The sequence below is a fragment of the Nocardia sp. Marseille-Q1738 genome (genome assembly GCF_965283145.1).
Window position 1 is genome coordinate 111,817 of record NZ_CBDIMS010000001.1, and the last position, 57,671, is coordinate 169,487.

General features: G+C 68.6%; 49 protein-coding genes, 1 tRNA gene and 1 pseudogene (2 of these 51 only partly in view). 24 read left to right on the forward strand and 27 right to left on the reverse strand.

The window, feature by feature from the left end; all coding sequences use genetic code 11:
* Window positions 1–1,489 carry the 3' portion of an L-piperidine-6-carboxylate dehydrogenase gene (gene amaB, locus ACWPXK_RS00565; protein ID WP_454194055.1) on the forward strand. Its footprint begins 44 nt before the window's first position, so only the last 1,489 of its 1,533 coding nucleotides appear in the window; the start codon falls outside the window, past its left edge; the stop codon is at window positions 1,487–1,489.
* 63 nt (window positions 1,490–1,552) lie between these two features.
* Window positions 1,553–1,626, forward strand: a tRNA-Met gene (locus ACWPXK_RS00570).
* A gap of 72 nt (window positions 1,627–1,698) precedes the next feature.
* Here ACWPXK_RS00570 and ACWPXK_RS00575 read toward each other — a convergent pair.
* From ACWPXK_RS00575 to ACWPXK_RS00595, 5 genes are all read right to left on the reverse strand, one after another.
* Entirely contained in the window at window positions 1,699–2,169 is a 471-nt protein-coding gene (locus tag ACWPXK_RS00575; RefSeq protein ID WP_454194056.1) for a hypothetical protein, read from the reverse strand.
* Window positions 2,170–2,263: 94 nt separating this feature from the next.
* On the reverse strand, window positions 2,264–4,984 hold the full coding sequence (locus ACWPXK_RS00580) for a LuxR C-terminal-related transcriptional regulator (RefSeq protein ID WP_454194057.1): 2,721 nt from the start codon (window positions 4,982–4,984) through the stop codon (window positions 2,264–2,266).
* 160 nt (window positions 4,985–5,144) lie between these two features.
* Window positions 5,145–6,005, reverse strand: coding sequence for an alpha/beta fold hydrolase (locus tag ACWPXK_RS00585; RefSeq protein ID WP_454194058.1), 861 nt, complete (start codon window positions 6,003–6,005; stop codon window positions 5,145–5,147).
* A gap of 148 nt (window positions 6,006–6,153) precedes the next feature.
* Window positions 6,154–7,041: an alpha/beta hydrolase gene (locus tag ACWPXK_RS00590; RefSeq protein ID WP_454194059.1), complete on the reverse strand. Its 888-nt coding sequence runs from the start codon at window positions 7,039–7,041 to the stop codon at window positions 6,154–6,156.
* A gap of 55 nt (window positions 7,042–7,096) precedes the next feature.
* A complete protein-coding gene (locus ACWPXK_RS00595; RefSeq protein WP_454194060.1) occupies window positions 7,097–7,744 on the reverse strand; it encodes a carboxymuconolactone decarboxylase family protein in 648 nt (215 codons plus the stop codon).
* Window positions 7,745–8,589: 845 nt separating this feature from the next.
* Here ACWPXK_RS00595 and ACWPXK_RS00600 point away from each other — a divergent pair.
* Window positions 8,590–9,219 carry a hypothetical protein gene (locus ACWPXK_RS00600; protein ID WP_454194061.1) on the forward strand — a complete coding sequence of 210 codons (630 nt, stop codon included), beginning with the start codon at window positions 8,590–8,592 and terminating at the stop codon, window positions 9,217–9,219.
* Between the two features lie 12 nt (window positions 9,220–9,231).
* Here ACWPXK_RS00600 and ACWPXK_RS00605 read toward each other — a convergent pair whose 3' ends face one another.
* Window positions 9,232–9,444 carry a hypothetical protein gene (locus tag ACWPXK_RS00605; RefSeq protein ID WP_454194062.1) on the reverse strand — a complete coding sequence of 71 codons (213 nt, stop codon included), beginning with the start codon at window positions 9,442–9,444 and terminating at the stop codon, window positions 9,232–9,234.
* Window positions 9,445–9,724: 280 nt separating this feature from the next.
* Here ACWPXK_RS00605 and ACWPXK_RS00610 point away from each other — a divergent pair, with 280 nt between their 5' ends.
* A complete protein-coding gene (locus ACWPXK_RS00610; RefSeq protein ID WP_454194063.1) occupies window positions 9,725–11,185 on the forward strand; it encodes a subtype B tannase in 1,461 nt (486 codons plus the stop codon).
* Between the two features lie 16 nt (window positions 11,186–11,201).
* Here ACWPXK_RS00610 and ACWPXK_RS00615 read toward each other — a convergent pair whose 3' ends face one another.
* Window positions 11,202–11,780, reverse strand: coding sequence for a TetR/AcrR family transcriptional regulator (locus ACWPXK_RS00615; RefSeq protein WP_454194064.1), 579 nt, complete (start codon window positions 11,778–11,780; stop codon window positions 11,202–11,204).
* 88 nt (window positions 11,781–11,868) lie between these two features.
* Here ACWPXK_RS00615 and ACWPXK_RS00620 point away from each other — a divergent pair, with 88 nt between their 5' ends.
* Window positions 11,869–12,495, forward strand: coding sequence for a hypothetical protein (locus ACWPXK_RS00620; protein ID WP_454194065.1), 627 nt, complete (start codon window positions 11,869–11,871; stop codon window positions 12,493–12,495).
* A 51-nt stretch (window positions 12,496–12,546) separates the two neighbouring features.
* Here ACWPXK_RS00620 and ACWPXK_RS00625 read toward each other — a convergent pair whose 3' ends face one another.
* Entirely contained in the window at window positions 12,547–13,761 is a 1,215-nt protein-coding gene (locus tag ACWPXK_RS00625; protein ID WP_454194066.1) for a serine hydrolase domain-containing protein, read from the reverse strand.
* Between the two features lie 254 nt (window positions 13,762–14,015).
* On the opposite strand from ACWPXK_RS00625, the gene ACWPXK_RS00630 reads away from it, so the two are divergent.
* Complete coding sequence (locus tag ACWPXK_RS00630; protein WP_454194067.1) at window positions 14,016–14,912, forward strand: sigma-70 family RNA polymerase sigma factor; 897 nt, start codon at window positions 14,016–14,018, stop codon at window positions 14,910–14,912.
* A 19-nt stretch (window positions 14,913–14,931) separates the two neighbouring features.
* On the opposite strand, the gene ACWPXK_RS00635 is transcribed toward ACWPXK_RS00630, so the two are convergent.
* On the reverse strand, window positions 14,932–18,405 hold the full coding sequence (locus tag ACWPXK_RS00635; protein ID WP_454195381.1) for an indolepyruvate ferredoxin oxidoreductase family protein: 3,474 nt from the start codon (window positions 18,403–18,405) through the stop codon (window positions 14,932–14,934).
* A 273-nt stretch (window positions 18,406–18,678) separates the two neighbouring features.
* Between ACWPXK_RS00635 and ACWPXK_RS00640 the strand changes: the two genes are divergently transcribed.
* Window positions 18,679–19,158: a hypothetical protein gene (locus tag ACWPXK_RS00640; protein ID WP_454194068.1), complete on the forward strand. Its 480-nt coding sequence runs from the start codon at window positions 18,679–18,681 to the stop codon at window positions 19,156–19,158.
* A gap of 392 nt (window positions 19,159–19,550) precedes the next feature.
* Window positions 19,551–20,720: a lipase family protein gene (locus ACWPXK_RS00645; RefSeq protein WP_454195382.1), complete on the forward strand. Its 1,170-nt coding sequence runs from the start codon at window positions 19,551–19,553 to the stop codon at window positions 20,718–20,720.
* A gap of 48 nt (window positions 20,721–20,768) precedes the next feature.
* On the opposite strand, the gene ACWPXK_RS00650 is transcribed toward ACWPXK_RS00645, so the two are convergent.
* The 3 genes from ACWPXK_RS00650 to ACWPXK_RS00660 all read right to left on the reverse strand — a co-directional run bounded on the left by ACWPXK_RS00650 (window position 20,769) and on the right by ACWPXK_RS00660 (window position 23,156).
* Window positions 20,769–21,605, reverse strand: coding sequence for an SDR family NAD(P)-dependent oxidoreductase (locus tag ACWPXK_RS00650; protein WP_454194069.1), 837 nt, complete (start codon window positions 21,603–21,605; stop codon window positions 20,769–20,771).
* Window positions 21,602–22,549 carry a patatin-like phospholipase family protein gene (locus ACWPXK_RS00655; RefSeq protein WP_454194070.1) on the reverse strand — a complete coding sequence of 316 codons (948 nt, stop codon included), beginning with the start codon at window positions 22,547–22,549 and terminating at the stop codon, window positions 21,602–21,604. Before ACWPXK_RS00655 ends, ACWPXK_RS00650 begins: the two co-directional genes overlap by 4 nt.
* Window positions 22,550–22,610: 61 nt before the next feature.
* Entirely contained in the window at window positions 22,611–23,156 is a 546-nt protein-coding gene (locus ACWPXK_RS00660; protein ID WP_454194071.1) for a histidine phosphatase family protein, read from the reverse strand.
* 85 nt (window positions 23,157–23,241) lie between these two features.
* Between ACWPXK_RS00660 and ACWPXK_RS00665 the strand changes: the two genes are divergently transcribed.
* Complete coding sequence (locus tag ACWPXK_RS00665) at window positions 23,242–28,431, forward strand: Lhr family ATP-dependent helicase (RefSeq protein ID WP_454194072.1); 5,190 nt, start codon at window positions 23,242–23,244, stop codon at window positions 28,429–28,431.
* A 63-nt stretch (window positions 28,432–28,494) separates the two neighbouring features.
* Complete coding sequence (locus ACWPXK_RS00670) at window positions 28,495–29,277, forward strand: Fpg/Nei family DNA glycosylase (RefSeq protein ID WP_454194073.1); 783 nt, start codon at window positions 28,495–28,497, stop codon at window positions 29,275–29,277.
* A 25-nt stretch (window positions 29,278–29,302) separates the two neighbouring features.
* Here the strand turns inward: ACWPXK_RS00670 and ACWPXK_RS00675 are convergent, their stop codons facing one another.
* Both ACWPXK_RS00675 and ACWPXK_RS00680 read right to left on the reverse strand, forming a co-directional pair.
* Entirely contained in the window at window positions 29,303–31,036 is a 1,734-nt protein-coding gene (locus ACWPXK_RS00675) for a glycerol-3-phosphate dehydrogenase/oxidase (RefSeq protein ID WP_454194074.1), read from the reverse strand.
* A gap of 116 nt (window positions 31,037–31,152) precedes the next feature.
* Entirely contained in the window at window positions 31,153–32,586 is a 1,434-nt protein-coding gene (locus ACWPXK_RS00680) for an RNA-guided endonuclease InsQ/TnpB family protein (RefSeq protein WP_454194075.1), read from the reverse strand.
* 113 nt (window positions 32,587–32,699) lie between these two features.
* On the opposite strand from ACWPXK_RS00680, the pseudogene ACWPXK_RS00685 reads away from it, so the two are divergent.
* Window positions 32,700–32,978: pseudogene (locus ACWPXK_RS00685) on the forward strand (FGGY-family carbohydrate kinase); the annotation flags it as partial.
* On the opposite strand, the gene ACWPXK_RS00690 reads toward ACWPXK_RS00685, so the two are convergent.
* The 4 genes from ACWPXK_RS00690 to ACWPXK_RS00705 all read right to left on the reverse strand — a co-directional run bounded on the left by ACWPXK_RS00690 (window position 32,960) and on the right by ACWPXK_RS00705 (window position 38,076).
* Window positions 32,960–34,156 (reverse strand): aminotransferase-like domain-containing protein, encoded by a 1,197-nt coding sequence (locus ACWPXK_RS00690; RefSeq protein ID WP_454194076.1) that lies wholly within the window; start codon window positions 34,154–34,156, stop codon window positions 32,960–32,962. The pseudogene ACWPXK_RS00685 and the gene ACWPXK_RS00690 sit on opposite strands and share 19 nt — an antisense overlap.
* A gap of 111 nt (window positions 34,157–34,267) precedes the next feature.
* A complete protein-coding gene (locus ACWPXK_RS00695; RefSeq protein WP_454194077.1) occupies window positions 34,268–35,278 on the reverse strand; it encodes a hypothetical protein in 1,011 nt (336 codons plus the stop codon).
* A 73-nt stretch (window positions 35,279–35,351) separates the two neighbouring features.
* Complete coding sequence (locus tag ACWPXK_RS00700; RefSeq protein WP_454194078.1) at window positions 35,352–36,230, reverse strand: hypothetical protein; 879 nt, start codon at window positions 36,228–36,230, stop codon at window positions 35,352–35,354.
* Between the two features lie 442 nt (window positions 36,231–36,672).
* Window positions 36,673–38,076 (reverse strand): NAD(P)H-quinone dehydrogenase, encoded by a 1,404-nt coding sequence (locus ACWPXK_RS00705; RefSeq protein ID WP_454194079.1) that lies wholly within the window; start codon window positions 38,074–38,076, stop codon window positions 36,673–36,675.
* A 168-nt stretch (window positions 38,077–38,244) separates the two neighbouring features.
* On the opposite strand from ACWPXK_RS00705, the gene ACWPXK_RS00710 reads away from it, so the two are divergent.
* A complete protein-coding gene (locus ACWPXK_RS00710) occupies window positions 38,245–38,721 on the forward strand; it encodes a gamma-glutamylcyclotransferase (RefSeq protein ID WP_454194080.1) in 477 nt (158 codons plus the stop codon).
* A 313-nt stretch (window positions 38,722–39,034) separates the two neighbouring features.
* Here ACWPXK_RS00710 and ACWPXK_RS00715 read toward each other — a convergent pair whose 3' ends face one another.
* The 3 genes from ACWPXK_RS00715 to ACWPXK_RS00725 form a co-directional block, all read right to left on the reverse strand.
* A complete protein-coding gene (locus tag ACWPXK_RS00715) occupies window positions 39,035–40,174 on the reverse strand; it encodes a M20 family metallopeptidase (RefSeq protein ID WP_454195383.1) in 1,140 nt (379 codons plus the stop codon).
* A gap of 116 nt (window positions 40,175–40,290) precedes the next feature.
* Window positions 40,291–41,529: a M20 family metallopeptidase gene (locus ACWPXK_RS00720; RefSeq protein ID WP_454194081.1), complete on the reverse strand. Its 1,239-nt coding sequence runs from the start codon at window positions 41,527–41,529 to the stop codon at window positions 40,291–40,293.
* A gap of 59 nt (window positions 41,530–41,588) precedes the next feature.
* Window positions 41,589–42,287, reverse strand: a complete 699-nt coding sequence (locus ACWPXK_RS00725) for an enoyl-CoA hydratase-related protein (RefSeq protein WP_454194082.1) — start codon at window positions 42,285–42,287, stop codon at window positions 41,589–41,591.
* 124 nt (window positions 42,288–42,411) lie between these two features.
* Between ACWPXK_RS00725 and ACWPXK_RS00730 the strand changes: the two genes are divergently transcribed.
* Both ACWPXK_RS00730 and ACWPXK_RS00735 read left to right on the forward strand, forming a co-directional pair.
* Window positions 42,412–43,191, forward strand: coding sequence for a purine-nucleoside phosphorylase (locus ACWPXK_RS00730; RefSeq protein ID WP_454194083.1), 780 nt, complete (start codon window positions 42,412–42,414; stop codon window positions 43,189–43,191).
* A complete protein-coding gene (locus ACWPXK_RS00735; RefSeq protein WP_454194084.1) occupies window positions 43,192–44,688 on the forward strand; it encodes a phospho-sugar mutase in 1,497 nt (498 codons plus the stop codon).
* Between the two features lie 12 nt (window positions 44,689–44,700).
* Here the strand turns inward: ACWPXK_RS00735 and upp are convergent, their stop codons facing one another.
* Entirely contained in the window at window positions 44,701–45,324 is a 624-nt protein-coding gene (gene upp, locus ACWPXK_RS00740; RefSeq protein ID WP_454194085.1) for a uracil phosphoribosyltransferase, read from the reverse strand.
* 153 nt (window positions 45,325–45,477) lie between these two features.
* Here upp and ACWPXK_RS00745 point away from each other — a divergent pair, with 153 nt between their 5' ends.
* From ACWPXK_RS00745 to ACWPXK_RS00765, 5 genes are all read left to right on the forward strand, one after another.
* The gene (locus tag ACWPXK_RS00745) at window positions 45,478–45,789 is read left to right on the forward strand and encodes a hypothetical protein (protein WP_364325240.1); all 312 of its coding nucleotides are present in this window, start codon (window positions 45,478–45,480) and stop codon (window positions 45,787–45,789) included.
* A 4-nt stretch (window positions 45,790–45,793) separates the two neighbouring features.
* On the forward strand, window positions 45,794–46,894 hold the full coding sequence (locus ACWPXK_RS00750) for a C40 family peptidase (RefSeq protein WP_454194086.1): 1,101 nt from the start codon (window positions 45,794–45,796) through the stop codon (window positions 46,892–46,894).
* Entirely contained in the window at window positions 46,891–47,232 is a 342-nt protein-coding gene (locus tag ACWPXK_RS00755; RefSeq protein WP_364325234.1) for a hypothetical protein, read from the forward strand. Before ACWPXK_RS00750 ends, ACWPXK_RS00755 begins: the two co-directional genes overlap by 4 nt.
* A 360-nt stretch (window positions 47,233–47,592) precedes the next feature.
* Window positions 47,593–47,940, forward strand: coding sequence for a YbaB/EbfC family nucleoid-associated protein (locus ACWPXK_RS00760; RefSeq protein WP_454194087.1), 348 nt, complete (start codon window positions 47,593–47,595; stop codon window positions 47,938–47,940).
* Between the two features lie 26 nt (window positions 47,941–47,966).
* Window positions 47,967–49,214, forward strand: coding sequence for a primosomal protein (locus ACWPXK_RS00765; RefSeq protein WP_454194088.1), 1,248 nt, complete (start codon window positions 47,967–47,969; stop codon window positions 49,212–49,214).
* On the opposite strand, the gene ACWPXK_RS00770 is transcribed toward ACWPXK_RS00765, so the two are convergent.
* From ACWPXK_RS00770 to ACWPXK_RS00780, 3 genes are all read right to left on the reverse strand, one after another.
* The gene (locus tag ACWPXK_RS00770) at window positions 49,215–49,871 is read right to left on the reverse strand and encodes a hypothetical protein (RefSeq protein WP_454194089.1); all 657 of its coding nucleotides are present in this window, start codon (window positions 49,869–49,871) and stop codon (window positions 49,215–49,217) included.
* 127 nt (window positions 49,872–49,998) lie between these two features.
* A complete protein-coding gene (locus tag ACWPXK_RS00775) occupies window positions 49,999–51,096 on the reverse strand; it encodes an adenosine deaminase (RefSeq protein WP_454194090.1) in 1,098 nt (365 codons plus the stop codon).
* A gap of 382 nt (window positions 51,097–51,478) precedes the next feature.
* Window positions 51,479–52,768 (reverse strand): thymidine phosphorylase, encoded by a 1,290-nt coding sequence (locus ACWPXK_RS00780; RefSeq protein WP_454194091.1) that lies wholly within the window; start codon window positions 52,766–52,768, stop codon window positions 51,479–51,481.
* Window positions 52,769–52,860: 92 nt separating this feature from the next.
* Here ACWPXK_RS00780 and ACWPXK_RS00785 point away from each other — a divergent pair, with 92 nt between their 5' ends.
* Window positions 52,861–53,121, forward strand: a complete 261-nt coding sequence (locus ACWPXK_RS00785; protein WP_454194092.1) for a hypothetical protein — start codon at window positions 52,861–52,863, stop codon at window positions 53,119–53,121.
* 70 nt (window positions 53,122–53,191) lie between these two features.
* Here the strand turns inward: ACWPXK_RS00785 and ACWPXK_RS00790 are convergent, their stop codons facing one another.
* Window positions 53,192–53,593, reverse strand: coding sequence for a cytidine deaminase (locus tag ACWPXK_RS00790; RefSeq protein ID WP_454194093.1), 402 nt, complete (start codon window positions 53,591–53,593; stop codon window positions 53,192–53,194).
* Between the two features lie 276 nt (window positions 53,594–53,869).
* Between ACWPXK_RS00790 and sdhC the strand changes: the two genes are divergently transcribed.
* The 4 genes from sdhC (at window position 53,870) to ACWPXK_RS00810 (ending at window position 57,341) form a co-directional block, all read left to right on the forward strand.
* On the forward strand, window positions 53,870–54,268 hold the full coding sequence (gene sdhC / locus ACWPXK_RS00795; RefSeq protein WP_454194094.1) for a succinate dehydrogenase, cytochrome b556 subunit: 399 nt from the start codon (window positions 53,870–53,872) through the stop codon (window positions 54,266–54,268).
* A 5-nt stretch (window positions 54,269–54,273) separates the two neighbouring features.
* Complete coding sequence (locus tag ACWPXK_RS00800; protein ID WP_454194095.1) at window positions 54,274–54,705, forward strand: succinate dehydrogenase hydrophobic membrane anchor subunit; 432 nt, start codon at window positions 54,274–54,276, stop codon at window positions 54,703–54,705.
* Window positions 54,706–54,798: 93 nt separating this feature from the next.
* Entirely contained in the window at window positions 54,799–56,568 is a 1,770-nt protein-coding gene (gene sdhA / locus ACWPXK_RS00805) for a succinate dehydrogenase flavoprotein subunit (protein ID WP_454194096.1), read from the forward strand.
* On the forward strand, window positions 56,568–57,341 hold the full coding sequence (locus ACWPXK_RS00810) for a succinate dehydrogenase iron-sulfur subunit (protein WP_454194097.1): 774 nt from the start codon (window positions 56,568–56,570) through the stop codon (window positions 57,339–57,341). Before sdhA ends, ACWPXK_RS00810 begins: the two co-directional genes overlap by 1 nt.
* Window positions 57,342–57,402: 61 nt before the next feature.
* Here the strand turns inward: ACWPXK_RS00810 and ACWPXK_RS00815 are convergent, their stop codons facing one another.
* Window positions 57,403–57,671: the 3' portion of a hypothetical protein gene (locus tag ACWPXK_RS00815; RefSeq protein WP_454194098.1), read on the reverse strand. It continues 58 nt past the right edge of the window; only the last 269 of its 327 coding nucleotides appear in the window; its start codon lies off the right edge, out of view; it ends in the stop codon at window positions 57,403–57,405.

The window sequence follows — 57,671 nt, forward strand, 5'->3', positions numbered from 1 at the left end:
CGATCGCGCGACCGCGGTGCTGCGCGAACTCGGCGCGCGACCCCCGGAGCCCGGCGCGCTGCCCGCGCGCACTCCGATCACCGGAGGACAGCTTCTGAGCCTGCGGCCCAGCTCGCTCGACGAGGTCGATGCCGCGATCGGCCGCGCCGCCACCGCCTTCCAGGCGTGGCGGAGCGTTCCGGCGCCGGTCCGGGCCGCGGTCGTGCGCCGGCTGGCGCAGCTGCTCACCGCGCACAAGGGCAACCTGGCCGAGCTGGTGACCCTGGAGGCGGGCAAGATCCCCGCCGAGGCCGCGGGCGAAGTGCAGGAGATGATCGACATCTGCGAGTTCGCCATCGGCCTTTCCCGGCAGCTGTACGGACAGACCATGCCCTCCGAACGGCCGGGGCACCGGTTGATGGAGACGTGGCATCCACTCGGTGTGGTCGGGGTGATCTCGGCGTTCAACTTTCCGGTCGCGGTGTGGGCGTGGAACACGGCGATCGCGCTGATCTGCGGGGACACCGTCGTCTGGAAGCCCTCGGAGACGACGCCGCTGACCGCGGTGGCCTGCCATGCGTTGCTGCGGCGCGCGGCGAGCGAGGCCGGGGCGGATCCCGAAGTACATCAATTGATCCAGGGCGGCAGCGACGTCGGGTCCCGCCTCGTCGAGGATGAACGAGTGGCGCTGGTGAGCGCGACCGGCTCGGTGCGGATGGGGCGGCTCGTCGCGCCGCGGGTGGCCGAGCGGCTCGGACGCTGCCTGCTGGAGTTGGGCGGCAACAACGGCGCGATCGTCACCCCCTCCGCCGATCTCGAGCTCGCGGCGCGGGCCATCGTGTTCGCGGCGGCGGGCACCGCCGGGCAGCGCTGCACCACACTGCGGCGGCTGATCGCGCACCGTGACGTGATCGACCCGCTGGTGGACCGGCTGGAGCGGGCTTATCGGCAGCTGCCCGTCGGCAACCCGCTCGACGACGGGGTGCTGGTCGGTCCGCTGATCGACGGAAAGGCCTATACCGGAATGCGTGCCGCGCTGGACCAGGCGGTGACCGACGGCGGCGAATTGGTCTGCGGCGGTGAGCGAGTCGAGGGGTTCGGCGACGACGCCTACTATGTGCGGCCAGCCATCGTGCGCATGCCCGCCCAGACCGCCGTGGTGCGCGAGGAGACCTTCGCGCCGATCCTGTACGTGCTCACCTACGACGACTTCGACCGCGCGATCACCCTGCACAACGAAGTGCCGCAGGGCCTTTCGTCCGCCATCTTCACCACCGACCAGCGCGAGGCAGAACGCTTCCTGGCCGCCGACGGATCCGACTGCGGGATCGCCAACGTCAACATCGGCACCTCCGGCGCCGAGATCGGCGGCGCCTTCGGCGGCGAGAAGCAGACCGGCGGCGGACGCGAATCGGGCTCGGACTCCTGGAAGGCCTACATGCGCCGGGCCACCAACACGATCAACTACTCCACCGAACTCCCCCTCGCCCAGGGCATCGAGTTCGGCTGAACACCCCCGCCCACCAGCGGATTCGGTAGTACGCGCATACCTGTGTAGTGTTATACCTACCGACGCGGGGTGGAGCAGCTCGGTAGCTCGCTGGGCTCATAACCCAGAGGCCGCAGGTTCAAATCCTGTCCCCGCTACTACGGAGAACGGCCCGCAACCATCAGGTTGCGGGCCGTTCTCACGTTCGTTCGGCATCACATTTGGCATCATCAGCCGAACTCAGTGAACCGAACTCGTACTGTCAGACGCGTCGGCGTAGAAGTAGTTGAACAGGAAGCAATGGTCTTGGCTGTGGTCCACGTCGCCGAGCAGTCCGGCGTTGTCGGCGACGATCTGGTGGGTACGGCGGGCGGCCGCGCTCGGCGAGTTCCTTGTAGGCGGTGCTTTCGCGGAGCTCCATGGGCGGCCTCCACGGACGCGGTGCGGATCAGCACGACGACGTCGAAGCGCGCGGGCCGGAGGCCCTTGGCGGCCAGCACCTCGTCGCCCTCGCCGGGCGGCCGCAGGACCGCGCGGAACACGTTCGCCTCGAACGCATCCATACCCGCGGCGAGCCCCTCGAGTCGGGCGGCCAGCTGGACCGGAGCAGATGCGAAGGGGCCACGCCAGGAACCGACCTCGCCGGCGAGCATGACAAAGCCGTCGTCGGTCGGGGGCAGTACGCGGGCCTTGATCGCCAAGTGGTCATTGATCAGACTTCATGGCACCGACGCTAGCCAGAGACGTTCGGGATCGCTTCCGTCATCTGACTGGCGGTGAGGTGTTGTTCGGCGGTCACGACACCAGCCTGGCCAGCTCCGCACGCGAGGTGACGCCCAGCTTCGGGAACGCCTTGTACAGGTGATAGGCGACCGTGCGCGGGCTGAGGAACAGCTGCGCGCCGATTTGGCGGTTGGATGCGCCGGTGACGGCCAGCCGCACTACCTGGAGTTCCTGTGGCGTCAGCACGCTCAGCGGATCGCTCACACGGGAATGGCCGGATAGGGAAAGCCCGGTCGCGCGCAGTTCGGCGGCGGCGCGGTCCGACCAGACAGCAGCGCCGAGCCGATCGAAGGTCTCCATGGCGGCTTGCAGTTGCGGGCGAGCCTCGACGCGACGCCTGTTGCGGCGCAACCATTCTCCGTACACCAGGCGGGTACGTGCCTCGTCGAAGGGTTGCCGGTGTTCGGCGTGCAATGCCAGGGACCGCTCGAAAAACCCTCCGGCCGCGCTGTCCGGGGCCAGCAGCGCACGGGCCCGATACAGAATGGCGAGCGCCGCCGCCTGGCCGGTGCTCTCGACCCAGTCCGCGAGAGGCTTCAGCCGATCGTGGCCCCGTCGCGAATCACCCGACCGGACAGCGGCTTCGATGTAGTCCGGCCACGAATACCACCACAGGAAGGCGTGGCGGGTGGGACCGGCCATCGCCTGGTCCACCCGATCGAGCACCGCTTCGTAGCGGCCCTGCCCGAGTTCGAGCATCACCCGCGCGTACTCGGCCCAGCAGGCCGCCGGCATCCAAGCCCGGTGGTCGGCGTCCCGAATGGCCTGCTCCGCCAAGGTAATACACTCGGCCTCCGCCCCGGCGACCGCGGATAGCCAGGCGTGCACGCCCGCCAGGTAACCCCGCCACATCGGCTGGCCGACGTCGGATGCCAAGGTCATGCCAGTGGTTGCTGTGGCTCGCGCGGATTGGTGCCGGCCGTTGAACAGCTGGGCGATGGCGAGCAGCGTCATGGCCTGAGGCATGCGTCCCAGTCGTCCCTCGGTCCGGCATTCCTCGACGAGTCCGGTCGCGCGCTCGAGCATGCCGACCGCGCCGGCGCGGGCCAGATCTTGAAACGCGATGAGGTAGCGCAACTCCGGCGGCAGGTGATCGGCCGGAATCACGAAATCGGCCGCGGTCGCGGGTTCGCCCTCGACAAGCAGGCGCAACGCGCGGTTGGCTGCGCGCACTATAGCGGGCAGCCCCGCACCGTCCGGGCACATCTCCTCGGAGCGGCGAGCCAGCGCGAGCTGATGCGGGTGGGTGGCGCTGGCCCAGACGTAGTAGCCCGCCACCGCGATCAGCGACAGCCTGACCAGCATGTCGTCCGCTGCCTCGGCCCCCTCGTGGATGAGCCGCACGGCCGCCAAGGGCCGATCCGACCGGAGTTCCAGTTTCGCGCGTACGTAGGCGAGCTGTGCCAGGACATCGCCCGTCGGTCTCGCCGCCTCGGCCTGGCGTCGTGCCCGGTCCACCAATTCACCCGCGCGTTGCCACAGGCCCGCTTCGGTCGCGGCCTCGGCCGCGGCCGTCCACCGGCGGACAGCCTCAGCGGGATCGGTGGACAGCTCGGCCGCGCGAGCGTACGTTGCCGACACCGCCGCCTGCCCACCGCGTTGACGCGCACGCAGCGCCACGCTTTCGAGCTGCTCGGCCAATTCCTCGTCGGGCTGCAGGGCGACGGCAGCAAGATGCCAGGCGCGTCGGTCGGCGTCGACCGACGCGGCCAGCGCCCGGTGCGCGGCCATCCGGGCGGCGATGTCGCAGGCCAGCAGCACCGCGGTACGCACAAGCGGATGCCGGAAGGTGACACCGTCCGGGCCCACCCCGACCAGGCCCGCCCGCTCGGCCACCGCGAAGTCATCCAGCGAAGCCTGGAGCGGGCCGATCGCGTGCGCGAGCAGGTCCAACTCGTCGATGTGCTCCAACGCCGCCACCAGCAAGCAGGAACGCGTGGCCTCCGGAAGCGCTGCGATCCGCGCGCGGAACCCCATCAGTACCCTATCCGTGACAGGCTGTGCGGCACCTGGAGAAAAGGGCGGCAGGACCAGTGCGCCCCTGCGTTGCTCGGGAGTGAGCATGCGGGGCAGCTCGATCAGGGCGAGCGGATTGCCCATCGCCTCGGCGACGATCTGGTCGCGGACGGCGGTCGGCAGATCCGGGGCCTGTTCGCAGAGGAGCGTGCGGGCAGCCTCGTCGTTCAGGCAACCCAGTCGCAACTCGGGCAAATCCCGTGCGGGGCAATCGCCCCCGGAGCACCAACCGTTCCTCGAGGCGAACAGTATGGTGACGGGCTCGGCATGCAGGCGACGTGCGGCGAACTGCAGGGCGTCGGAAGATTCACCGTCCAGCCATTGCGTGTCGTCGACCAGGCACACCACCGGGCTCGCCGTCGACAGCTCCACCAGCAGGCCGAGCGTCGCCAGCCCGACCAGGAACCGGTCGCCGTGCACGACGTCACCCAGACCGAGTGCGGCGCGCAACGCATTCGCCTGCTGCCGCGGCAACGCCTCCACCTCATCGAGCACCGGGCGCAGCAGCCGATGCAGGGCCGCGAACGGAAGATCGGCCTCGGACTCGACACCGACCACCCGCAGCAGCCGTGCCCGCGCCGTCGCGGCCGCGTACTCCAGAAGAGCCGACTTGCCGACGCCCGCCTCACCGCGTACCACCAGCGCGCCGGACCGTCCCTCGAGCAGCTCGTCTATGACTGACTGCTCCACTTGCCGCCCGAACAGCATCGAACCCATCCAGCAACGCCTATCCCTCGTGCCGTACGAAACACGGCGCGGTTCAGATTAGCGTGACGTCGTCCAGGGCCTGGACCGGGGACTACGCGGTCCAGCGCGCCCAGACGTCGATCGCCATGAGCGACTCCCTTCTCCACAGATTCACTGGGATTCCCGCGGATCAGCGTAGGAATGCGGTGAGTAGCGGGGTGGTTTGCGCTGGGCAGTCTTCGTGGACGGTGTGCCCGCAGCCCGGGAGAGTGGTGGCCGTAGCGTTCGGGATCCGCGCGGCCAGTTCACCGGCTTGGGAGGCGGGGAGCCAGGTGTCCTCCGCGCCCCACACCACGAGTGTGGGTGTAGCGACCCCCGCGAGTCCGGCGTCGGTGAGCCGATAGTCCAGGTTCCGCCACAGCGACAGGAAGCCGGCCCGATTCGCTGGTCGCGAGAACGGTGCGTATAGCTCATCGATCACCTCCTCGGTGACCAGGTGGCGGTTGTGGAAGGTGCCGCGGATGCTGTCGGCGTAGAAGGACCGGGTGGTGAGGTTGGTGGCCAGTTCGCCCAGCAGGGGTGTGGTGAACAGCGGGGTGACAGGGGCCTTTTCGGCGTCGAGGCCGGGTGCGTCGAGCAGGACGAGTCGCTCGACGCGGTCGGGATGCCGTTCGGCGAAGTACAGGCTCCAGGCACCGCCCCACGAGTGTCCGACGATAGCCGCTCGGGGTAGACCGACGGCGTCGAGGAAGGTCGCGATGGCCTCCGACATCGCTGGCAGGTCATATGCGAAGTCGCCGCGGTGCAGTTCGGTGAACCCCTGGCTGGGCAGATCGACGGCATAGACAGTGTGTTCGGTTGCCAGCGCCGGGACGACATCTCGCCAGGAGTACCCCCACAGCCCGCCCCCCGCGATGAGCACGACCGGCGAGCCCGTCCCGGTACGGGTGTAGTGGAATCGAGCGAGGTCGGTCTCGGCGTACCTGGACTCGACGCGAGACAAATACTGCGACTGATAGGGCGAGCTCGGGGGCTCCCAGGCATATGCCACAGGAAAGGCGATGGCGGCGAGTGCGATCAGCGGGACAGCTACTCGACAGACGGGTGAGTATCCCCCGGCGTGACGGGATGTGGGGTAGTTCACGCCGGTCGAGCCCGAGCCGCCGAAGGCGACCCGCACGATGTCACTGCGTCGCCCATCACACCGATGCGGATGTGCGGCGGTAGAAGTCGATCTGGTCGGCGACCACACGGTCGCGGAACTCGGGGTTGGTGTAGAAGGTGAAGTGGGTGCCGGGATAGACGCGGAGTTCGCCGTTGGAGGCGCGGTCGGCCAGCTCGCGGCTGTTTTCCAGCGGTGTCTCCCGGTCCTCGGCGGCGACACAGACCAATAAGGGGCAGGACAGGCGGGCGGCGGACTCGGCGGGGCGGTAGCGCATCATCCGCAGCAGGCCCCTGGGGGCTACGGTGTTGCGCCACAACGTATTCTGGCCACCGGTGAGAGCCTGGATGTGCTGTTCGGCCTCTGGGCTCGCGGTCACGGCGAGCTCCCCGAGGTGGCCGACCATGGGGATGTAGTACGGTCGCAGGCCCAGCCTGCCTCGTAGGGCGTCCCAGAGGATCGCGCCCAGCAGCTTCAGCGTGTCACCGGTCGACCGTCCGTCGACCTTCTTCGGGAATCCGTTGAACGGGATCTGCGCCACCACGGCCGCGATCCGGGGATCGCTTGCGGCCACGGTGATTACGTGTGCGCCGCCCAGAGAGTTGCCCCACAGCAGCACCCTGCCGGGGTCGATGCGTTCATGTTCTCGGGCGAACACCACGGCGGCGGCGATATCGACCAGCTGGGCGTCGATATCGGGGAGCTGGCGCGGTTCGCCCTCGCTCTCGCCGAAGCCTCGGTAGTCGAAGACCAGCGCCGCGAAGCCCGCGGCGGCGAAGCGCTCGGCGTAGTCGAAGAGGCGGTCCATCGTTCCGCTATAGCCGTGGCACAGCACCACGCACGGCACCGGACCTGAATCGGCGGGCAGGTAGAGGTAACCGGCGCACCGCACGCCGGCGGCGGTAAAAGACACCGTGGTTCGCATAAAGACCTTCCCTACCGACGAGGACTGACTGTCGGAAAACACTGATGAGCCTCGTTCAGGAAAGGAGTTCCCGTGCGGCGGCCCAGGCCCGGGCGAGCCCGAACTCGGCCACGCCGCGGAGCAGGTCACGGAAGGTCTCCTCGGTGGCCCCGGCTGCCCTGGCCAGCTCGGCGTGCAGGCGCATCGATTCGCCCAGCGTCTGGTAGAAGACATCCACGGTCAGGCACGCGATCGCCCGTTCCCGGACGCTGAGGTGCGGGCGGGCCCAGCGCTGAGCCAATTGGTCCTCGGTGAAGGCGGCCAGACCGGGATCCACATCCTCCAGTACGCGCACGGACCCGGCCAGCGCACCGGTCAGCGGCACCGGCTCGACCGGCTCGACGTCCTGCGCTTCGGGCAGGCCGAGTTCGGCCAGGCGCTGAAAGGCGGAGACGAGGATGGGGTAGCCCACATACGGGGCCAGGTGACGGTAGAGCTCTCTGATGGCCTCGGGTTCGACATCGTTGGCCATGGCCATCCGCACGTGCATGGTCAGGGGCAGGTCCAGGTGCGGGTGGCACAGGTCGGAAGTCAAACAGACGAAGGCCTTCTCGCGCATCGTCAGATGCGTCAGGCCCCAGAGGTTTTGCCCCGCGCCGACGGCGAGCTGGGCGAAGACGGGGTCGAGGGCGGTCAGCGCGTCGGCTCCGGCGAGCTGTGTCATGATGTGCTCCGTTCAGGACAGGCCCAGCGCGCGTCGGCGCAGGGCATCGAGGGTGTACTGGGGGACGATGCGGCCGAGCGTGCTCATCAACCGCGACTTCTTGCCGACCGGATAGCGGGAGCGCGGCTTACACGCGGTCAGCGATGTTCGGATCGTTTTGCCATAGTGGGACGCTACGAAGACTGCGGTGGCGGTCGCGTCCGTCAGATGACTGGTACGTGTCCGGGCCCGTATCGGTCAGGTGACGCATGCCCGTCGTGACGGGGATGCCTGCCTGCGAATCATCTGGTTCCGGCTGGAACCGGTTGATGGTGGCTGGCTTCGAACTCATCCAGGATTCCGGATCGGGCGGCACCGAGGTCGGAACGATTCGCCGAGCGTCGACGGTCCCGCGGAGTGGTTCTGACGAGACTCGCCAGTCGGGTACGGAACCGCCGCACACCGTCGGAGACGGCGACAGTCCACACCGCGATTCCCGTGCCTACGAATGTCGCTTCCGGCGACGCAATCGCTTCCGCGGCGATTGCTGGCATATCTGTCATCCGGCTCACATCCGGATCTTCGTAGGAATGATTTCCGTTGCCGATGCTCCGCCGGGCAGTGCCGCAAAGCGGGGGTTAAGAGATGGTTACAGCGCGGTCCTGGATTGGCGGCACCGAGGCGGCCGTGCCACGATACTTTCGAGTCACACCCGGACAATTCATCCCGAAGCGTTTACCCAACGGCAACGCCTGGTTCCCATCGCCGCACCGGCTTGTCTCCTTCGGCGTGTTCGTATGAGGATTCGATCGCCAATGTCGGCCATCTCCGCACACCAGGGCAAGAATCTGTGAGGAATTTTTCGCGTGAGTGATTTCTGGAGTGTAAGCACGTCTTTGGCGTGTCTCAGCATCGGCATTTCATTGTATGGTGTCATCGCCTATCTGGGCGGAATATTGGATGGTGACACGCGGCCGCGCATCGCATCGTGGGCGGCGTGGTGCACAGCCAATACCGTATTCGCGGTCGTGGCGTATCTCGAGGGAGCGCATCTCGCCGCGGGTATAAATGCCGCGGCGGCAGCCATGAATGCCGCGGTCATCGCCGCCGGCATAACACGAGGGTCCGGTCTGCGACCGGAAGACAATATCGACTGGGCCTGCCTGATCGCATCGATCGCCTGCGTCATGGTGACCGTCGGCGTATCAGAAAAGGCTTTCGGTGCATTGTTCGCCATTTGCGCGAACCTCATCGCCACCGTGCCGACGCTCCGGCACGCATGGTCCAAACCCCATGAAGAAACCTGGCAAACGTTCGCTGCGAATGCCTGCGCCAACAGCCTCGGCTTGATGGGGGTGCTCATGGTCAGCGGGTTCGAATTCACTTCGATCGCCGGCCCGCTGATTTCCACGGCAGGCAATATCGGCTTGGTCACCCTCACCATCGGCCGTGGTCGATTCGCCGATGACGCCGTCGAGCCGGTGAGAATTGGTTGACCGCTGATGCGATCACTCATCTCGAATATCGGCGACTGCTTCGCCGATCCCGGCGAACTCACCCTGGGTCAGACCCAACGCGCCCTCGACATCCACGTCATCTGTTCCCCCCGCTGCCTCGTCTTGCAGCGGGCCAAGCGTGTGCTCGGTGTAGACGGCCGAGACGGACCACAGATCGGTGCGCCACAAGGCGCTCGGTGACCGCTGGCCGGGCAGGTTACCCACGCTGACAACGCCCTGAGCCGGAGGTTCCAATAACTCTCCGGCCCAGGGCGTTTCATGCCGAAAGGGCCTGGCAGGCGCGCAAACGCGCCCAGCGTTCGACCGACCTGGCCATCACGTCATCGAACGCGACATCAGACGCCGATGCGTCGACCACGCCAGCTACCCGGACCGGCGAGACAAGACGGACGCCATTCCGCTCCGAATACCAACTGTTCGTTCCAGCGACAGTTCCACCGACGCCTGTCGGGCATGACTTGCCACGTACGCGAAGGAGATAGCTGTGCAGCGCAGAGCGATGCTCAAGGGATGTGCCGCGGCGGCCGCCGTGCCGATTGTCGGTACCGCTTGTTCGCGCAATGCCGACGGGAACCCGGTGGACGCCTTGGTCTTCGACCCGGACAGATTCACGGTGGAGACCAAGACCGTGGCCACCTTCGAACGCGACAAGAAGGTGACCTATCGCTTCTACCGGGGGATCGTGTACGTCGCGGAACCGGTGGACGAGGCGTATCAGAGTCTGAATATCAGTGTTCCCGTCGAAGTCGACGGAACGCCGGTCGACGCGAGCAAGGCGCCCATACTCTTCAGCAACTCGGTCGGGGAATACCTCTCGTCGTCGGTGACGAGCGGCAAGCCGAATGCCTTCGACGGCGGCGATCGGACCAGGAACCCGGACCTCGCCTTGGTCGCGGGTTATGTCGTGGTGGAGTCCGGTGCTCGCGGGCGCGAGCTGGTCGCCGACGACGGCACGTACTACGGCGTGGCGCCCGCCGCCATCGTCGACCTGAAGGCCGCCGTCCGGTACCTGCGGCACAACTCTGGTCGCGTGCCGGGAAACACCGACCGGATCGTCACCACTGGAGTCAGCGCGGGCGGCGCGCTCTCCGCCCTGCTTGGCGCGTCCGGCGACAGCCGGATGTACGACCGGTACCTCGATGAGCTGGGTGCGGCGGACGCCAGTGATGCCGTCTTCGCGAGCGCCTGCTACTGCCCCATCGCCGATCTCGAGCACGCGGACATGGCGTACGAATGGAATTGGGGCGCCAACCCGCTGAGCTCCGGCGAACTCGATCCGACCGTCTCACGGGAATTGAGCGGGGCGTTCGTCGACTACCAGGCGTCACTCGGCCTGCAAGGGAAGAACGGATTCGGACCGATCACGGCCGACAACTACGGCCGATACCTCGTGCGGACCTACCTCGAACCGGCCGCCACCGCGTATCTCACGGATTTGAACGGCTCCGAACGATCGAGCTACCTGGCCGACAACACCTGGATCACGTGGGCAGGCGATCGAGCGGAGTTCCCGTGGCAGGACTTTCTCGTTCACGTGGGGCAGCGAAAGAAGAACGCGCCCGCGTTCGACGCGTTCGACCTGTCGTCCGGAGAGAACAACTTGTTCGGTGCGGGACAGACCAAGGCCAGGCATTTCACCCGGTACAGCTTGCGGCGCGCGACCGGCGACGCAGGCGCACAACTCGACCCCGGCCTGCCCGAGAAGATCACCATGATGAATCCGATGCACTTCATCGAGCAGAAGAATCCCGCGCGGGCGAAGCACTGGTGGATTCGGGTCGGCACCAAGGACACCGACACCTCGTTGACGATCGTGGGCAACCTCGCCGCCGGACTGGAGAATCTGGGCGATGCCGTCGAGGCCGCGATGTACTGGGACGCGGGACACGGCAGCAATGAAGACGCCGAGGACTTCATCGAGTGGATCGGCAAGGTGACCCGCTAGCTAGCCGGTCCGGGCATCACTCCGTGAGTGACGCGGAGAGCAGTGCCGCGGTGCCGGTGAGGAGTTCGTCGGTCTGGCGCGACGCGCTGGTTGCCAGTTCCGTGAGCGCGAAGCTTTGTGCTGTGCCGAGTAGCAGTACGGCCGCGGCCGCGGGATCGAGATCGCCACGCAGTCGCCCGATCTCCTGTTCGGCACGCAGATAGTCGGCTACACGTTCCACCGCTACGTGTGGGCCGGTCCCGTGCTGATCGGAGACACGCTGATACTCGGCTCGCAAGACAGGGTCGCTGAGTAGGGCGGCCATCAGCGGCAATGCGTTGCGCTGGAACTCGACCAGCATGGACAGCAAGGCACGCAGATTTTCGCCCAGGTCACCGCTGCCGACCGGTGCGACCTTCTCCTCTATCGCGATTCTGGGCAGTTCCTCGCACAATGCGGTAGCCAGCAGACCGGACTTGCTGCCGAACTGCTTGAAAATGTTGCCTTCCGAGCATCCCGCCTCGCGAGCTATTTGGGCGGTCGTGGTCAGACCACCGTTCTCACGGATGAGCTTGATGGCGGCGGCGATCAGTCGATCACGCGCGGTGGGCGGCATTTCATCCCCTTGCCTGTGAGTGCGTACGCACCTACCATCCTAAGGTGAGTGCGCACGCACTCACCACAATGCCGCCTGAGGAGAATTCATGAACACGCCCCACTCCGATGCCGGAGCACGCCGAGCACAGGCGATTACCGAACCTGCGCAATCCCCCCGGACCGCCCCGCGGATGCTCGGATTCTCGGCGCTGGCGGGCGCGGTTTTCGCCGCTGCTTGGTCCGGCTACGCCGCGGTTCGGGCGGAGGACGGCCGCAACCCCGTCACCGACTGGCTCGACCCGATGCTGGCGGCCGCCACCATCACCCTCTTCGTGGTGCTACAGGCCCTGCTCATTCTGCTCTGGTCCCAGCTGCCCGCCAGCCGGTTCAGTGCCGCGATTGCCGCCAGTTCGGTTGCGGGACAATGGATGTACGTCGGCGGCGAAGTACTGTCCAACACGATCACCATCGGGCAGCCGCCCGAGGACATCGGTTCACTGTTCGAAATCACCGGCGGTTTCGTCGCTCTCGCCGCGGGGCTGGCTCTCACCGTCGCCTGGGTCGGTCGATCACCACGCGATCGAAGCACCCTTGCCGTCGGGGCAATTGCCGTCGCCGCCGCTCTCGGTACGGTCTGGTGGTTCACCCACGCCATCGATCAAGGGCGGCCTGGAGCACCCGATTGTGTGCCGGGGAATCCCGTGTACAACATCACGCACGGTCACAGCTGCTGACAACCCCGACGCCACCTCCACCGGCAGCGTTGCTGCCGGTGGAGGTGATCATCAATCCGACACCCAGCTGTTGCCTTGCTTTCGATCCGAACGATCAAGGGGTCGTGCCCAAGAGGTGGCGGAGGCCGCGTGGTGGATCACGGCCGCGAGGCGGTCGTTTTCGGGCGCGTTGAACGCGAATGCGGCACGGCGGCGGGTATAGCCGTAGGTGAGGCCGCTGTGCGGGTCGGCGAATCCGTCCGAGCCCGCGGACCCGGTGTGGCCGAAGGCCTGAGCGCCGAGGAACGGATGCATCAAGCCCTTCGCCTCGAAACCGACGGCGTAGGGGGCCCGCTCGCCGCGGACCAGATCCACTCCGCCGGAGTGGATGGTGGCGATCTCGGCGATGGTGTCCAGCCGGAGCAACGGTGGGTGCCCATCGAGCCCGGAGATCGCCGCGGCGTACATGGCGGCCAGCCCTCGGGCGCTGCCCACCCCACCGCCGGAGCCAGGGCCCAGACGTCGCAGCCGGGCATCGTTCGGCAGCGTCATGACGTCGGCCGGGGAGAATCCGCGGGCATTCAGGTTGTACGCGATACCCGGGATACTGTGCGGGTTGGGAGAATTCGCCGCGAATGCCGCCTCCATCTCCGGTGTCGCCGCCCAGGGCAAGATCTCCCGGTAGCGGAAGTCCTGTTCCTCGGATAGCCCCAGATACACGTCGAGCCCGTAGGGCTCGCGGATACGCTCCTCGAACAGTTGCTGAATGGTGCGGCCGGTGATCCGGCGTACCACCTCACCGACGATGGCGAAGGTGACGAAGCCGCCGTAGCCTTGCACGGATCCCGGCCGGAAGTACGGCCGTTGTCTCACCAGGCGCTCCGCGATCACCCGCTCGTCGGCGAGTTCGGCCACGCTGAATCCGCCGTCCACACCGATCACGCCGGCGCGATGGGTCAACACATCCCGCACGGTGATGTGTTGCTTTCCAGCCGCGCCGAATTCGGACCAGTGCTGAGCTATGGGCGCGTCGAGATCGAGCACCCCCTCCTGCACGAGCAGCGCGACGGTCAATGCCGAGGCGCCCTTGGTAGACGAGTGCAGACCGGTCAGCGTATCGCCGGTGACATCCGGTCCGGCCCAGAGATCGACGACCAGCCGCCCGCGCAGGAACGCTGCCAGCTGCGCGCCCGACTCACCGTTCTCCTCTGCCACAACGGCGGCGAATTCTGTACGCACGGATTCGAAACCGTCGGCGACCGTGCCGTTTACTTCAATCCTGTTCATGGTTTGTGCTCCTGTTCTGATTCTCGGTTACCGGGCGGGCTGCCCGGCGCGGCTGGGACGCCGACCAGGCATCCCGCGAACAGGCCGTGCGTCGCTCCGCGCGCTGATCGCCCGCCGATTCGGATCGGTTCCACTGCACTGACGAACCGCGGACGACAGACGTAACCGCGGCCGAGCCGGGCGGCCCACAGTCACGGTCGCCCGCGCCGATTCGTCAACATGTCGGAGACCGGAAACGAGAGGCGTGACCACAGTTGAACGAATCCGACTACCTCGCCGACCAGTTCGAGAAGCACCGGACGCATCTGCATGCGGTGGCCTACCGGATGCTCGGTTCACTGACCGAAGCCGAAGACGCGGTACAAGAGGCATGGTTTCGGCTGGCGCGCTCGGACGCCGCCGAGATCGGCAACCTCGGTGGCTGGCTGACGACAGTGGTCGGCCGGGTGTGCCTGGATATGCTGCGCTCTCGTCGCGCACACCCGGTGGAATCACTGGAGATCCAGCAGTTGCCCGACCCGGTGGTCAGCCGCGACAACGACCCCGAACAACAGGCCCTGCTGGCCGATTCGGTCGGCATGGCCCTGCTGGTGGTGCTCGAATCGCTCAGCCCAGCCCAAAGGCTGGCGTTCGTGCTCCATGACATGTTCGCGATGCCCTACGACCAGATCGCCCCGATCGTGAACCGCACCCCGCAGACCGTGAAGAAACTCGCCAGCCAGGCTCGTCGCCGAGTGCACGGCAAGGCGCCGATCCCCGACCCAGACCTGCCGCGCCAGTACCGGATCGTCGATGCCTTCCTCGCTGCCGCCCGCGATGGCAGCATCGAGGCGCTGGTAGCGATACTCGACCCTGATGTGATCCTGCGTGCGGACGCCGGAGCGGCCACCACCGCCGGTGGAATGCGCGTCATCCGCGGCGGCGCGGCAGTCGCCGGACAGGCCGAAACCTTCCAGCGCATGGCCTCCACCTACACGACACACCCAGCCCTGGTCAACGGAGCCGCCGGACTGGTCAGCACTCTCGATGGCGTGCTGATGTCGGTGATGAGCTTCACCGTCGTCGCCGACCGGATCGCCGAAATCGACATTCTCGCCGACCCGGACCGGCTGGCCCGGCTCGACGTGGCCACCATCACCGCAAGCCAGTAGCCACAGCCCGGCTCCGCGTCTAGCTCACAGGCGGCTGGATGCCCAGCTCACGCAGGCGGTCGCAGTAGCGCTCCACGTTGGCGAGTTTGATGTCCTCGTAGCCGCGGACGACATCGGCCAGGGCCGCGGCCTCCACCGCGCGGTCGTAGTTCGCCGCGTCGAGAGTGTCGGCGAGGGTGGTCACCATCTCGAGGTAGTGGTCGCGCAAGGCGCGCTCGACGCGGCGCACGTGGGCGTAGCCGAACGGATCCAACTTGGTGCCGCGCAGCCGTTTTCCCTTGGCCAGCAGACGCAGTGCGAAGTGGCCGCGTGGGCGGATGCCGATCTTCTTCTCGCGGCCCATGGCACGCAGGATCGGCGGGTGCAGCCGGTAGGTCAGGTTCGCGCCGTCGGGCAGCTGCGCGGCGACGTCGTCGAGGAAGGCCGGATCGGTGAGCCTGCGCGCCACCTCGTACTCGTCCTTGTACGCGGTGAACTTGTACAGCCCGCGCGCCACCTGCTCGCTGAACTCGGTGCGGTCACCTACCCGGCTCTGCGCCTGCCAAACCCGTTCCATGGCGTCCACGTATGCGCGGGCGAGCCCGACGCTCTGAAATCCGATCAACTCTTTCGCACGCAACTCGACCAGCCGCCGGGTCTCCCCGCCCGCGGTCAGGCCGTCGAAAAGGTTTGCCGGAATCTGAATCTCGGTCTTCGGTCGGCGCTGCGGTGTGGTGGCCGCCGCGAACTCGTCCGGCCGCGCCACCGCGACGCGACCCCACCGGAATGCGGCGATATTCGCGGCGACCGCGACGCCGTTGATCTCGATCGCCTCCTCGATCGCCGCCGCGGGCAGCCGCAGGCCGCCGACCTGGTAGGCGGCGCCGATCAGGAGGAAGTTGGCGGCGGCGGTGTTGCCGAACAATGCTTCGGCCGCGGCCAGCGCGTCGAACGAGTGCACCGAGCGCGAAACCTGCTCCAAGCGGTTCAGCAGCAGCCGCTCGTCCGGATAGGACACCGACTTGTCGTAGACCATGTCGCCGGTCGGCGTCTTGCTGGTCGACGCCACGGCGACGGTGGCCGTCCGCGAGCCGTAGGCGAGGTTCTTGTTATCGGTGGCGGCGAGCAGGTCGAAGGCGACAACGCAGTCGGCGGAGGCGGGCGTCAGCCGGTTCGCCGGTTCCAGCTCGCCGAGCGCGAACCGCAGGTGGGAGACCACCGGGCCCGCCTTCTGACTCAAGCCGATCTGATCCAGGCTCGCGACCTCGTATCCGGCGCGCATCGCCGCGGTCGCCAGCACCTGGTTGACGGTCACGATGCCGGTTCCGCCGATACCCGCGAGGAAGACGTTCTGTGTCGATGTCGGCGCTTCGTAGGGCAGGTCGGGTACCCGCGGCGGCTCGAGGCGGCGAATGCTCGTGCGCTTCTTCGCCTTCGCCGGATCGGGCAGTTCGACGGTGACGAACGACGGGCAGTCGCCGTTCAGGCAGCTGTAGTCGGTGTTGCAGGAGGTCTGGTCGATCCTGGTCTTCCGGCCGAACTCGGTGTCCACCGGCTGGACCGAGAGGCAGTTGCTGCGCACCCCGCAGTCGCCGCAGCCCTCACAGACCGCCTCGTTGATGACCACCCTGGTGCGCCGCACCGGCAGCGTGCCGCGTTTGCGCTGCCGCCGGGCGTCGGCGGCGCAGTGCTGGTCGTAGATGAGCACCGTGACGCCGGGCACCTCGCGCAGAATGCGCTGCGCTTCGTCGAGCCGGTCCCGGTGCCAGAGCAGAGTGCCTGGGGCAAGATCGCGCTTGCGGTAGCGCTGAGGCTCGTCGGCGCAGACGATGATCCGCCGCACCCCCTCGGTGGTGAGCTTGTGGGTGAGCATGGGCACGGTGAGCGCGCCCTCGGCGTGCTGCGCGCCGGTCATCGCGACGACGTCGTTGTGCAGCAGCTTGAAGGTGATGTTCACGCCCGCGGCGACGCACGCCTGCACGGCGAGCTGGCCGGAGTGGAAAAAGGTGCCATCACCGATGTTCTGGAACAGATGCCCTACGTCGGTGAACGGGGCCTGGCCGATCCATTGCGCGCCTTCGCCACCCATCTGGGTCAGCCCGGTGACCTTGCTGTCGGCGCGACCCGACATGGTCACCATGGTGTGACAGCCGATGCCGCCGCCCGCCAGCGAGCCTTCGGGCACGGCGGTGGAGCGGTTGTGCGGGCAGCCGCTACAGAAGTACGCCGCGCGCTTGGCGGGCAGGACGGCCAGCGACAACGGCTGCGGCAGCGGGCGTTTCAATTCGAGGTGGCCATCGAGCGCGCGGCGCAGTGGCGCGGCGATACGCCCGGAAGTCAGTTCGCCGTCCTGGCCGAACAGGGGGCGGCCCGAAGCGTCACGCTTGCCGACGATTTCGGGAGCGCCGGACGTGCCGTAGAGGATGTCCCGGATCTGCGTTTCGATGAAGGCGGTCTTGTCCTCGACGACGATCAGCCGGGAGAGCCCCGCGGCGAACTCCCGGACACGTTCGGGGGCGATGGGGTACGGCATGCCGATACGCAGCAGTCGAATGCCCGCGGCGCGCAGCACGTCGTCGTCCGCGCCGAGGTCGATCAGCGCTTGCCGGACCGCATCGAAAGTCGGTCCGGCTGCGGCGATTCCAACGGTGGCGCAGGCGGGGTTCACCTCGATCACGTCCAACCCGTTGCGCGTGCTGTACGCCCGAACCAGTTCCCAGCGCGGGCCGTAGAGGTCCGCCTCCGCGAGCAAGCTGTCCGCGGGCGCGGCCATCGGACGCTGCCGGTAGCGGAATGGCCTTCCCTCCCAGTCGATCTCGGGCACCACGATGTCGATGTCGCCGACCGAACCGTCGACGGTCCAGGCGCCGTCGGCGACATCGGCGACGATCTTGAGCGCCACCAGGCATCCCGAGGCACGCGACAGGGCCACGCCGTGCAGGCCCATGGTGATGATTTCGCGGGCGTTGCGGGGGAACAGCACCGGGATGTTCATCGCCGCCAGGGAGCGCTCGCTCACCGCGGGCACGGTGGAGGACTTCGACGCCGGATCGTCGCCGACCAGCAGCAGGACGCCGCCACGCGCGTTCGCGCCGTACATGTTGGCGTGGCGCAACGCATCGGTCGCCCGGTCCAGCCCGGGCCCCTTGCCGTACCAGACACCGACAACGCCGTCGTGCGTGGCGGTGCCGGCGGGCAGGTCGGCCTGGCTGCCCCACACCGAGGTCGCGGCCAGTTCCTCGTTCAATCCGGGCACGAAGGTGATGTCGTGCTCGGCGAGGACATCCGGCATCCCGGCCAGCATCTTGTCGACGCCACCGAGCGGACTGCCCTGATACCCCGATACGAACGTGCCGACTCGACGACCGGCACGCAGATCGCGCACATGCTGCTCGACCAGCTGCCGAGCGATGGCCTGGACACCGGTGAGGACAACCGTCCCCGCGCCGACGCGGTAACGGTCGGCAAGGTCATAGGGAACTGCGATCAGATCGCGGTCAGCGAGCTCGGTCATACAGATCCACCCGTCCGCTCGGCACCGGTCGGGCGCCTCGCATCGTTGTGCACTTGGTGCCGATATCGTGTCCCTAAAGATCTGAACGCACAACCGTTACGTAACAAACTGAGCATCATGCACAATCTGGAGTGTCATCAATGGGCATCGCCTATGCACAGTGCGAGGTAAATGTGACGACGCGCACAAGGATCTACCGGCTGGGTGCGGATGCGGCCGCGCCACACCGCGTTGCTCCGCCACCGGGATACACACCTGTGTGAAGGTGGAGAGATGGGTATGCGCAGGAGGCGCACGGCGGTCGTGGCGGCCGCCGCGCTGTGGGCGTTGACCGCGTGCGGGCAGCAGGCGCCGCACGCGGATTCGGGCGTCACCTCCGCACGGGATCCGACGGCGGCTGGGACCAGGGCCGACGCGGGTTCCCGCAGCTACGCGGGCGGAACGATGGTCGTCATCCCGCCCGCGGCGGATCTGGAACCGAGTGCGGCGATGGCCTTCTCGGTGTACGACATCGACGACGGCACGGACAAGCTCGCCATCCACATCCCTGGACCGGTCGGCTGCCCGAGCATCGGGTTCACCGCGCGCGTCGAGGAATCGGCCGAGCGGGTGAGCGTACGGCTGATCCGGGGGCTGCATCGCGGCATGCCGCCGTGCCAGGGCGCCAGCCCGGAGCAGAAGCGCGAGTACGGCGTGGTGGTGGTCGACCTGGAACGCCCGCTGGGCAATCGGACGGTGCTCAGCCTGGCGTGAGCCGCGCCGGCCGGTCCTCGTACAGACCGGGCGACCGCTCAATAGTGATCTTGTGCAACCCCGAGCGGCCCTAGCTGTGAATTGTCCCTTTCGTCGTTTCTCATTCGGCGGCGCGCTCGGTTCGACGCTATTTTCGCAGCGGATGGTGCCGCCTCCGCGGCCACCGGCGGTCCCGGAGCAGAAGGAGGGTGCACCAGTTCGCCGCGATCGGCCCACAGTCGCTTGCGGTGATTCCTTCTGCTCTTTCCCGTGGTGAACAAGGTGGTTCGCCGCGGCTTTCCGTGTGGTGCCGGTGCGTCCGAAGCACCGGCGCCGCGGCATGACCGCTGCGCGCCGGTGGATCGGTGGCGGCTGACTTTCGAAGGAAAACCGTGTCCAGAATTCCGTTCCGGATCGCGATCTTGCTGCTGTTGAGCATCGTCTCGGTCGGCCTTTTCGGCCTCCCCGCGACGGCTCAGCCGCTGTATCCCACGCCCGATCCTGATCTGTTCTACAGCGCGCCGCCCGACCTGGCGGCGCTCGCACCTGGCGACGTCGTGCGGACCCGCAGGATCGACACCGGTCCCTACCTGGGGACCGAGGGCTGGCAGGTGGCGTTCCGGTCGACCAACTCGCAGGGCAAGCCGGTCATGGGCGTCACGACCGTCCTGCTGCCGGTCGGCGTCCAGAACCCGCCGCTGGTCTCCTATCAGGCGTTGATCAACTCCCTCGGTACCCAATGCAACCCGTCGCGCTCGCTGTTCAACGGCGAACTGCAGGACGCGGTCGGCGCGATGCTGCCCATCGGACGCGGTTGGGCGATCTCGCTGCCGGACTACCTCGGCCCCACCTCCGCCTACGGCGCGGCGCGGCTGGGCGGCATGATGACGCTCGACAGCGTCAGGGCCGTGCAAAAGGTTGCCGAGCTCGGTCTGTCCGAGTCGCCGGTCGCCATCGCGGGCTATTCCGGCGGCGGCATGGCCACCGCCTGGGCGGCCGCGCTGCAACCCAGCTACGCGCCGGATCTGCGCCTCACCGCGGCCGTGGCCGGCGGCATCCCCGCCGACCTCGAGGAGATGGCGCTCGCGCTCGGCTTCGACCCGCACCCCGGCTTCGGGCTCGCGTTCGCCGCGGCCATGGGACTGGAGCGCGAGTACGCGGACCGGCTGCCGGTCTCGGATCAGCTCAACCCACACGGCATGTGGTTCCGGGAATTCACGCACGACGCCTGCCGCCGGTTCCTGCTCTTCCACGGCGCCTTCCGCAGTGCCGACCAGATGGCGGCGACCAAGAGCCTCATGGACAGCCCGGAGGCACATGCTGTGCTGCGCGAGAACAGCCTTCGCTACTTCCAGGGCGTGCCGACCGTTCCGACTTTTCTCTGGCAGGGCCGATTCGACACGCTGACCTTCTACGGCCCGGTCGCCGAGGTCGCCGACAGGTACTGCAAAGCAGGTGCGCCGGTGGATTTCCGCACCTATGACATCTCCGAGCACATGACCGCGGCGGTCGCCGGATTCGCGGACGCGTGGAACTACGTGGAGGCCAGGTTCCGCGGCGAACCCGCGACGACGAACTGCTGACCACGCGCGAACGGCGGCCACGATCTCCCGGGCCGCCGTTCGTTCGGATCAGCTGATGGAGCGAACCTGCCGCTCGTACTCCGCGCGGGTCTTCTCGTCGGCGGGATGCAGCGCGCGGTCGCCGTCGAACAGCCTGCGGACCAGACGCACCGCGCGTTCCGGCGCGGCGGCCAGCGCGATGTCCACCGGACCGAGGTAATTCGGCACGGCCACTTCGGCTTTGCGGGTGTCGCAGGTGCGCACGATCGCGGCGGCGACGTCCTCCGGATCGACGGTCGGCATGCCGTGACCGAGCGCCAGCCCCGAGGAGAGGCGGGTGCGCACCGCCGACGGCAAGACACAACTGACGCTGACGCCGTATTCGGCGAACTCCAGACGCGTGGCCGCCGAGAGGCCGACGGCCGCGAACTTGCTCGCGTTGTAGACGGCGAGGCCGGGGATCGGGACCTTGCCCGCCAGCGAGGCGACGTTGACGATATGGCCGCGGCCGCGCTCGATCATGCCCGGCGCGACGGCCCGCATGCCGTGGATGAGGCCCCACACGTTGATGTCCAGCGTGGCCTGGCCGACCACGTCCGGCTCGTCGAGGAACGCGCCCGCCGGCATGACGCCCGCGTTGTTGACCAGGATGTCGACCGCACCCACCGCGGCGATCATGGTGTCCCACTGGCCGCGCGAGCGCACGTCCAGTTCGCAGGCGACCCCGCCGATCGCGGCGGCGGCCGCTTCGGCGGCGGATTTGTCCACGTCCGCGAGCACGACCCGAGCGCCTTTGGCGGCGAACAGTTCCGCGGTGGATCGGCCGATGCCGCGCCCACCGCCGGTGATCACGACCCTCGCCTCGCGCAGATCGATGCCGGGGTAACCGGATCCGAGAATTCTCATTCGAAGGCTCCTTGTTCGAGCGCGTGACGAGTGCTGCGCAGGCTGTGTTCGAAGGTGGCGAGACGGCGACGGCCGTCCATGAAGTTGGCGCCCATCACCGCGAGGTCGTCGGCGGTGGCGCCCACGAAGAGGACCTTGGTGCCCGCGGCGCGCAACCGCACGATCTCGGCGTCGAGCTCGGCGCTCATGCGATTGCGCATCTGCCGCTCCAGAAGATGACCGACACCGGTCGCGCGGATCCGCCCCGCCGAGGCCATCGGGGCGAGCACGAGCACCTCGTCCAGCTTTTCGCCGGCGAGCAGGTCCACCGATGCGGTCGACCCCGCTCCGCCGTCGACGAAGCGCCGACCGGCGATCGTGACCGGCGGGAACCAGCCGGGGATCGCCCAGGACGCGCGCAGTGCCTCTCCGATCGTCGCCTCGGGCGCGCCGGGCGAGCCGAACGCCACCCGCTGTCCGGTCTCGTAGTCCATCGCCACCAACCGGGTCGCCGGATGCGGTACCCATGAGCGGCCCGGGTTGAGTTTTTCGGCCAGCCGCTGCAACCAGCTCGGGTCGCCGCCGCCGATCGGCAGCAGCCCGCTGCCCGCGGCCAGCAGCGCCTGCCCCGGCTGGTGGTGCCGCAGGGCCAGCCGCGGCGAGCCGAGTCGCGGGCGCGGCAACGGAGGAAAGCGCCCCGGCTCGGTGCGCCCGTGCTCGCGCAGGATCGGGTCGGTCGAGGTGCCGCGTTGCATGGCGACCAACTCGTCGACCGAGACGCCACTGCCGAGCATCGTCACCGCCTCCGCGCCCGCCGAGGTGCCGATCAGCACGTCCGCCGTGCGCGGATCCCAGTCGAGCACGTCGCGTGCGGCGGCCAACGCGGCGACGATCCACGCGGCCCCCACGGTGCCACCGCATCCGATGGCCAGGCCGCGGCGCTGCGGCCCATTGTTGTTACTCATAGTCTCAGACAGTAGCCGGACTGCGCCGGAATGCCACCCGTCTCGGGTTCTTCGACCGGTATCAGGCCGTGAAGTGCAACGTCCATTCGCCGCGATAATGCAGGCGGGTCACACTTCCGGGCGGAATATCGATGCGCCAGAACGATTTCGGCGGGGCATCCAGCGTCACCAGCAGAGCGGCCCGGATGACCGCGGGGTGGGTGACCGCGATGGTGGACACGGACTGCGCGGCGACCTCGGCCATCCAGACTCTGGTCCGCTCGATCACGTCCACCACGGCCTCGCCGCCGTGTCCGCGGAACTCGGGATCGGTGAGCCACGCGTACAGCTCGTCCTGGGGTACCGATATGAGTTCCCCGCCGCGCCAGGCGCCCGCGTCCAAGTCGCGCAATCGGCTGTCTTCCTTGCCCGGCAACCCGAGCAGAGCGGCGGTCTCCACGGTCCGGCGTTCCGGTCCGGTGAGCACCCGCGGAGCGGTCAGCGGTCCGCAGCCCGACACCGCCCGGCGACCTGCCTCGGTGAGCGATTCGTCGACCGGAAAACGTGCCTTGCGCATCGCCTCGGTCATGCCATGGCTGACCAGGTCGAGTCTGAGCACCTTTTGCACCTGTCGAAGCGTACGGTGCGACGGCCACAGCCGTTCACACAACGGCACGGGCGTACTTGTCGGCGGTTCGGTGCACACTGATGCCATGGCCCAGTTCTCCCGCGCGACCCAGGAGTGGTTCGACGGCGCGTTTCCCGCGCCCACGTCCGCTCAGCTGGGGGCGTGGCGGGCGATCGCGGCGGGCGAGCACACCCTCGTCATCGCACCGACCGGGTCGGGAAAGACGCTGTCCGCGTTTCTCTGGGCGATCGACCAGCTGGCTGCCCGGGAGCGGACCACCGAGCGAACCGGCACCTCGGTGCTGTACGTGTCGCCGCTGAAGGCGCTCGCCGTGGACGTGGAGCGCAATCTCCGGGCTCCGCTGGTCGGCATCACGCAGACCGCCAAGCGGCTGGGCGTCGAGCCGCCGGAGATCACCGTCGGGGTCCGTTCCGGCGACACCAGCGCCGCCGACCGGCGGTCCATGCTGCGCACCCCGCCGGACATCTTGATCACCACGCCGGAATCGCTGTTCCTCATGCTCACCTCGGCCGCGCGGGACACGCTGCGCGACGTGCGCACGGTGATCGTGGACGAGGTGCACGCGATCGCCGGTTCCAAACGCGGCGCGCACCTGGCACTGTCGCTCGCCCGGCTGGACCTGCTGACCGAGCGGCCCGCCCAGCGCATCGGCCTGTCCGCCACGGTCCGGCCACCGGAGGAAGTCGGGCGCTTCCTGGTCGGCGCCGCGCCGATCACACTGGTCGCGCCACCCGCGCCGAAGACGTTCGACCTGTCGGTGCGCGTGCCGGTCGCGGACATGACCGAGCCGGGCGACTCCGACCAGCCCGGATCGATCTGGCCGCACGTGGACGAAGCGATCGTCGAACTCGTCCTCGAGCACCGGTCCTCGATCGTGTTCGCCAACTCCCGCAGGCTGGCCGAGCGTCTCACCGCCCGGTTGAACGAGGCCTACGCGGCACGGCTGGGCGAGCCGGTGGAGACCGAACACAAACCGCCCGCCCAGCTCGGGGCATCCACCGAGGTGATCCACGGCGCTGGGCCGCTGCTGGCGCGGGCGCACCACGGCTCGGTCAGCAAAGAGCAGCGCGCGCTGATCGAAGACGATCTCAAAAGCGGGCGGCTGCGCTGCGTCGTCGCGACCAGCAGCCTGGAACTCGGCATCGATATGGGCGCGGTGGATCTCGTCGTGCAGGTGGAGGCGCCGCCCTCGGTGGCGAGCGGATTGCAGCGGATCGGGCGCGCCGGTCATCAGGTCGGCGAGATCTCCCGCGGGGTGATGTTCCCGAAGCACCGCACCGACGTCATCCACTGCGCGGTGGCGTCGCAGCGGATGACCGCGGGGCAGATCGAGGCGATCCAGATCCCGGCGCACCCGCTGGACATTCTCGCGCAGCAGACCGTCGCCGCGTGCGCGCTCGATCCGATCGACGTCGACGCGTGGTTCGATGTCGTGCGCGGCACGGGAAGTTATGCGTCGCTGCCGCGCTCGGCCTACGAATCGATACTCGACCTGCTCTCCGGGCGCTATCCCTCCGACGAGTTCGCTGAGCTGCGGCCCCGGCTGGTCTGGGACCGCGACGCCGGGACGCTCACCGGGCGGCCCGGCGCGCAACGCCTGGCCGTGACCTCCGGCGGCGCGATCCCCGACCGGGGCCTGTTCGCGGTGTACATGGTGGGCGAGAAGGCGTCGCGCGTCGGTGAACTCGACGAGGAGATGGTCTACGAGTCACGGGTCGGCGACGTGTTCGCGCTCGGGGCGACGAGCTGGCGGATCGAGGAGATCACCTTCGATCGGGTGCTGGTCACACCCGCGTTCGGGCAGCCGGGCCGGTTGCCGTTCTGGCACGGCGATGGGCTCGGGCGGCCCGCGGAGCTCGGTGCGGCGCTGGGTGAGTTCGTGCGCACGGTCGGGCAGCGGCTCGCGGCCGAACCGGACGGCGCGACCGGAACCCGGAAGGCAGCGCGGCGCAAGACAAGTGGGTCGGCCGGTTCGATGTCGCCTGATTCGGCGGCATCCGATCGCGCGGAAGCTGATTCGGTCGCGCTGGGTCCGGCCGAGCCCGGTCCGGCCGAGCCCGGTCCGGCCGAGCGCGATTCAGCCGAGCGCGATTCAGCCGAGCCCGGTTCGGCGGCGGCGCTCTCGGGCGCATCCGGCTCGGCGAATCGGTCTCGTGCGCAATCCGAGCGCGCCGGAGTCGAGCACGACCGGGCACAGGCTCCCGGTCCGCGTTCCTCCCGGCGAAAGTCCGGCAGCGCCGAATCCAGCACGGACCCAGCGCAAGACGGCGTCGCCCAGGTGCTGCGATCGGCCGGTCTGGACGACAACGCGACCGCGAACCTCCTCACGCTGCTGGACGACCAGCGCACCGCGACCGGGCATCTGCCCACCGACCGCACGCTGGTCGTGGAGCGGTTCCGCGACGAACTCGGCGACTGGCGGCTGGTCCTGCACTCGCCCTACGGACTGCCGGTGCACGCGCCATGGGCGCTGGCCGTCGGGGCGCGGCTGCGTGAGCGGTTCGGTGTGGAAGCCGCATCGAACGCCTCCGACGACGGAATCGTCGTGCGGCTGCCCGACACCACCGACGATCCGCCCGGCGCCGAGCTGTTCGTGTTCGAGTCCGACGAGATCGACGACATCGTCACCGAGCAAGTAGGCGGTTCGACGCTGTTCGCCTCCCGGTTCCGGGAGTGTGCGGCACGCGCCCTGCTGCTGCCCCGCCGCGATCCCGGCAAGCGTGCCCCGCTGTGGCAGCAGCGCCAGCGCTCGGCCCAGTTGCTCGACGTTGCGCGCAAGTTTCCCGAGTTCCCGATTCTTTTGGAGACGGTGCGCGAATGCCTGCGCGACGTCTACGATCTGCCGTCGCTGCGCGAGTTGCTCGGCCGGGTGGCGCGCCGCCAGGTGCGACTGGTCGAGGTGGAGACCGCGACGCCGTCACCGTTCGCGAACGCTCTGCTGTTCGACTACATCGGCCAATTCATGTACGACGGCGACAGCCCGCTGGCCGAGCGCCGCGCCGCGGCGCTGTCGCTCGACTCGGGCCTGCTCGCCGAGTTGCTCGGCCGGGTGGAGCTGCGCGAACTGCTCGATGCCGCGGTCATCGACCAGACCGAGCGAGAGCTGCAGCGGCTCACACCGGAGCGGCGCGCCAGGGACGCCGAGGGCTTGGCGGATCTGCTGCGGCTGCTCGGGCCGCTCACCGCCGCGGAGGCCGCCGAGCGCTGCGAAGAACACCCCGCGGAATGGTTCGCGAGCCTGGTGGCCGCGCGGCGGGCGCTGGAGGTGTCGTTCGCGGGCCGAACCTGGTGGGCGGCGGTGGAGGACGCGGCCCGCCTGCGTGACGCGTTGGGGGTTCCGCTGCCGATCGGAACGCCCGCGGCGTTCATCGAGCCGGTGGCCGATCCGCTCGGCGACCTGATCGGCCGCTACGCCCGCACACACGGGCCGTTCGGCACCGAGGCGGTCGCGGCCCGGTTCGGGCTCGGCACCGCCGTCGCCGCTTCCGCGCTGCACCGGCTCGTCGCCGAGAAACGCGTGGTGGAAGGCGAATTCACACCCGGAGCCGCCGGGTCGGAATGGTGTGACGCGCAGGTGCTGCGCCGACTGCGCCGCCGGTCGCTCGCCGCCGCACGGCACGAGGTCGAGCCGGTCTCCACCGCCGCGTTCGGCCGCTTCCTGCCGTCCTGGCAGCACATCGGCACCGGCGAACTGCGTGGCGTCGACGGCGTCGCGGCCGTCGTGGAACAGCTTGCCGGCGTGCCGATTCCGGCGTCGGCCTGGGAATCGTTGATTCTGCCAGCGCGGGTGCCGGACTACACGCCCGCCATGCTCGACGAACTGATGGCGACCGGCGAGGTGATCTGGTCCGGACATGGCGCCATCACCGCGAAGGACGGCTGGATCGCCCTGCACCTGGCCGACCAAGCCCCGTTCACGCTCGCCCCACCGGACGAGATAGATCTTTCGGACGTTCAGCTGCGGCTGCTCACGGCGTTGGGAGCGACCTTCGTGCCGTGGACACCTCTCGGCACCGCCGACACCCCGGCAGACCGGGAGCCCGTGCCGCTGGACGAGCCCGATCCATCGGCCAGCAGCACTGACGCGCGGACGGATTCGATCCGAAAGCGATCTCCCGGACGGGCGACACGGGTGGGCCGCGATCCGATCGAAGCTACCGATGGCGCAGCAGCCCAGGAGCCGGTACCGCTGGAGCAGGCCGGTCCCGCAGCGGTCGACGGCGATGGAGGGCATGCCGATTCGACCAAGCGTCGGTCCGGCGGACCGGGAACGGCTGGGACACAGCAGCTCGGTGGGACCCACCGGCTGGTCCCGGTCCCCCAGGGCGGCGGTGCGTTCTTCTTCCGGCAGCTGTCGGATGCCACCGGTCTCCTCGACGACTCCGCGGTGGCTACGGCGCTGTGGGAATTGGTCTGGGCAGGTTTGGTTTCCGGTGACACGTTCGCCCCGGTACGGGCGCTGCTGTCGGGAACGACGCGGAGCACCACCGCCCATCGCACACCGAGGCGCGCTCCCCGCGGCCGCGCCTACCTACCCAGGCCGAGCATGCCGACTCGTTCCGGTCCGCCTTCGGTAGCCGGACGGTGGTCGCTGCTGCCGGAGCGCGTCTCGGACAACACCGTGCGCGCGCACTCGACCGCGGATCTGCTTCTGGAGCGGTACGGGGTGCTGACCAGAGGATCGGTGCAGAACGAGGGCGTGCCGGGCGGATTCGCGCTGATGTACCGGGTGCTGACCGAATTCGAGGACCGCGGGCGGTGCCGCCGCGGGTATTTCGTCGACTCGCTCGGCGGCGCCCAGTTCTCCACCACCGATGTGGTGGACCGACTGCGCTCCTTCGACACCGAGCGAGCCCGTCCCGAGTCCAGGCAGCCGACCGGCACGGTGCTGGCACTGGCCGCCTGCGATCCCGCCAACCCGTACGGCGCCGCGCTGGCCTGGCCGAAGAGCGACGTCGAGGGTGGGCATCGTCCCGGACGCAAAGCCGGGGCTCTGGTCGTGCTCGTGGACGGGGAACTGGTCCTCTACCTGGAGCGGGGCGGCAAGACCCTGTTGACCTTCACCGAAGACCCCGACGCCCGCCGCGCCGCCGCACAGGCCCTAGCCGACCTGGTGCGGCACCGCCGCGTGGATTCGCTGGTCATCGACCGCGTCAACGGAGACACCGTGCACGGCAATACTTTCGCCGGGTTCCTCACCGAGGCGGGCTTCTCCACCACGCCGCGCGGCCTGCGCCTGCGGAGCCGCCCGTGAGTCCGGATGGTCTCTCAGGCGGCGGAAGCGTCGACGTCCGCGGTACGGCACCGGGGCCGCGCTATGCCTGAGGGTGACACCGTATTCCTCACCGCCAAGCGGCTTCGGGCCGCGTTGGTGGGAAAAGAGCTGACCCGCAGTGACTTTCGAGTGCCGCGATTTGCGACGCTGGACCTGCGCGGGCAAGTGGTCGAGAGCGTCGGCAGCTACGGCAAGCATCTTTTCGTCCGTACGCCGACCGTCAGTATCCACACGCACTTGAAGATGGAGGGCAGCTGGCGCGTGTTCCACTGCAGACAGCGCTGGACCAAACCACGGGTCGCCGCCCGGGTCGTGCTGAGCACCGAGGAAGTGGAAGCGGTCGGGTTCTCGCTGGGTACCGTCGACGTGGTGCGGGTCGGCGATGAACACCGGATCATCGGCCACCTCGGGCCGGATCTGCTCGGTCCGAATTGGGATGCGGCGGAAGCGGTCCGGCGGCTGCGGCGGTATCCGAACCAGCCGATCGGTGTCGCCGTGCTCGACCAGCGCAACCTCGCGGGCATCGGCAATATCTATCGCAGCGAGGTCTGCTTCCTCCGCCGCGTCCACCCCGCCACCCGAGTCGGCGACATCCCTGATCTGCTCGCCCTGGTCAACGAGGCGCACCGGGTACTGACCGAAGCCGTGGACAAACCCCCACGACGCACGCTGGCCTACGGCCGCACCCACCGTCCATGCCAACGCTGCGGCACACCGCTGAAGGCCGACCTGCTCGACTACACCGCACCCGATTACGACCGCGTGGTCCAGCGTGAACGCGGCATCTATTTCTGCCCGCGCTGCCAGCCCGTTCCGCCGATGTAGTCCGGCAGAGCCACGAAAAAGAGCATCAGCCTTCGGACGGCACCGGTTCCAGGATTTCCGGGCGGGGTTCGGGAGCCGCGATCCGCAGGGCGTCCGCGGAGGCGTCGTCGGGCTGGGTCTGCGAGTGGATTTCCGCGTCGACCCGCGCCTGATAGGTGTGGACCTCCCGGTCGATCTCCTCCTCGTCCCAGCCCAAGATCGGGGCGACCAGCCCGGCCACTTGCTCGGCACAGTTGGCGCCGCGGTGCGAATACTCGATCGAGATCCGGGTCCGCCGGGCCAGGATGTCGTCCAAGTGCAGCGCGCCCTCGGCCGCCGCCGCGTAGGCCGCCTCCACCTGCAAATAGGATGGCGCGTCCGTAATCGGTTGCAGCAGTTCTGGTTTGCCCTCGGCCAAAGCCATGACCTCATAGATCAGCGAGCCGTACCGGTCCAGGAGGTGCTTGATCCGGTAGGGATGCACACCGTACGTCTCGGCCAACTGCACCGTCTGGTTGACCAGCGCGAAGTAACCGTCCGCGCCGAGCAGCGGCACCTTCGCGGTGATCGACGGGGAGACCCGGGCCGGAATGTCCTGCGCCGCTTCGTCCACCGCGTCGTAGGCCATCACGCGATAGGTGGTGTACTTGCCGCCCGCGATGCCGACCAAGCCGGGCGCGACCCGGGCCACGGCGTGCTCACGCGACAGCTTGGAGGTCTCGTCGCTCTCCCCCGCCAGCAGCGGGCGCAGCCCCGCGTACACGCCGTCGATGTCCTCGGGTGTGAGCGGGGTGACCAGCACTTGGTTCACCCGTTCGAGCAGGTAGTCGATATCGGCCTTGGTGGCTGCCGGGTGCGCCAGGTCGAGGTTCCAGTCGGTGTCGGTGGTGCCGATGATCCAGTGCGTGCCCCACGGGATGACGAACAGCACCGAGGTAGCGGTGCGCAGGATGATCGCGGTGTCGCTGACGATCCGATCACGCGGCACCACGATGTGCACGCCTTTGGACGCCCGCACGTGGAACCGGCCCCGCTGATGCGACAGGGCCTGGACTTCGTCGGTCCACACGCCGGTCGCGTTGATCACGACATGTCCGCGGACCTCTCCGGTGCGCCCGTCCTCGGTGTCGCGCACCTTGACGCCGACCACCCGGTCGGACTCGCGCAGGAACCCCACCACCTGGGTGGAGGTGCGGATCACGGCGCTGTAGTGCGCTGCCGTGCGCGCCACCATCATGGTGTGGCGTGCGTCGTCGACGACCGTGTCGTAGTAGCTGACACCGCCGATCAGCGAGTCGCGCCGCAACCCCGGCGCCAGCCGCAACGCGCCCGCACGAGACAGATGCCGTTGACCGGGAACGGATTTCGCGCCGCCCATGGTGTCGTAGAGGACCAGCCCGGCGGCCACGTACGGACGCTCCCAGGCGCGACGGGTCAGCGGATAGAGAAAGCGCAGCGGCTTGACCAGGTGCGGCGCCAGGACGGACAGCGAAAGCTCGCGTTCCCGCAGCGCCTCGCGCACCAATCCGAACTCCAACTGTTCCAGATACCGCAGTCCGCCGTGGAACATCTTCGACGACCGGCTGGAGGTACCCGACGCGAGATCGCGAGCCTCGACCAGCGCGACCTGCAAACCCCTGGTCGCCGCGTCCAAGGCGATGCCGGCCCCCACTATCCCGCCGCCGACGACGACCACGTCGAAATGATCCTTGCCGAAGCGCTCCCAAGCCGTCGTGCGCTGCTCCGGGCCGAGGAACTGGGAATCCGGTTTGTTGGCCATGCTCGACTCCTCCCGCCGACGCGGATGTGTACGACCGAGCCTTCACCACCAGGCTAAAGCGTGTCGAACAACCTTGGTGAGGCTGGTCGGCACCGCCCTTCTCGGGCGTCGTCGGTTCAGGCTGCGGGAGCAGCGTGAACGTCGGTTCCCACGTCTTCCGGGCAGGTTTCACCGGCACACGTGGGGTGCTGGTCAGTGCCGTCCCGTCGGCGGGCGTTGGTGGCCCGGCCTCCTGCTCGGGGGTCCGGGGATCGGGGGTGGTCACGGTGGGTCTGGGCCCAGCGGGCGAGGTTGACCGCGGCGTTGAGGTCGCGGTCGGCTTCGTGTCCGCAGCTGCAAACGAACACCCGATCGGCGAGGGTGAGGGCATCGTTGACGACGCCGCAGGCCGAGCAGAGCTTGCTCGACGCATACCAGCGATCAGCGGCGACGAGGTCGCCGCCGCGCCATTGGGTCTTGTAGCGCAGCAGTCGGGCGAACTCGGCCCAACTCGCGTCGGAGATCGCGCGGGCGAGGCGGTGGTTGCGGAGCATTCCGGCCACGTTCAGGTCTTCGAGGACGAGCCGGTCGTGGGTCTTGACCAGCTCGCTTGAAACCGCGTGGAGGAAATGCCGGCGCACGTTGACGACGCGGTGATGGTGGCGGCCCAGCCGCGCTGCGGCCGCACGCCTGGTGTTCGATCCTTTCTGCTTGCGGGAGAGCTTTTTTGCCAGACGGCGTTGCCGGTGCATCCCGGCGGCGAGCGCCTTGGGAGCGGCGTCCACGCGGGCGACCGGGCGGCCGTCGCTGGTGGCGGCGACGAGAAACGCCGACAATCCCCGATCGATACCGACCCAGCCGCCGCGATCGGTCTCCTCGCGCGGTGCGTGGCGGTGGGCAGGGTGCAGATCTGCGGCCTCGACGTTGAGGCTGATCCACCAGCGTCCAGCACGGCGGGAGACGGTGGCGAACAGGATCTTCGCCCGCTGTCCGGCGAGCATGCGCCGCAACCGGCGGGTGTCGTCGTGGACCGCGACGGCGCCGATGCCAGGCAGGGTGATCGAGCGCGGGCGATCGTTGTCGCCGACCCGGATCGCCGGCCTGCCGGTTTTGGGGTGTTTGTTCCGCAGCCGGAACGACGGCACGGCCTCGGTCTTCTTCTTCAGCCTCGGGAAGCCGACCCGGCGGCCCTTGCGCTTGCCCGACCGAGAGCCCGACCACGCGGCCAGGGCGCGCCCGCAGTCCACCGCGGCTTCCTCGAACACCTGCTGGCAGACCTGGTTGCGCCACGACAACCCGGTGACGAGCAGCTGGGCGCAGCCGGAGGCGTCGACGGCGAACACGCGACCCGCAGCCTCGGTCTTCTTCCAGGCGTTGAACCTGTTGATCAGGTCGAACCCGGACCACGGCACGTCCACGCCGGGATCGATTTTGCGAGAGGTGAGCGCGGTTTTCACCATGCGCAGGCACTGGTTGAACGCGAACCGGGCCGCACCCACGTGCCGAGACAGCACAGCCCGCTGCTCGACCGTCGGGTCGAGACAGAACCGGAACGTGGTGTGCCTGCTCATAACCGCCGTAGTCTCGCACACAACACCGACACCGACCGCTGCTCAACGCCGGTGTGTCGGCGGGCCGCACGTCGTTGAAGGCGATGTGACCCACGTCCTTGTCGACTCCGGCGAAGGTGGACGGCGGCATGGTCGGCAACGACCTGCTCATGCAGTTCCAGTCCGACATCCTCGACGTGCCCGTGGTGCGTCCGGTGGTCAACGAGACCACCGCGCTCGGCGCGGCGTACGCGGCCGGGCTCGCCGTCGGCTACTGGTCGGGCACCGACGACATCCGGGCGAACTGGGCCGCCGACAAGACCTGGCACCCCGCCATGCCGGACGCGGACCGGGACGCACACCTCGCGGCGTGGAACAAGGCGGTCGAGCGCACCTACGACTGGGTCGGCTGAGCGTTCCCGACAGCGTCCGCCAGCCGGTCGATAGCCAGTTCCAGCGTCGCCGCGTCGGACGTGGTGAAGCACATCCGCATCGAGTTGCGGTACCCGCCGTCGACCGCGAACGCGGAACCGGGCACGTAGGCGACGCCGGATTCGAGCGCACGCGGCAGGAGCTGGCCGGTGTCGGTGCCGTCGGTGAAATCGGCCCAGACGAACATGCCGCCGGCGGCGTCGCTGCACCGCACGCGGTCCCCGAGCCGGGTGCGCGTCGCGTGCACGAGCGTCTTCGCCCGCTCGCCGTAGACCGCGCGGACGTGGTCGACATGGCCGGCGAGCCACGCCGTGTCGGCGAGCAGGTCGGCGGCAATCTGCTGGGTGAGCGCCGACCCGCACAGGTCCGCCCCCTGTTTGAGCAGTTCGACCGCGCGGCAGACCGGTTCGGGCGCGACCATCCAGCCGACGCGCAGGCTCGGCGAGAGGATCTTCGACGCGCTCGAAAGCCGGATGACGTTGCGGCAGTACGACGCCACCGGAGCAGGTGCGGGGCTGTCGAACCACAGCTCACCGTACGGATCGTCCTCGATCACCCAGAAGCCGTGCCGCTCGGCCAGCCGCGCCAGTTCCGCGCGGCGCCGCGGGCTCATCGTCACGCCGCCTGGATTGTGGAAATTGCTCACCGTGTGGACCACGGCCGGGCGCTCGCCCCCCGCGATCAGCTCGGCGACGGCCTCGGTGCGCATACCCTCGTCGTCCAACGGCACCGCGGCGATACGCGCTCCCGCGGCCCGGAAGACTTGCAGCGCACCGACATACGCCGGATCCTCGACCACGACCAGCGCGCCCGGGTCGAGCAGCACCTCGGCCAGCAGCGACAATGCCTGCTGCGAACCGTGCGTCACGAACACCTCGGCGAGTTGCACCGGGCGGCCGATTCGCGCCGACTCCCGGTGGGCGAGCACCTCGCGCAGTGGCGTCCACCCGGTCGACTCGGTGTACTGCAGGCAGCCGTTGTGGCTCAGCGCCGCGTCCGCGGCCGCGGCCAGACGCTCGCGCGGCATGAGCTCGGCGTCCGGCAGGCCCCCGGCCAGGCTCACGATATCGGCACGCGAGGTCAGCTTCAGAAGATCACGGATCGCCGAGCTCCGCAGGCCCTCCAGTTTGCCTGCCAGCGGTGGGATGGTCGGCGACATGGGAAACCTCCGGGGGACGCCGCGGGACGCGATATCCCACTGTCGCACATCGCCACCAGATTCCGGAATATTCATCCCATGATCTGGGAGGCGACGAAACGCCTGGCGAAGTTACCGCTTCGCGATGACGAAGACCAGTTTCCTGCCGTCCCGGTCGACGGTCGTGACACGCTGCGGGTACACGATCGTCGTGCCGTCGGGCCGATGCTCGGTCAGATCGACGTCGAAGGTGTCCTGGCCTGTCTCGGTGATCCGCACGCAGTGCGTCGTCCCCACCGGGATCTGCTCGTCGATGGCCTGCTGAAGGACTGCCGCGGTCGAGAAATCGGCGTCCGCCGCCACGAACGACCTGGCCAGTTCCCCGTTGCGCGCGACATAGAACGCGTTCTGGAACCCGAGAATGGCCCCGGCCCCGCTTTCGGTGTCGCCGGGTCCGTTGCCGATGGTCACCGTGCCGTCCTTGCGGGACGGGCAGCTCAATGCCGCTGTCGTGCCGACGGCACTCGGAGCGGCGCTGCTGTCGCCGTTGTCGCGGGAGACCCCGATGATCGTCACCGTCAGCGCGATCAGCACCACGACCGCCGCGAGCGACCCGAGCACGACCCATCTCCGCCGCGAGGAGCCGGAACGTCGCGCTGGCGCCGGCGTCGAGGGGACGCGCAGCGCCAACCGCATGGCGATCGGGTCCTCGGCCCAGGACAGGCCGGAGTCGGACGGCTCAGGCGGCTTCGGCACGCCGCCTTCGGCGGTCGGCTGATTCCACCACGTGTCCCGCTCGCTGCCGGTGGCCTGCGGGCGGGCTGCCTCCGCGGCGGGCTGCTCCGGCGGCACGGGCGGGGATGGCCGTTCGGTGTAGACCGTGGCATCCGGCGCGCGATACTGCGGGGCCGGTGCGGGCGTCGGCTCCGGCTCACCCGCGGGGCGCCAGGTGAGTTCGGGGTGGTCGGTGGGCTGCTGCGGGACCTGCCAACTCGGGCCGGTGTCGGCGCCCATCGGTGGACCGAATTCCGAAATGGCCGGCCCGAATTCGGAAACCGGCGGCCCGAACTCCCCCAGCGGCGGGCCGAACTCCGACCCGGACCGGTCGGATTCGTTCTCCCTCGCATCACCCTCGGAGGTCACACCCAATCCTTTCCCAGGACACACGAGTGGGGCGGTCGTGAACGACCGCCCCACCCGTCGAGATCAGCTCGTGTCAGTACTGGAGCGAACCACCCCACTGGGCGGTCACACCAGCGACGTCGACGGTCTGCGGAGCGATATCGCCCGACTGAAGCGGAAGCTTAACCTGTGCGGCTGCCTCGAGTGCGGCCGCGCCGCCCGGCTGCTGCCGGATCCAATCCTCCACCGCGGCCTTGGCCAGGTTCAGCTGCGTGGTGTCGACAACCGCGGTGCTGTTGTTGTCGGCCAGGCCCTCGCCACCGGTGTAGGTGGTGAGCTTGACGGTGTTCTTGTCGACGAACTCCACCGAGACGCCCGCTTCGCCCTGACCGGTCGGCGTGCGGTAGCCGATGGTGCCGACGTAACCGGCCTCGTTGCTGAAGTGATGGGTGTTGGCCACGTAGCCCGGCAGCAGCCGGTTGCCATCGATGTTCGCGCCGATCTCCGCGTGCGGACCGCTCATCTCCACGACCGGGGCGGGCGGGGCGGTCTCCAGGCGCGGCGCCTGCCAACGCGGCTGCGGCTGCACCAGCGTGGAGCTATCCGGCTGCTGCGCCTGGGCGTTCTCGCCGCCTTGCGTGCCCGGCCGCGGGGCGGCCTGCTCACCGGGCTGCGGGGCCGCCTGCTGCCCAGGTTGCGGGGCGGCCTGATCCGGAACCACCGCGGGCTGCGGCTCGCCCGGCTGCTGGCCGGGGACCGGCAGCGGCGCGACACGCGGGGTGCTCACACCCGGCTGCGTCGGACTGGCCAGTCGCGGGTCCTTCTGGTCGGGCGCGGCGTGGTCTTGGTCCGGAGTGGTGACGCCGGGCTGGCTCGGCGTCGGCTTGCTCTCCGGCTTCTGCGGATCCTGCTTGGACTCCGGCTTGTTCGGTTCCGCCTGAGTGGTCTCCGGGGTGCTCGGCGACTCGGTCACGCCCGGCTGCGTCGGCTGATCGTTGGGAGCCGCCCCCGCCGGCGCCGCGAAGAGAGTGGCCACTGCGGCCGCTGTGGCCAGTGGCAACGAGGTGCTCGCCATCGCTCGCTGCGCCCGACTCGGCTTACGATGTTTCACTTTTCGCAATTCCCTTCCGGGTGCGGCTGGTCGGCCGCATTCAGTTGTCCCTGGTGAGACGCCCGATCGTCGAACGACCCGAATCGTTCGCCGTGCCGATTTGGAAAGGAACCCATCCCCCCGCACCGAACCTCGCGACCGCCCTCCGATCGCATCTCTGTCGAGGAGTGAACCACATGTGCGCACAATGAGCAACGCGGCGAATAACCAAGGGTGGCAAGCTCACCCGTGCCGCACGGCAGCCCCATGTTCGCGGGGCATGATGTCCGATATCGGACACGGCACACCGCGCGTCAGGCCGACGTCAATCCAGATCGTCGTGCCGCATCAGCAAACGGGCCGCCTCGGTCACCGACCCGGTCAGCGACGGGTAGACCGAGAAGGTCTGGGCCAGGTCGTTCACCGTCAGATTGTTCTGCACCGCAAGCGCGATCGGCAGAATCAGTTCCGAGGCGATCGGCGCGACGACCACGCCGCCGATCACCACACCGGTCGCGGGACGGCAGAAGATCTTGACGAAACCGCGCCGCAGCCCGGACATCTTGGCGCGCGGGTTGGTGTTCAGCGGCAGCATCACCGTGCGCGCGGGCACCTCGCCGTTATCGATCGCGGTCTGGCTGACCCCGACCGTCGCGATCTCCGGCCGGGTGAACACGGCGGAGGCAACGGTCTTCAAACGAATCGGGCTGACGCCCTCGCCGAGTGCGTGGTACATCGCGATGCGTCCCTGCATCGCGGCCACCGAGGCCAGCGGCAGCAGACCGGTGCAGTCGCCTGCGGCGTAGATACCCGGCACCGACGTGCGCGACACGCGGTCAACCCGCAGATAACCGCCGCGGTCGAGTTCGATGCCGACCCGGTCCAGCCCGAGCCCGTCGGTATTGGGTGTGGAGCCGACGGTCATCAGCGCATGCGTGCCGGAAACCGTGCGGCCGTCGGACAACTTGACCACGATGCCTTCGGCGGTGCGCTGCACCGCGTCCGCGCGCGCGTGCTTGACCAGTTCGACGCCGCGCTCGGCGAGCGCGTCCTCCAGCACGAGCGCCGCGTCGGCGTCCTCGCCGGGCAGCACGCGGTCGCGGCTGGAGACCAGCTTCACCCGCACGCCCATTTCGGTATACGCGGAGACGAACTCGGCGCCCGTCACGCCGGAGCCGACCACCACCAAGGTCTCCGGCAGCTCCTCCAGGTCGTAGAGCTGACGCCAGTTGAGAATGCGCTCGCCGTCCGGTTCGGCGCCGGGCAGCACGCGAGGGCTGGCACCGGTGGCGATCAACACCACCTCGGCCTCGATGGTCTGCTGCGCGCCGTCGGCCAGCTTGGCGAGCACCCGGTGCGCGGCCAGACCACTGGCGCCATCGATCAGCTCGCCGCGGCCGGACAGCACCGTCACCCCGACGGTCTGCAGCTTCGAGCGGATATCCGAGGACTGCGCCAGCGCCAGCGCCTTCACGCGCGCGTTCACCTCGGGCAGCTGGACGTGCGCCTGGTTCGGGTCGAGGGTGATCCCGAGATCGCGGGCGCGGCGCAGGTCGGTGCGCACCCCGGTCGAGGCGATGAACGTCTTGGAGGGGACGCAGTCCCACAGCACACACGCCCCGCCGATGCCGTCGGAATCGATCAGCGTCACCGACGCACCGTGCTGGGCCGCCACCAGCGCCGCCTCGTAGCCGGCCGGTCCACCACCGATGATCGCGATGCGGGTCATTGATACCTCCGCTCGTGCTTCGCGCCGGGATCTCCGGCACATGTCAACGTTATCCGGCAACCACCTCGCACTTCCGACCGCGTTACCGGTGTGCGGCAGTTCCCCGCGCCGCGCCGCAGGTGCGGCAATCGAACGCGGTCGGTGAAGGTTATTGGCTACCCTTTGCTGGTGCCGATCTATGCCGCCTACGGGTCCAACATGGACGCAACGCAGATGCTCGAGCGCTGTCCGCACTCACCCATGTCCGGGACGGGCTGGTTGGAGGGCTGGCGGCTCACCTTCGCCGGTGACGACATCGGCTGGGAAGGGCCTCTCGCGACGGTCGTCGAGGACCCGGGTTCCCGGGTGTTCGTCGTGCTCTACGACGTGTCCCCGGAGGACGAGCAGCGGCTGGACCGCTGGGAGGGGTCGGACTTCGGTATCCACAAGAAGATCCGCCTGCGGGTCACCCGCGACGCCGACGGCGACAGCGACCCCACCCTCGCCTGGCTCTACGTGCTGGACGCCTACGAGGGCGGCCTGCCATCGGCCCGCTACCTCGGCGTGATCGCGGACGCGGCCGAAAAGGCAGGCGCGCCAGCGGATTACGTGCACGAGCTACGGACCAGAAACAGCCGCAACGTGGGGCCGGGCAACTTCGGCTGACACGCGGTCCACGCCAGACGACAGCGGAGTGGTCGAACTTCCCGTTCGGCCACTCCACTATCCGATCAACGCACCCCCAGGCCGGTCGGTGCGAGGCCATCGAGCACCGTTCGCGGCCCGTCTCGCGTCCGAGCGGGCGAAGCGCATGCGCCGCAGGCGCGAGTCTCGCCCGCACCGCTCACCCGATCACTACTGAACAACCATGTAACAACCGAATCCCACCCAGCCCCGTCGGGTGCGAGTCTTACGAGCACCGTTCGCGGCCCGTCTCGCGTCCGAGCGGGCGAAGCGCATGCGCCGCAGGCGCTGGAAATCAGACAGAGAGCACGATATTGCTCAGTACCCGGACACCGACCGCGAGCGCCCGCTCGTCGATGTCGAAGGTCGGCTGGTGCAGATCCAGCTGTTCGCCTTCGCCGGACCAGACACCGAGGCGGGCCATCGCGCCCGGCACCTCTTCCAGGTACCAGGAGAAGTCCTCGCCGCCCCCGGATTGCATGGTGTCCGACAGCGCGTCGGGACCGAGGGCGCGGATCGCGTCCTCGAACATGCGGGTGGAGTGCTCCTCGTTGACCACGGGCGGCACGCCGCGCCGGTAGTTGAGCTGGTACCGCACGCCGGTCGGGGCGAGCAGCCCGTCGACGATCTCGCGCACCATCGGCTCCAGCAGCGACCAGGTGTCGTGATCGCCGGTGCGGATCGTGCCGGTGAGCATGCCGGTCTGCGGAATCGCGTTCGGCGCCTTGCCCGCGCTCACCGCGCCCCACACCATCACGGTGCTGGTGCGCGGGTCGATGCGGCGGCTCAGCAGGCCGGGCAGGCCGGTGATCACCGTGCCGATCGCGTAGACCAGGTCGCTGGTCAGGTGCGGGCGTGAGGTATGGCCGCCCGGTGAGTCGAGTACCAGCTCGATGGTGTCGGCCGCCGAGGTGATCGCGCCGACGCGGATGCCGACCCGGCCCACCTCCAGACGGGGATCACAGTGCAGCGCGAAGATCCGCTCGACGCCCGCCATCGCACCGGTGGCGACCACATCGATCGCACCGCCCGGCATGATCTCCTCGGCGGGCTGGAAGACCAGCCGCACACCCACCGGCAGCTCGGGCACCTCGGCCAGGGCCAGGGCCGTGCCGAGCAGGATCGTGGTGTGCGCGTCGTGGCCGCACGCATGCGACACGCCCGGCACGGTGGAGGCGAAGCTCAGTCCGGTGAACTCCTGCAGGGGCAGCGCATCCATGTCGGCGCGCAGACCGATCCGGCGCCCCTCCGGCCCGATATCACAGATGAGCCCGGTGCCGCCGGGAAGTACCTGCGGCGCCAGGCCCGCCTTGGTCAGCCATGCCGAGACGAACTCTGTGGTGCCGAACTCGGTGCGGGACAGTTCCGGGTTGGCGTGGATATGCCGTCGCCACTGGACCAGGTCGACCGTGTGATCGGCCAGCCACGACTCCACCACTTCCCGCCCGGACCGCCTGGTCTCCGACACCGCGGAACTCCCGAGGCCTTCCGTGACGACGCGGGCGCCCGCGGTCGGAACCGTCGCCTGCGCCGCCGAACGGCCGGATGTGCTCACCGAATGTCCTCCTGTCGTTGAACTAGCCGTTGCAACAACCTGTCTCTATGGATGTCATCGCGTGCGACCCCGACCGCGGTACGCGCGAGCGCGAGCGCACCGTCGACGACCGCACGATCGGCCGAGGCGTTGACGCTCGCCGCGGCGAAGCCTGGCTGATGTGTCACCGCACCACCGGCATCGATGCCGATGACCGGGTGAATGCCCGGAATGACATTGGTCACGTTGCCCATGTCCGTGCTGCCCAGCGGCCGCTGCGCCTCGAGTTCCGGGGCGAGCGGCACGCGTCCCAATCCGATGATCTGCTCGCGATAGGCGAACAATAACTCCGGATCCGGGGTCAACTCGGTGTACGTCGGCGCGAGCGTCCGGATTTCGTGGGTGCAGCCGGTCGCGAGGGCGCCCGCCTCGAAGCAAGCCGACGCTCGTCGCGTCAGATCGTCGAGGGATGCGGAGTCGACTGCGCGTAGGTAATACAGCAGTTCCGCACGTCCGGGCACGATGTTGGGAGCTACGCCACCCTCGCCGACTATACCGTGCAGTTGCTGGCCCGGCAGGAGATGTTGTCGCAGCAACCCGAGAGCGACCTGCGCGACGGTGACCGCGTCACCCGCGTTGCGGCCTTGCTCGGGGGCCGCGCTGGCGTGCGCCTCGCGCCCGTGGAAGACCACCGACACGTCGGCCAGCGCCAGCGAGCGGGCCCCCACGATGTCGAGCGGACCCGGGTGCACCATCATCGCCATCGCGACGTCGTCGAACACTCCGCGCTCCAGCATCAGCACCTTGCCGCCGCCGCTCTCCTCGGCGGGCGTGCCGAACACCAGCACGGTGATGCCGAGCGCGTCGGCGACCTCGGCCAGGCCCAGCGCCGCACCCACCGAGGAAGCGGCGATGATGTTGTGGCCGCAAGCGTGCCCGATCTCGGGCAACGCGTCGTATTCGGCGCAGAGGCCCACCGTGAGCGGCCCGCTGCCGTAGCTGGCGCGAAACGCCGTCGGCAGGTCCGCGATACCGGTCTCGATCTGGAAACCGCGCTCGGCCAGCGGGGCGATGGTCTTGGCGACGCTACGCGTCTCCTCGAACGCCAGCTCCGGTTCCGCGTGGATCGCGTGTGAGAGCGCGATCAGTTCGGCGGACGCCGCGGTGATCGCCGCGTCGCTGCGACCAGCCGCGTCGGCGTCCGAGCACACAGCGTGGTCATCGCGGTGCGATTGGTCGCTGCGCGGTGGTGGCATGCAACACAGTCTCGCACTGTGTGAGCAAACCGGCTCTGTTTGCTACCGCGGAGGGCGGGTCAGCCGAAGGCCAGGTTCTCCGGTGTGGTCGGTACCGCCAGTCCGGCCAGCGCCTTCGCGTGCAGCGCACGCTTGATCACCGGCAGGTTCGGCTTGCGGTTGCCCGCCAGGGCGGCCGCCCGCTCGACAGCGGTCGCGACCAGCGCGGAGGCGTCCGCCTTGCCGTCCACGATGCCCGCGGCGATCGCCTCGTCGGCCGGGTAGCGGTGACCCGTGGTCATCGCCTGCACGCAGACCTGGTTGCTCAGCCGCTCGGTGAGCAGGGCGTTCATGCCGATGGTGAACGGCATGCCGAGGTGCACCTCGGGCAGGCAGTAGAAGCCGCGGTCGGCGCGCATCACCCGGAAGTCGTGCGAGGTGGCCAGCATCGCGCCCGCGCCGAAGGCGTGGCCGTTGATCGCCGCGACGGTCGGCAGCGGGAAGCCGAGCAGGCGGGTGTAGAGCGAATGCACGCGGTCGAGGTAGCCGTGGATCTTGTCCATGTTGGGGAACAGCCAATCGGTGTCCAGGCCGTTGCTGTAGAACTTGCCGGTCGCGGTGGTCACCAGCGCGGCGGGACCCTCGGAGCTCTCGACCTTGTCCAGCAGCGCGTGGAATTCGTCGATCCAGTCCGGGTGGAAGCGGTTCTCACTGTCGGTCTGTCCCTCGGCCCCGAGGTAGAGGACGAAAACTTCCCCTTGGCGTTCCAGATACGGCATGGGGGCAGCGTATCCGGCGGCCACGGAACGTCCTACTCGCGGGTAGGGCTCGAGTGTCACCCCCGTGGCGTCATCTCCCCTGGACCACCCATCCGCCCGCCGACCTGGCGCTAGAGTGACGATCATGCTTGCCCAAGAGGCCGCCGAGGCGATCGCCGAACGTACGGGAGTGCCGCGCCACCGGGTCGCGGTGGTGCTGGGATCCGGCTGGCAGGACGCGGCCGCCGAGATCGGGGCGCCGCGGGCGTCGGTGCCGATGCCGGAGCTGCCCGGTTTCGGGACGCCGACCGCGCAGGGCCACGTCGGCATGGTCTACTCGGTCCAGGTGGACGACACCGCCGTGCTGCTGCTGATGGGCCGACAGCATCTCTACGAGGGCTACCAGCCCGGCGACGTGGTGCATCCGGTGACGGCGGCGATCGCCGCGGGCGCGGAAATCGTCGTGCTGACCAACGCCGCGGGCGGCATCCGTCCCGGCCTCCGGGTCGGCGACCCGGTCCTGATCAGCGATCACCTCAACCTGACCGGCCGGACGCCGCTGGCGGGCGCGACATTCGTCGATCTGGTCGACGCCTGGGATCCCGAGTTGCGGGCGCTGACCCGGGAAGTCGACCCGAGCCTGACCGAGGGCGTGTACGCGGGCCTGACCGGTCCGCAGTACGAGACCCCCGCCGAGATCCGGATGCTGCGCACGATCGGCGCGGACTTGGTCGGCATGTCCACGGTGCTGGAGGCGATCGCCTGCCGCGCGCTCGGCGCGCGAGTGCTCGGCATCTCGCTGGTCACCAACCTGGCCGCGGGCGTCACGGGCGCGCATCTGTCGCACGCCGAGGTGCTCGCCGAAGGACATGCCGCCGCGCCGCGCCTGGGCAAACTGCTGCGCGGCGTGCTGGAACGGGTGTAGATGCTGCGCTTCGGCACGGCCGGGCTGCGCGGCCCGCTGCGCGACGGTCCGGACGGTATGAACGTCACCACGGTGACCAGGGCGACCGCAGGGATCGTGGACTGGTTGCGCGGCCGCTGTCTCGGCGGCGGCGCGGTGGTCGTCGGCCGCGATGCCAGGCACGGGTCCGCCGAGTTCGCCACGGCGACCGCGGAAATCTTCGCCGCGGCGGGTTTTCCGGTGACGCTGCTGCCGCGCCCGCTGCCAACGCCGGTGGTCGCCTACGCGGTGCGTGAGCTCGGCGCGGTCGCGGGCGTGCAGATCACCGCATCGCACAATCCGGCTACCGACAACGGTTACAAGGTCTACCTCGACGGCGGTTCGCAGTTGATCGCCCCGGCCGACACCGAAATCGAGCGCTGCATCGAGAAGGTCACCGAGCCGGTCGATCGTGCGCCGGTTGCCCCCGCGAACGACGATATGGTGCGACGCTACCTGCGGCGCGTCGCCGAACTGCCCGGCCTGATCGGCGGTCCAGGCGAGCGCGCGGATATCCGGATCGCCCTCACCCCGCTGCACGGCGTAGGCGGCGACCTCGCCGTCGAAGCACTCACCGCCGCCGGTTACGCCGACATCCACCTGGTCGACGAGCAGTTCGAGCCCGACCCTGACTTCCCCACCGTCGCGTTCCCGAATCCGGAGGAACCCGGCGCCACCGACCTGCTGCTCGCGCTGGCCGCCCGGGTCGGCGCCGACGTGGCGATCGCGCTGGACCCGGACGCGGACCGCTGTGCGGTGGGTGTTCCGCGGCCGGACGGCACCTGGCGGATGCTGCGCGGCGACGAGACCGGTGTGCTGCTCGGAGACTGCGTGCTGCGCACCGCCGCGGCCGACGCGCTGGTGGCGACGACGATCGTGTCCTCGCGGCTGCTGTCCAAGCTGGCTCCGGCGCGCGGCGGCCGCTACGCGGAGACGCTCACGGGCTTCAAGTGGCTCGCCCGCGCGGGCGACGGCCTGGTGTACGCCTACGAGGAAGCGATCGGCCACTGCGTCGACCCGGCGAAGGTCAGGGACAAGGACGGCATCTCCGCCGCGGTGCTCGTGGCCGACCTGGTCGCCCGGCTGAAGGCGGCGGACCGCACTCTGACCGGCGAACTCGACGACTACGCGGTCGAATTCGGCTTGCACGCGGGCGACCAAGTGGCGCTGCGACTGGCGTCGGCCGCAGACGCCGCGGCGGTGGTCGAGCGGTTGCGGGCGAACCCGCCCGGCGAGATCGCGGGCGAGCCGGTGAAATACACCGACCAGCTCCAGGTGCGCGGCCGGATGCGGACCGACGCCCTGATCTTCGAAGGCGCCTCATCCCGCGTAGTCGTGCGTCCTTCCGGCACCGAGCCGAAACTCAAGTGCTACCTGGAGGTGGTCGAGCCGGTCGGCGCGCATGCCGACCTTCCAGCCGCGCGAACCGCTGCGCGTGTACGCCTTTCGGCGCTGCGCGACTTCTGCCTGACCCTCTGATTCCGCCCCGGGTCAGCGCGGGCCGAACTGCCGATCGCCCGCATCGCCGAGGCCGGGCACGATGAAGGCGTTCTCATTCAGTCGCGCGTCGACCACCGCTGTGACCAGGCGCACCGGCAGACCCGAGTCTTCCAGCGCCGCAATGCCTTCCGGCGCCGCGACGACGCACACCGCGGTGATGTCGGTGGCGCCGCGTGCCGCGAGCAGTTCCAGGGTGTAGCGCATCGAGCCGCCGGTAGCCAGCATCGGGTCGAGCACGAAGACCGGAAATCCGGCGAGGTCGGCGGGCAGCGATTCCATATAGGGCACCGGCAGATGGGTGTTCTCGTCCCTGGCCAGGCCGACGAATCCGATTCTGGCGTCGGGGATCAACTCGGCGGCCGCATCGATCATGCCGAGCCCGGCGCGCAGCACCGGAACCAGCAACGGCGGCCGCGCCAGCCGGACGCCCTCGGTGGCGGCGACCGGCGTCACGATCGGAAAACGCTCGACCGGCGCCTCGCGCAGCGCCTCGTAGATCAGGATTCCGGTCAGATCACGTAGTGCGGCACGGAAAGCCGGATTCGGCGTGCGCTCGTCCCGCATCGTGGTGAGCAGGGCGGCGACGAGTGGATGGTCCACGGTGTGGGTGCGCATGAGGGAACGATAAGGTCGATCACTGGCGCGCCGCCGGACTCGACGCGACTTTTTTCCGAAGCGGCGGAACCGAACCGCAACAGCGCGCGTCGAACCAAGTGGATGACGTACTCTGCCTGGGAACAACAGATGGGGGAAGCTCTGATGCGAAAGATGTCGGCGGACACGGAGGGCATCGCCGCCTATGGTGCGACCGCCCACGTCATGGCGGGCGAGATGGCGGCGGCGGGGGTCAGCGCGGCCGCGGCGGAGCCCGCGTTGCTAGGCCCGATCATGGGACTCATCGGCGCCGATTTCATGGCGGCCTACACCGCGGCACACGCCGGGCACGTCGCCGCGATCGGGCAACTGTCGGCGGTGCTGACCAGCATGGGCGGCGCGGCCACCGGCGCGGCGACCGTCCTCACCGAGACCGATACCTCCACCGCGAGCGCGCTGCAGAACGCGGCCACCGAACTGGAGTGAGCCTGTGATCGATATCAACGCGCTGGCCAAACCGATCCTGGACCTGCTCGCCAGCTTCGGCACCGGCGTGCTGCCCACCGGCGGTCCCACCGACGCGCTGCGCAGCACCTCGGCCGTGGTCGACCAGATACACCAGATGGGTCGCGACAGCATCAACGGGATGAACGCCGCGTGGGACGGCCGCGCCGCCGACGCCGCCACCGCCAAGGCGCTGCGGGTGCAGACCTCCGCGGCCACCATCTCCGATCGCGGCAACGAGATGGCCACGGTGGTGAACCAGGCCGCCGCCGAGGTGGAGACGGGCCAGAAAGAACTCACCGATATCGCGCAGTCGTTCGTGAACACCGCCGCGAGCATGGGTCCGGCCTTGGCGACGCCGCAGGGATTGACGGTGCTCGTCGGGTCGGCGATCGACCATCTCGGCCAAGCGCTCAACGTGGTCGGCCGGGTACAGAATGAGTTGCACACACAAACCGCGTCGATGAACGAGCTGACCCCGCCGCCACCGACCCCGGCGCCCTCCGGAGTGCCCGTCGCCGCGGCCGCCTCCGGCGTCCAGCAGGTGGTTTCCACCGCGTCCGGCGTGCTCACCGGCGCGGGCCAGATGATGAGCACCGCGATGAGCTCACCAGGAACTCCCGGGACCACGCGGGGCACTCCGGGTGTGCCCCGGCCGGACACCGGTTCGGGGACGGCCGACGACGGCAAGGGCGTGAAGATCACGCTGCCCGACGGCAGCGTCGTGGAGGCGCCGAACGAGCAGGCCGCCACGGCGGTCCGCTCGGCGATCGGCACCCTCGGCACCCCCTACGTCTGGGGCGGCAACACCCCCGGCGCGGGACTGGACTGCAGCGGGCTCACCAAGTACGCCTACGGCGAGGCAGGCGTCGACCTGCCCCGCCTCGCCGCCGAGCAGGGCAGCGGGGCCACACCGGTGTCCCCCGGCGACCTGATGCCCGGCGACCTCGCGATCTGGGATGGCCACGTGGCCATGGTGATCGGCAACGGGCAGTTCGTCGAGGCGGGTGACCCGGTCCAGATCAGCTCGATTCGAACGGAGAACTCAGGTATGGACTTCTACGGTTTCTACAGGCCGACAGCATGACCCAACCGCAAATCCCCAACGTCACCGTCGCGGCCAGCAGCAACCGGTCGGGCACCATCTCGGTGCGGGCCACCGACCAGGGCATGCCGGTGGAGATCAAGTTCGAGCGCAGCGAATACCGGTACGGCGCACAGTCACTCGCCAACGAGATCCTGCGGCTCACCCAGCGCTCCGCCATCGCGGCGCGGGCGCGACGGCGCGAACTGCTCGCCGAGGCGGGCATGCCCGCGGACATCCTCGACCGGCTCGGCCTGCCCACCCGCCAACAGGCGGTGGACGAGCTGGACCGGATCGACGACGCGGATACAGGTCCGACGAGCTGGATGAGGCCGGTGTGAACGAGCCGAGCGCCAACGAGGTAGAAGCGGCATGAGGGAGCGAAGCGAGCGAATCATGGACACAGCCGCGTTCGCGGTCATGCTGGAGCCGAGCGCCAGCGAGGTGGAAGCGGCATGAGGGAGCGAAGCGAGCGAATCATGGACACAGCCGCGTTCGCGGTCATGCTGGAGCCGAGCGCCAGCGAGGTGGAAGCGGCATGAGGGAGCGAAGCGAGCGAATCATGGACACAGCCGCGTTCGCGGTCATGCTGGAGCCGAGCGCCAGCGAGGTGGAAGCGGCATGAGGGAGCGAAGCGAGCGAATCATGGACACAGCCGCGTTCGCGGTCATGCTGGAGCCGAGCGCCAGCGAGGTGGAAGCATGAGCGCGGAAATGGACGCTCTGGTCGCGTCGGCGACCCAGAAGCTGGAGGCGCTGGAGGCGGCGCTGTACGGGCTGAAGCAGGTGCGCGGACGGTTCACCAGCGAGGATGGCGCGGTGAGCGTCGAGGTGAACAGCGATGGCGCGCTCGTGGGTCTGACGCTGGCGGAATCGGTCACGTCGCTGCCGCCCGCCGAGGTCGGACAGCTGATCGTCTGGGCGTGCAGGCAGGCCGCCGAGGACGCCGGCGCACAGCGGTCCAAGGTCGTTGCGACACTGAACGAGTCGTTCGTCCCGGCCGGGCAGCCGCCCGGAGCGACGAATGGGGGCGGGCCGGATAGTGCCTGACGCGGAAGGTCGATAGGCTTCCGCACATGGCTTCTGGAGACATCGTCCCGATCGAGCTCGGCCTGACCGACGGCGATCTCGTCACCCTGTGGGCACCGCGCTGGCGAGACGGTGACGACGAGTGGGAGGCGTTCCTCGGACACGAGGACGCCCTCTACGGTTTCGAGTCCGTTGCTGAGCTGGCCGCGTTCATCCGCACCAACTCCGACAACGACCTCGTGGACCATCCGGCATGGAAAGTCGTCGCGGGTCTCTCGGCCGTCGAACTGGAGCCGGAGGAGAATTTCACCTTCGATCTGGTCGCGGTGCCCGAACTGGCCGCGGGTGAGCCCGACGTGGACACCATCGCCGAGCTGGAGGACACCCTCGGCATGGTGCGCAACATCGGCGAGGTCTGTGAACTGGAGACGGTGACCAAGTTCTTCGGTTCGCATCCGGTGCTCGGCGCGCTGCCCGGTGGGGTGAGCACCTTCGTCGGGCGCGACGGCGAGGAGCTGTGGGACCAGATCGGCGCGGCCATCGCCAAGGGCTGGGACGACGTCTTGGATGCCATCGACTCCGTGGTGCAGACCCCCGAGGTCGACGCCGAGGCGGTCGCGGTCGCCGAGGCCGAGCTCCTGGCCGCCGAGGAGAATGTGGTCGACGCCGACGACGCGGCCGACAGCGACGAGGAGGAGGAGTTCGAGCCCGTCGACCTCGACGACGACGAGGAGGAGGACGAGGACGAGTCGTTCTGGCACGAGGTCGGCATCGACCCGATCAAGATCGTCACGTCCGAGGGCAGCTTCTTCACGCTGCGCTGTTACCTGGACGACGAACCGATCTTCCTCGGCGCAAAGGGCACGATCACGGTGTTCCCCTCCGAGCGCGCACTGGCCCGGTACCTCGCCGACGACCATGAGCACGACCTGGCCCGGGTGAGCACCTTCGCCGACGTGCAGACCGCGGCGGTGGACGGCTCGCTGGAGGTCGAGGTCACCGACGAGAACGTGTACGTGCTGCCCGGTCTGTCCGAGGACTTGGCGGAGGGACCGGAGGCGGTCGACATCGAACAACTCGACTTGGCGGTCGAGCTGTTCACCGACGCCGCCGACTACGCCGACGATGACACGGTCGAGCAAGCGCTGGCGCAATCCACCCCGCTGGGCTGGTACGTCTCCTACCTGCTGAATCCGGATCCGACCCGGTTGGCGCCCAACCCGCCGTTCACCGCCGAGGCACAGGCGTGGCGGGAGCTGGAACGCACCCTGGAGTCCCGGCTCGACAAGCAGTAATCAGGTCAGCCGGATCCAGACCTGTTCGGCCTGTCCGAGCAGGCGTCCGTCGACGCCGTAGACGCCGGTCGAGGCGAAGCATTTGCGGCCCTGCTCGCCGTGGTACTCCCCCACGACGACGCAGCGCTCACCGACCTGCGGCAGGTCGTGCACGGTGGCGGTCATCGAGCCGAGCAGGGCGGGACGGTCGAGCATGCCGGGTAGCGACCAGCCGCCGGGGCAGTCCATCGCGGCCCACAGCAGCGCTGGTCTCAGCGGCACGGTGTCGTCCGGTATCCACGATGCGGCTACTCGGTTCTCGCCCACCCGGCCGGGTTCGATGCGCAGGCCGTCCGCGCGACCGCTGCCGCAGACGAAGCAGGACGCGAACATCTCGATGCTCACATAGGTGTCCGACGCCGCGACAGCTTCGGCGAACGGGACGGGACGCGGCGCGTCCCGCTCGAGCTCGCCGCCGGCCGACTGCGCGATCAGCGTGTCACCGTCGTAGAGCCGTCCGTCGCGCACGTCGAGCGGCGTCTCCAGCGGCGGGCGGCTGCGCAGGATTACGGTCACGGTCTCCTCGTCGCACTGCTCGGCGAGCAAACCGGCCACGTAGCCACCGTTGCCGGAGTCGGGCGGACCGTTGAACCGACGGGGGATGCGCAATGTCGCCATGATCGTCACGCTAGCGAACCGGTCATCGACCGCCGGAGCCTCTGCACCGATTCGAGCGCATCTCGTGTGCGACAGAGCCCGGCGCGTCAGCCTCACCGCCGAGAACCTCGACGCCGTTGTCCGTCGGCTATCCGATCAACACCGCGTATCCGGGCTTGATGATGTCGTCGATGATCCGCAGCCGCTCGGGGAACGGGATGAACGCCGACTTCATGGCGTTGATGGTGAACCGTTCCAGATCGCTCCATCCGTAACCGAACGTCTCGACCAGCTTGAGCATCTCCTTGCTCATGCTGGTGTCGCTCATCAGCCGGTTGTCGGTGTTGACCGTGACGCGGAAGCGCAGCCGGGCCAGCAGGTCGAAGGGGTGCTTGTCCAGCGAGGGCACGGCGCCGGTCTGCACGTTCGACGAGGGACACAGCTCCAGCGGAATGCGCATGTCCCGGACGTAGTTGGCGACCAGCCCGAGCCGCGCGTCCTCGATCGCGCCGGGCACGGTGATGTCGTCGGTGATCCGCACGCCGTGACCGAGCCGGTCGCAGCCGCAGAACGCCAGCGCCTCGTGGATGGACGGCAGACCGAACGCCTCCCCCGCGTGGATGGTGAAGTGCGCACTGTTGGCACGCATGTATTCGAACGCGTCGAGATGCCTGCTCGGCGGGAAGCCCGCCTCCGCGCCCGCGATGTCGAAGCCGCCGACCCCGCGATCGCGGAAGCGCACCGCGAGTTCGGCGATCTCCCGCGAGCGGGCGGCATGCCGCATCGCGGTGAGCAGGCAGGTCACCACGATGGTGTGGCCTTGCTCGGCGGCGGCCGCCTCGCCCTCGCGGAAACCGGCAAGGGTGTGTTCGACCACCTCGTCCAGCGTGAGCCCGCGCTCCAAGTGCTGTTCGGGAGCGAAGCGCACCTCCGCGTACACCACGCCGTCGGCGGCGAGGTCCTCGGCGCATTCGCGGGCGACCCGGCGCAGGCCCTCGGGGGTTTGCATCACGGCGACCGTGTGGTCGAAGGTCTCCAGATACCGTTCCAGCGAACCGCTGTCGGCCGAGTCCCGGAACCAGGCCGCGAGCGACGCCTCATCGGTCGCGGGTAGGTCGTCGTAACCGCTGTGCGCGGCGAGCTCGAGCACCGTGGCGGGCCGCAGACCACCGTCGAGGTGATCGTGCAGCAGCGCTTTCGGCGCCTGTCGGATCGAGGCAAGGGTCAGAGGCATCGGTCCAGTCATGTATCGACGGTAGCCGCAGCGCGCCGAAACGGCAGCCGGACTCCTGCCGTGGCAACCATCTCGTTGCCGACCGGATGCGGGCCGGTCCACAAAGCGACACCAGCCGGACCGATACCACCGGCCCAGTGCGAGCGAACGCATCGGCTCGACAGTTGCCACCGCGCGAACCGGGATCCTCTCGACGCCGCGATCAGCGCCGGATCGAGTTGGACACCGCACTTCGGCCCGGAGAGGCTACGGCCGCCACCGCGATGAACGAGCGAGCCGCCCACGCGTGCCCCGACCGATCCGAGCGGTTGCCTACTTCGTGTCCAGTCGTGCGATGAGGCCAGGAAGCGATTCGGCGCGGAAGCAACCCGAACCGGCAGGCCTTTCCCAACGATCAGGCCACGAACCGATCGAGGATCAATGGTGCGGGTGCGAGCTCGTGCGCGGTGCCGATGGTGACGGCATCGCGCAGGGCCGCGGTTGCACCCGCGAATGACTCGGGGGTGTCGGTGTGCATGGTGAGCAGCGGTTGTCCCACGGTGACGGAGTCGCCCGGTTTCGCGTGCATTTCGACTCCGGCGCCGAATTGCACCGGATCACCCTGACGCGCGCGGCCCGCGCCGAGCCGCCAGGCGGCGATACCGACGCCCATCGCGTCGAGCCTTGTCAGCACGCCGTCGGCGTCGGCGCGGATGACCTCGGTGTGCGCGGCGGCGGGTAGCGGCGCGTCCGGGTCGCCGCCTTGGGCGCGGATCATCGCGCGCCATTGGTCCATCGCCCGGCCATCGGCCAGCACGTCGGCGGGGTCGACGTCGAGCCCGGCCACCGCGACCATCTCACGGGCCAGGGTGAGGGTCAGTTCCACCACGTCGGCGGGCCCACCACCCGCGAGCACCTCCACCGATTCCGCGACCTCCAGGGCATTGCCCGCGGTCCGGCCGAGCGGGGTATCCATGGCGGTGAGCAGCGCCACCGTCCGCACGCCCGCGTCGGCGCCCAGCGTGACCATGGCCGTGGCCAGTTCACGCGCCCCGTCGAGTGTCTTCAGGAAGGCGCCCGAGCCGACCTTGACGTCGAGTACCAGCGCCGCGGTGCCCTCGGCGATCTTCTTGCTCATGATCGAACTGGCGATGAGCGGGATCGATTCGACCGTGCCGGTGACGTCGCGCAGGGCGTAGAGCCGTTTGTCCGCGGGCGCGAGGTCGGCGCCCGCCGCGCACACCACCGCGCCGATGCACGGGTCGGCCAGCAGGTCGCGCATTCGCGACACCGGCACGTCCGCCCGCCAGCCAGGGATGGATTCCAGCTTGTCCAGGGTGCCTCCGGTGTGGCCGAGGCCGCGCCCGGACAACTGCGGCACCGCGGCGCCGCACGCGGCCACCAGCGGCACCAGCGGCAGCGTGATCTTGTCGCCGACCCCGCCGGTCGAGTGCTTGTCCACGGTCGGTCGCGGCAGGCCGGTGAGGTCCATGCGCCGTCCGGAGGCGATCATCGCGGCGGTCCACCTGGCCGTCTCGCGCCGCGTCATCCCGCGCCAGACAATCGCCATGGCGAGCGCCGACATCTGCTCGTCGGCCACCGCGCCGCGGGTGAACCCGTCGATCACCCAGTCGATCTGCGCGTCGGAGAGTTCCCCACCGTCACGCTTGGTCCTGATGATCGAAACCGCGTCCAGTGCCGTCACATTCGTCAGTCTGGCATGCAGCTTCGACTCTGGTTCCTGTCGGTGGCATGCGCTAGCCTCGCCCCATCATTCGTTCGAGGTTGGGGGAAGCGATGACCATGGACCGTCGGGTGGCAGGCTTGGAGACAAGGGTCCGCGATGTCGAGGAAAGTTACGGCACATCCATCTATGAGCTGACCAGGCATGCGACGAAGACCGATATCGTCCACGCCCAGCTGATCGACGGCGTCAACCGGCTGGGGCAAGGTCTGGCGCTGATGATGGAGCGGATGGGGATCCCACCGCTCGAGTTCCCGAACCTGACTATGCCCACCGAGGACGATATCGACGCCGCCCTCGAGACCGAGTACTGACGGGTGAGGCGGGGGAAGCCCGACGACGATGTCGACGCCGCTCTCGAGGCGGAGTGCTGACGAGCCGCGCTCACACCTGACCGGCGTCCAAGTCGTCGGGGCCGAAGGCATCCGGGAGCAGTGTGCGCAGCGGCACCGCTCCCGCCTTGTGATCAACCAGGAGGTCGGCTCCACCGTGCTCGTAGAGCAATTGGCGGCAGCGCCCGCAGGGCATCAGGATTTCGCCGCGAGAATCGGCCACCGAGACCGCCAGAAGGCGACCCCCACCCCCCGAAATCAAGTTACCGATGAGTACACATTCGGCACACAGGGCCAATCCATATGAGACATTCTCCACATTGCAACCGCTCACAATTCGGCCATCGGAACTGAGAGCAGCGGCGCCGACCGGAAACCGCGAGTAGGGTGCATAGGCATTCTGCATAACTCGAATTGCACTGTTGCGCAACGTATTCCAGTCGATTTGCGACATGGCGAACCCCTCTCGAACCGAGCCGAAGATGGCCGCACGAGGGCCAGGACAGAACCCCGCGCGTGTCGAGAAAGGTAAACCTAACCCGATCCTTTGTCGCGCAACGCACGGCACGCCGAATTAGTTCCGGGATTGCTGGGGGATTAGAGTCCAGAACAGATCGGTTCAGGTTCCCCGCGACGGGCCGGAGTACAGCCACCTGGGCAATTGCCCCCAACGCCGCCGGCGTCGGACCTGAAACCGGGTCCATCAACGACGTTGGAGGCACCGCACTCTATGACCACGATTGAAGCTCCGGCCCAGCCGAAGCGGAAGACGCTGTACCGAGGCGACCCCGGAATGTGGTCGTGGGCGCTGCACCGGATCACCGGCGTCACCATCTTCTTCTTCCTCTTCGTCCACGTGCTGGACACAGCGCTGGTGCGCGTCAGCCCGCAGACCTACAACGAGGCGATCGATATCTACAAGACGCCCATCGTCGCGTTGATGGAGATGGGCTTGGTCGCGGTCGTGCTGTTCCACGCGCTCAACGGCGTCCGCGTGATCCTGGTGGACTTCTGGTCCAAGGGACCGAAGTACCAGCGCCTGATGCTCTGGATCGTCCTCGCGGCGTGGTTCCTGCTGGCCGTTCCCGCTGTCGGGCGCCAGTTCTTCTACCTGTTCACGGAGCACTGAGGAAAATGAGCGCACCTGTTCTCGGCAAGTCGTACGACCGCCCGGCCAGCCTGGATCTGCCCCGCTCGCCGCGCGCCCGCTCGAGCAACAACTTCGAGAAGTACGCCTGGCTGTTCATGCGCTTCTCCGGCCTGCTGCTGATCGTGCTGGTGCTCGGTCACATGGCGATCATGCTGCTGCTCGACGGCGGCGTGAAGCGGCTCAACTTCGCCTTCGTCGCCGGTCGCTGGTCCAGCCCGTTCTGGCAGTTCTGGGACCTGAGCATGCTGTGGCTCGCCCAGCTGCACGGTGGCAACGGTCTGCGCACCGTCATCGATGACTACTCCCGCAAGGACTCGACCCGGTTCTGGCTCAAGACCCTGCTGGCCATCTCGATGATCCTGGTCATGAGCGTGGGCACCTACGTCATCTTCACCTTCGACCCCAACATCAGTTAGGAACAGGCCCCCTCCCATGAGTGAGCGCAGCGAACGAATCATCAGCACAGCGTGTTTCACACATGCCGGAGCCGAGCGGAGCGAGGTGCAGGCATGAGTGAATCCCGACCGATTCAGGAGCACCGCTACGACGTCGTGATCGTCGGCGCGGGTGGCGCGGGCATGCGCGCCGCGATCGAGGCCGGCCCCAGGGTTCGGACGGCGGTGCTGACCAAGCTGTACCCGACCCGCAGCCACACCGGCGCGGCGCAGGGCGGCATGTGCGCCGCACTGGCCAACGTCGAAGAGGACAACTGGGAGTGGCACACCTTCGACACCGTCAAGGGTGGTGACTACCTGGTCGACCAGGACGCCGCGGAGATCATGGCCAAGGAGGCCATCGACGCCGTGCTCGACCTGGAGAAGATGGGCCTGCCGTTCAACCGCACGCCCGAAGGCAAGATCGACCAGCGGCGCTTCGGCGGCCACACCCGCGATCACGGCAAGGCCCCGGTCCGCCGCGCGTGCTACGCCGCCGACCGGACCGGCCACATGATCCTGCAGACGCTGTACCAGAACTGCGTCAAGCACGACGTGGAGTTCTTCAACGAGTTCTACGTGCTGGATCTGGTGCTGACCGAGACCGATCGCGGCCCGGTTGCCACCGGCGTGGTCGCCTACGAGCTGGCCACCGGTGAACTGCACGTCTTCCACGCCAAGTCGATCGTGTTCGCCACAGGCGGCTCGGGCCGGATGTACAAGACCACCTCGAACGCGCACACGCTGACCGGTGACGGCATGGCGATCGTGTTCCGCAAGGGCCTGCCGCTGGAGGACATGGAGTTCCACCAGTTCCATCCGACGGGTCTGGCCGGGCTCGGCATTCTGATCTCCGAGGCCGTCCGCGGCGAGGGCGGCATTCTGCGCAACGCCGACGGCGAGCGGTTCATGGAGCGCTACGCCCCCACTATCAAGGACCTCGCGCCGCGCGACATCGTCGCCCGCTCGATGGTGCTCGAGGTGCTGGAGGGCCGCGGCGCCGGACCGAACAAGGACTACGTCTACATCGACGTGACCCACCTCGGCGAGGACGTGCTCGAGGAGAAGCTGCCCGACATCACCGAGTTCTCCCGCACCTACCTCGGTGTGGACCCGGTGAAGGAACTGGTGCCGGTGTTCCCGACCTGTCACTACGTGATGGGCGGCATCCCGACCCGCATCCGCGGTGAGGTACTGCGTAACAACACCGACGTCGTCCCGGGCCTGTACGCCGCGGGCGAGTGCGCGTGCGTCTCGGTGCACGGCGCCAACCGGCTCGGCACCAACTCGCTGCTGGACATCAACGTGTTCGGCCGGCGCGCGGGTATCGCCGCCGCGGAGTACGCGCAGCGCAGCGAGTTCGTCGAGATGCCGGAGAACCCGGCGCAGATGGTGCAGGACTGGCTCGCCCAGCTGCTGAGCGAGCACGGCGACGAGCGGGTCGCCGACATCCGCACCGAGCTGCAGCGGTCGATGGACAACAACGCCTCGGTGTTCCGCACCGAGGACACGCTCAAGCAGGCGCTCACCGATATCCACGCGCTCAAGGAGCGGTACGCGCGGATCAGCGTGCAGGACAAGGGCAAGCGCTACAACAGCGACCTGCTCGAGGCCGTCGAGCTCGGCTTCCTGCTCGAGCTGGCCGAGGTCACCGTGGTCGGCGCGCTCAATCGCAAGGAATCGCGCGGCGGCCACGCCCGCGAGGACTACCCGGACCGCGACGACGTGAACTTCATGCGGCACACGATGGCCTACAAGGAAGGCTCGGATCTCCTCTCGGACATCCGCCTGGACTTCAAGCCGGTGGTGCAGACCCGTTACGAGCCGATGGAGCGTAAGTACTGATGACTGCTGTTGCCGAAGCACCCTCTTCGCAGAAGCCCGCTCCGGTCCCCGAGGGCTCGGTGATGATCACCGTCAAGGTGGCCCGGTTCAACCCGGAGGACGACAAGGGCGCGCACTGGGAATCCTTCCAGGTGCCGGTCCTGTCGACCGACCGCTTCCTGAACGTGCTGATCTACATCAAGTCCTACCTGGACGGCACGCTCACCTTCCGCCGCTCCTGCGCGCACGGCGTCTGCGGTTCCGACGCCATGCGCATCAACGGCGTCAACCGGCTGGCCTGCAAGGTGCTGATGAAGGACATGCTGCCCAAGGGCGGCAAGCCGATCACCGTCACCGTCGAGCCGATCCGCGGCCTGCCCGTGGAGAAGGACCTCGTGGTGGACATGGAGCCGTTCTTCGACGCGTTCCGCGCGGTGAAGCCCTACCTGATCACCACGGGTAACGAGCCCACCCGCGAGCGCATCCAGAGCCAGGCCGACCGCGCCCGGTTCGACGACACCACCAAATGCATCCTGTGCGCCTGCTGCACCACCTCCTGCCCCGTGTACTGGAGCGACGGCAGCTACTTCGGCCCGGCCGCGATCGTGAACGCCCACCGCTTCATCTTCGACAGCCGCGACGAAGCCGCCCGCGAACGCCTCGACATCCTCAACGACGTCGAAGGCGTCTGGCGCTGCCGCACCACCTTCAACTGCACCGACGCCTGCCCCCGCGGCATCGAAGTCACCAAGGCCATCCAAGAAGTCAAACGAGCCCTGCTCTTCACCCGCTGACCCAGGCACCGAACCCGAAGGCCGCCCCGATCTTTCGATCAGGGCGGCCTTCGCCATGTGATCAGCGAGTTACTCCCGCCATCGAACGCTCGATCACCTCGAAGATGTCAGCGTCCGTCTCCTGCTGCCACTCGGGCAACTGATCCCAATCCGCCACATACCCCGGCTTCGGGTCGGGAATGTGCTTGTAGATCTGCGCGATCCAGCACAGCGCGAGCCATCTACCTTTCTGCGCCCGGCTGAGCTTGCTCGTATTCCCGCCGCTAGCTACCACGAAGGCGGCAACCTGGTCGTACACGGCAATCGCGCTGGCCTGCTCCCATTCCGGCA

Bases quoted from the DNA above. Each gene is read 5' to 3' on its own strand.
- ACWPXK_RS00580 (WP_454194057.1), bottom strand. From the start codon at position 4,984: ATGGGTTCGATGCTGTTCGGGCGGCAAGTGGAGCAGTCAGTCATAGAC.
- ACWPXK_RS00590 (WP_454194059.1), bottom strand. From the start codon at position 7,041: ATGCGAACCACGGTGTCTTTTACCGCCGCCGGCGTGCGGTGCGCCGGT.
- ACWPXK_RS00595 (WP_454194060.1), bottom strand. From the start codon at position 7,744: ATGACACAGCTCGCCGGAGCCGACGCGCTGACCGCCCTCGACCCCGTC.
- ACWPXK_RS00615 (WP_454194064.1), bottom strand. From the start codon at position 11,780: ATGCCGCCCACCGCGCGTGATCGACTGATCGCCGCCGCCATCAAGCTC.
- ACWPXK_RS00620 (WP_454194065.1), top strand. From the start codon at position 11,869: ATGAACACGCCCCACTCCGATGCCGGAGCACGCCGAGCACAGGCGATT.
- ACWPXK_RS00625 (WP_454194066.1), bottom strand. From the start codon at position 13,761: ATGAACAGGATTGAAGTAAACGGCACGGTCGCCGACGGTTTCGAATCC.
- ACWPXK_RS00635 (WP_454195381.1), bottom strand. From the start codon at position 18,405: ATGACCGAGCTCGCTGACCGCGATCTGATCGCAGTTCCCTATGACCTT.
- ACWPXK_RS00640 (WP_454194068.1), top strand. From the start codon at position 18,679: ATGGGTATGCGCAGGAGGCGCACGGCGGTCGTGGCGGCCGCCGCGCTG.
- ACWPXK_RS00650 (WP_454194069.1), bottom strand. From the start codon at position 21,605: ATGAGAATTCTCGGATCCGGTTACCCCGGCATCGATCTGCGCGAGGCG.
- ACWPXK_RS00655 (WP_454194070.1), bottom strand. From the start codon at position 22,549: ATGAGTAACAACAATGGGCCGCAGCGCCGCGGCCTGGCCATCGGATGC.
- ACWPXK_RS00665 (WP_454194072.1), top strand. From the start codon at position 23,242: ATGGCCCAGTTCTCCCGCGCGACCCAGGAGTGGTTCGACGGCGCGTTT.
- ACWPXK_RS00670 (WP_454194073.1), top strand. From the start codon at position 28,495: ATGCCTGAGGGTGACACCGTATTCCTCACCGCCAAGCGGCTTCGGGCC.
- ACWPXK_RS00675 (WP_454194074.1), bottom strand. From the start codon at position 31,036: ATGGCCAACAAACCGGATTCCCAGTTCCTCGGCCCGGAGCAGCGCACG.
- ACWPXK_RS00680 (WP_454194075.1), bottom strand. From the start codon at position 32,586: ATGAGCAGGCACACCACGTTCCGGTTCTGTCTCGACCCGACGGTCGAG.
- ACWPXK_RS00690 (WP_454194076.1), bottom strand. From the start codon at position 34,156: ATGTCGCCGACCATCCCACCGCTGGCAGGCAAACTGGAGGGCCTGCGG.
- ACWPXK_RS00705 (WP_454194079.1), bottom strand. From the start codon at position 38,076: ATGACCCGCATCGCGATCATCGGTGGTGGACCGGCCGGCTACGAGGCG.
- ACWPXK_RS00720 (WP_454194081.1), bottom strand. From the start codon at position 41,529: ATGCCACCACCGCGCAGCGACCAATCGCACCGCGATGACCACGCTGTG.
- ACWPXK_RS00725 (WP_454194082.1), bottom strand. From the start codon at position 42,287: ATGCCGTATCTGGAACGCCAAGGGGAAGTTTTCGTCCTCTACCTCGGG.
- ACWPXK_RS00730 (WP_454194083.1), top strand. From the start codon at position 42,412: ATGCTTGCCCAAGAGGCCGCCGAGGCGATCGCCGAACGTACGGGAGTG.
- ACWPXK_RS00735 (WP_454194084.1), top strand. From the start codon at position 43,192: ATGCTGCGCTTCGGCACGGCCGGGCTGCGCGGCCCGCTGCGCGACGGT.
- upp (WP_454194085.1), bottom strand. From the start codon at position 45,324: ATGCGCACCCACACCGTGGACCATCCACTCGTCGCCGCCCTGCTCACC.
- ACWPXK_RS00745 (WP_364325240.1), top strand. From the start codon at position 45,478: ATGTCGGCGGACACGGAGGGCATCGCCGCCTATGGTGCGACCGCCCAC.
- ACWPXK_RS00755 (WP_364325234.1), top strand. From the start codon at position 46,891: ATGACCCAACCGCAAATCCCCAACGTCACCGTCGCGGCCAGCAGCAAC.
- ACWPXK_RS00760 (WP_454194087.1), top strand. From the start codon at position 47,593: ATGAGCGCGGAAATGGACGCTCTGGTCGCGTCGGCGACCCAGAAGCTG.
- ACWPXK_RS00765 (WP_454194088.1), top strand. From the start codon at position 47,967: ATGGCTTCTGGAGACATCGTCCCGATCGAGCTCGGCCTGACCGACGGC.
- ACWPXK_RS00770 (WP_454194089.1), bottom strand. From the start codon at position 49,871: ATGGCGACATTGCGCATCCCCCGTCGGTTCAACGGTCCGCCCGACTCC.
- ACWPXK_RS00775 (WP_454194090.1), bottom strand. From the start codon at position 51,096: ATGACTGGACCGATGCCTCTGACCCTTGCCTCGATCCGACAGGCGCCG.
- ACWPXK_RS00785 (WP_454194092.1), top strand. From the start codon at position 52,861: ATGACCATGGACCGTCGGGTGGCAGGCTTGGAGACAAGGGTCCGCGAT.
- ACWPXK_RS00790 (WP_454194093.1), bottom strand. From the start codon at position 53,593: ATGTCGCAAATCGACTGGAATACGTTGCGCAACAGTGCAATTCGAGTT.
- sdhC (WP_454194094.1), top strand. From the start codon at position 53,870: ATGACCACGATTGAAGCTCCGGCCCAGCCGAAGCGGAAGACGCTGTAC.
- ACWPXK_RS00800 (WP_454194095.1), top strand. From the start codon at position 54,274: ATGAGCGCACCTGTTCTCGGCAAGTCGTACGACCGCCCGGCCAGCCTG.
- sdhA (WP_454194096.1), top strand. From the start codon at position 54,799: ATGAGTGAATCCCGACCGATTCAGGAGCACCGCTACGACGTCGTGATC.
- ACWPXK_RS00810 (WP_454194097.1), top strand. From the start codon at position 56,568: ATGACTGCTGTTGCCGAAGCACCCTCTTCGCAGAAGCCCGCTCCGGTC.